The organism is Longimicrobium sp. (assembly GCA_036389135.1).
Classification (GTDB): Bacteria; Gemmatimonadota; Gemmatimonadetes; order Longimicrobiales; family Longimicrobiaceae; genus Longimicrobium.
The window spans coordinates 1-54,410 of record DASVQP010000061.1; the positions used below are offsets into that span (position 1 = coordinate 1).

A 54,410-nucleotide genomic window follows, 5' to 3' on the forward strand; every position below is an offset into this window, starting at 1 on the left:
GTATGGGCGAGTCGGGATAGCTTGCATCAGAGCACCGGTTTGGTGTAGCGGGTGTGAGAGGCTTCTTGGCGGAAGTGACTCACAATCTACTACTTCAAGTCGGTGCTCGCTCTTTTTTCCACGCAGGATCTGGGTTCAACCGCCGGATACCCCCAACCCGCCTGCTTCCCTCCCGGCGCACCCCTTGCCCGAACACCCGCCGCAGATCCAATCCCAACCAGGAGGCACCCATTCAGCAGTTCGCAACCTACATCGGCTACGTCGCGGGGGCGCTGACCGTGATCTCGTTTCTCCCGCAGGTGGTGCGCGTGTGGAAGACGAAGAGGACCAACGACCTGTCGCTCGGGATGTTCGTCATCCTCATCACCGCGGGCGGGCTGTGGATCGTCTACGGCGCGATCACCAGCGACTGGCCCGTGATCGCCACCAACGGTGGGATGGTGGCGCTGAACGTCGCCATCCTGGTGGCCAAGCTCCGCTTCAAGTAGCCAGCGCCACCACCGCCTCCCGCACCCCGTCCACCACCATCGCCATGCGCGCGTAGTCCAGCGTGTCCGCCGTGTCGTGGGCAGTGTGGTAGTGCGGGTTCCGGTAGAAGGCGGTATCGGTCACCATCACGGCGTCGAAGCCGGCGGTCCAGTAGCTGGCGTGGTCGCTGAAGTCGACGCCGGGGACCGCGCGCGGAGCCTGGATGGTGCGCACGGGAAGCGGCGAGCCGCGGCGCATCGACCGCCGCACGCGGCGGATCAGCGGCCCCTGCCCCAGCTTGCCCACCACCGTGATGAAGTTGCCGCGCGAGGGATAGAACGGCTTCAGCAGCGGAGTGGGGAAGGTCTGGCTCCCCGGCTCGTCGCTGAAGTACCCGATCATCTCCAGCGCGATCATCCCCCTCACCCGCGCCCCCTCGGCGCGCAGCGAGTTGGCGTGCACCATGCTCCCCATGTAGGGGGTGCGGAAGAAGGGCGGCTCCTCGCACGGGTACGCAACCAGCTCCACGCCCACGCCGAGCCTGCCAGTACCCGCACCAGCTCGATGATCCCCGCCACCCCGCTCGCGTTGTCGTCCGCGCCGGGGAAGGGGCCGGCGGCATCGTAGTGCGCCCCCACCACGACGCGCTCCTCCGTCTCCGGCCCGAGCCGGGCGATGACGTTGCGGTACTCGGCCCCCGCGGCCGCGTACACCTGCCTCGACACCTCCGCGCCGCCCGCCCCCATCTCCACCGCGACGTACGACGCCGCCGCGTCGAGGTTGGCGCGGTGCGCCACGCTGCGCGGCGCCAGCGTCTCCGACAGCATGCGCACGTGTGCTTCCAGGCGCTTCGCCGAGACTGCCGCCATCGTGGCTCCGGGTACAGGGTGAGTGCCGCGGAGTCCATCTGACGGAAGCGGCGTGCCCGCCCCGCTACAGCCCCGCCGACACGCCCAGGTCGCGCAGGATGCCGTCCTGCAGGCGGTAGATGCAGCCGTGCACCGTCAGCGGCTGGCCGCGCAGCCACGCGTCGCGCACCACCGTCGTCTCGCAGACGTGGCGCACCTGCGCGGCCACGTTGAGTTCGCAGAGGCGGTCCACCCGGTCGGCGGCATCGGGGATGGCGTCCAGCTCCTCCCGGTGCACGTCGCGCACGTCCTGCACGTGGCGTAGCCAGTTGTCGATGAGCCCCAGTCGCGCGTCCTCGTACGCCGCGCGCACCCCGCCGCAGCCGTAGTGCCCCACCACCATCACGTGCCTCACCTTGAGCACGTCCACCGCGAACTGCAGCACGGAAAGGCAGTTGAGGTCGGTGTGCACCACCACGTTGGCCACGTTGCGGTGCACGAACATCTCGCCGGGCGCCAGCCCCACGATCTGGTTGGCGGGCACGCGGCTGTCCGAGCACCCGATCCACAGGTACTGCGGCGTCTGCTGGTGGAGCAGGCCCGTGAAGAACCCGGGATCCTGCTCCGTCATCGCGGCGGCCCACGCCCGGTTGCGCTCGAAAAGGTCGGTCAGCTTCTCCATGCTCTCTCAAGGTCGTGTGGTTGGAGGACGGATCGGTGCGTGTTGACTCTGGGACGGCGCGCGGCGATGAAGTCGTTCGAGGCGCAGCGCTGGCCGCGCGGCGCTTTCCACGCCCGCTGTGCGTCCGCGAACGTGTACCCGATGATGAGCCCGCCAGTCGGGCGAGCGTCTGGCAAATTACCGCTGGCGCTGCCGCGACTGCAACCAAGCGCCACGGTCGGCGCCGGCACGATCATAGGGAAAAACCTGGTGCGTACTAACAGGGCGGACACGGAGCTGGACCCGAATATATACCGAACAAGACTTGACTGGTGAAGCTATTTCCCGTAACTTACAACGTTTTCCGCGCGTTTCACGCACGCCCGCCTCAAGGAGGGGGAACGTTCGATGAATAACGACGAAAAGATGGCGGAGCTCATCTTGTACGTGTCGGATCGATCCCAACTAGATCCTGCGTATGGGGCTACGAAGCTCAACAAGATCCTGTTCTACGCTGATTTTCTGTACTACGCCAAGCACGGAAGATCAATCACGGGACAGGAATACATGAGGCTGGAGAAGGGGCCAGCACCCCGGCGATTGGTACCTGTCCGGGAAGAGATGGTCGCGGACGGCGAGTTGGTTGTGCGTCCGCAGGCGTACGGTCCGTGGCAGCAGAAGCGGCCCATCCCATTGCGCGACCCTCAGCTGGCCGAGTTCAGCGGCGACGAGATCGCCATGGTTGATTCCGTGATTGCTGCTTTCTGGGGGCGCTCCGCGACGGAGGTAAGCGATATCTCCCACCGCTTTCCCGGTTGGGACTATGCAAACGATCGGGAGACTATCCCGTACGCGACGGCTCTCACCTCAGATCGGGAGCCGGATGAAGACGACTATGCGTTTGCTCGTGAGTTAGGGCGCGAATACACCACGCGGGAAGCATAAGCAACATGCCGAAACGGCGCGTTATCGAGAGCGCTGCCTTTCTAGCTGACCTCGAAGCGATCGGGCCAGCCGGGTACGATTGGACGGAGCGGCGTGAAGGTATTCGCTTTCTTCTCAGCGGCGGGGCCGAGAAGGAAGGAAGAGCGACCCAGGACACAGACGTCCGAATCTACCTTCAAGACGCGCCGGACAGCGTTGCTGGAATCCCTGGATTGAAGGTCTTCTATGTGGTAGAAGGCGAAACCGTTACGATCCTGCGCGGGCGGGGGTATGAAATGGCGACCGAAGGCTAGGCCGCAAGCACCTGCTCAGCGTGTGAAGGAGGGCCGCTCCATCGGGCGGCCCTCCTTTTTTGTGGCACTTGACGTTCGCTGGCTTAAACGATTTCACCCCCAGCCTGCCTGACGATCCAGAATCTCCCCCAACGTTCCCAGCGCCCAATCCGCCTGCGCGTCGGTGAGGACGAAGGGGGGCGAGAGGGAGAGGACGTTGCCGTACAGGCCGCCGCCCAGCAGCAGCAACCCGCGCCTCAGCCCTTCCACCACCACGCGCCCGGACAGCTCCGGCGCCGGTTCGCGGCTCTCGCGATCGCGCACCATCTCGATGCCCATCATCATCCCCAGGCCGCGCACCTCGGCGACGCGCGGGTGGTCCGCCGTCATCGTTTGCAGGCGCTCGAGCATGCGCGCGCCCAGCTCCGCGGAGCGCTCCACCAGCCGCTCGTCGCGCAGCACGGCGATGGAGGCGAGGGCGGCGGCGCAACCGACAGGGTTTCCCAGGAAAGTGGAGGTGTGGATCGCCTCGCCGGTGGAGCGGGGCCACGCCTCCATCACCGCATCGGTGCCGATGCAGGCCGCGAAGGGGAAGCCCCCCGTGAGCCCTTTTCCGACCGCCATCAGGTCCGGCACCACGCCGCTGTGCTCGCACGCGAACCAGCGGCCGGTGCGCCCAAAACCCGTGTAGATCTCGTCCACGATCAGGAGCATCCCGCGCTCGTCGCAGATCCGCCGCAGGCCGGGGAGGAAGTCCGCGGGCGGCACCACGTCGCCACCGCGGCCCTGCACCGCCTCCACCAGGATCGCGCCGATCCCCTCCGATGCGGTTCCCGGGGTGTCGAGCAGGTGCTCCACGTAGCGCAGCGTGGCGGCGCCGACCTCGTCCGCGTCGCGCCCGAACGGTGAGCGGTAGGCGTACGGGTACGGCGCGAACACCGCGTTGCGCATGAGCTGCGCGGCGAACGGCGAGCGGAAGTCCTCGCGTCCCGACACCGCCAGCGAGCCGTAGGTGAGGCCGTGATACCCGCCGTGAAAGGCGAGCACCCGCGGCTTTCCCGTAGCGATGACGGCGGTCTTGAGCGCCGCCTCCACCGCCTCGCCTCCGGAGTTGGCGAGGATGGAGCGCGTGAGCCCCCCCGGCGCCACCTCGGCAAGCGCGCGCAGGAGCTCGGCCTTGATGGCGGGCGGGTGCACGTCGCCCATGCCGTGCAGCAGGCGGGCGGCCTGGCGCTGCACCGCCTCCACGATGCGCGGGTGCCCGTGCCCCGCGCCGGCCACCGCGAACGCCGCCGTCAGGTCCACGAAGACGTTGCCGTCCACGTCGCGCACGTTGGCCCCCCGCGCCTCGTCCCAGAAGACGGGGAAGTCGTCCGCCAGGTACGTGACGTTGGGCGACTCGTAGCGCGCCAGCTCCGCAGCGAGCCGTCGCGACTCGGGCCCCGGCGGCGCGCCCGCGAGCGTCGGCATCTGCGCGCCGAATGCTTCAGACCTCACGGCGCCTCCCGGCTACTCCCATCGGACTCGGCGGTGAGCACGATCTTTAATTGGCGGTGTGCTTGCACCGAATCCTGAACCGCCAAGTTCCACACGATCTTCGGGTCTACGCTGAAGTAGAAGTAGGAGTGCGTGAGGATGTCACGGAACCCCGCCAGACCGCGCCAATCGACATCCGCATGCCGCGCACGTACCTCCGGATGAATGTGCTTCGCGGCCTCTCCCACTATTTCGAAGGCTTTCATGACCGCGTAGAAAGTGCGGCGGTCGACAACGAACTCGTCTCGGGTTATTCCCGAGGTGAATTCCTGGGCATGGCCGAGGCCTTCGAGCATGTTTTCCAGGAACGTCAGCCGATTACGCGACACGGAGCAGATCCCCCGTCACGGATTGCTCCACGCGCGGCCGAAGCGTGCCGGGCGTGACCACGTCCACCCTCGTCCCGAACAGATCCTCCAGGAAGAACTTCAGGTCCATGTAGCCACGGAACGTGGGCTCCGGTCCGAAGTCCACGAGCACGTCCACATCGCTTGTCTCGGTCGCCTCATCGCGGGCTACAGAGCCGAAAAGAGAGATGGAAAGCACTCCGAACCGGTCCATCTCGGCGCGGTGCTCGCGTAGGAGGTGGATCACGCGGTCACGGGAAAGCGGCTTGGGCTCCATCGCTCGTCAGCTCGCGTGCGTAGTGTTCAGGTCGGGTCGGAGCTGTCCGCAAGCGCCGCCTCCAGGAGCGGCACGATCTCGGGAACATCGTTCTTGATCGTTTCCCACACCACCTCCAGACGCGCAACGCGAGGCGCTGCTGTACCTCCGGAGGAACCTGGCTCGCTGCTTCACCGATGATGGTGATGTTGTAGAGCACGGCGTCGATCCGGAGCGTATCCTTCTCGAACTCCTCGAAGGTCAGGCCGCGGGTGTACTCCTCGATACGTGCGGCGCGGTCGATCACATCCCTCAGCAGCGCCTTCCAGGCTCTAGGCGGCACGGCTCGCCTCCGCGAGCACATAGTCACGCACCCACGGGCGCAACGCATCCTCGGTAGCCATGTCGACGGGGCGGCCGAGGATCTCCGACAACCGGTCACGGATATCCACGAAACGGAAAAGCCCGATCCCCGGCCCGAGCTCCACCAGCACGTCCACGTCGCTGTCCGGGCCCGCCTCGCCGCGGGCGACGGAGCCGAAGATGGAGATCTCCCGCACGCCGAGGGTGCGGAGCTCGTCCATGTGCGCGCGGAGGAGTGACAGCGCCTCGTCCCGATCCATGGTCGTCTGCCTCCAGCGATGAGTGGGCCCGCCTGTGCTCGACAGCAGGAAGAACCGCGCCGCGGGCGAAGATCAAGCCGCGCCCTACCGTTCCGCGCCGTCCAGCCAGCGTGTCATGATGTGGCGGTCGTGCGCGTCGAAGCCCAGGCGGCGGTAGAGGCGCTGGGCGGCGTCGTTCTCCCAGGCCACCTCCAGGCGGAGCGCGCGGACGCCCCATGCGGCGCATGCCGCGGCGGCCTCCTCCACCGCGCGGGCTCCAACCCCGCCGCCGCGGAAGCCTTCGCGCACGTACAGCTCGTCCAGAAGCGCGAACCTTCCGGCGAACTCCAGCGAGAAGCCCAGGGTGACCACCATGTAGCCCGCCGGCGCTCCACCGCCCTCCACGAACCAGACGCGACCCAGCAACGGGTCCGCGAGGAGTGCGGCGAGTGCCCGGCGGGCGGCGGTCTCGTCCAGCACGAGCCGCTCGTGGAGGTAGAACTCCCGCATCAGCGCCAGGATGCCGTCCTCGTCGCCGGGGAGGGCGGGGCGCAGGGTGGTCACGCGCGCCCTCCCAGCCATCCGCGCCGCCAGAAGAAGGCGATCAGCCCGAACGTCACCACGCCCATCAGCGCCTCGGCCACGGTCAGCGAGCGAAGCCAGAGGGGAGCGCGGTCCAGGTTCATCCCGTACAGCCCCGTGATGAAGCTGAGCGGGATGAATATGGCGGAGAAGACCGTCAGCACCTTCATGATCTCGTTGGTGCGGTTCCCCACGCTGGAAAGGTACAGGTCCGTCAGCGAGGCGCCCAGCTCGCGGCAGCTTTCCACCAGGTCCAGGATCTGGACGAGGTGGTCCTGCACGTCGCGCAGGTACACGATCGTGCCGGGCGCCACAAGCTCAGGCGGGGGCTCGCGCACCAGGGAGCCCAGCGCATCGCGCAGCGGCCACACGGCGCGCCGCAGCGCCACCAGGTCGCGGCGCACGGCGTGGAGCTGGTTCATCGCCTCGCGGCCGGGGCGGCCCAGGATCTCGTCCTCCAGCAGGTCCAGCCGCTCGGCGTACGTCTCAACCACGGGGAAGCAGTGGTCCACCACCGCGTCCAGGATGGCGTAGGCGAGGTGATCCGGCCCGGCCGCGCGGATGCGGCCACGCGAGCGGCGGATGCGGTCGCGCACCGGGTCCAGCGGGTCGCCCGGGCGCTCCTGGAACGAGATCACGTAGTCCCGCCCCACGAAGATCGACACCTGCTCCAGGTCCAGGTGTGGGCAGAGGCGCACCATGCGCGCGACCAGGAAGAGGTGGTCGTCGAACAGCTCGCTCTTGGTCTGCTGGCCGATGTGCCCCACGTCCTCCACCGCCAGCCCGTGCAGGCCGAAGACGTCGGCGACGGCGCGCACGGTGGGGGCGTGGCGGACCCCCTCGACGTTGACCCAGAGGACCGGGTACTGCCCGCGCAGCCGGCCGAGCTGCTCCACGCTCTCCACGTCGAACTCGGTCATCTCGTGCGGCCCGTAGGCGAGCACGGTCACGCGCGGCGGCGACGCGTCGGGGTCCGACGGCAGGGTGCCCGGCGGAGATCCCGGGGGCGTGCCGGGCCCGTGGAAGCCCGCGCGCGCGGCGGTCCGCCCCGCGGCCAGGGGGAGGCGCAGGAGGTCGCGACGCTTCAAGCGCGCGGCCCGGCGGTGCGCGGCGCGGGCACGGTCAGCGCGGGAAGACGCCGCCCGCCTCGGACGCGGCGGCCAGCATCTCGCGGGCGGCGGGCGCGTACATCGCGATGGACATCAAGCTGCCGCGCTCCAGCCGCAGCTCGCCGCGCATGACGGCGGAGACGGGGTCGGTGTGGCCGGAGAGGATGCTCCGCCAGCTCACGGCGTCCGCGCGCAGCACAAAGGGCGCGGAGGCGCGGTCCTCCGGCGTGGCGACTCGGGTGCCGCGGCAGGCGCCCTCGTACAGGTCCAGGAAGACGGCGCGCTCGTCGTCGATCCCCAGCGCGGGGTCCGCGCCCATCACCAGCACCACGGCGTCGCGCCAGTCGGCGGCCACGGCGGCGTAGTTGGGGCGGTCGTTGAGCGCCTGGCAGCAGGCGCGGGCCCACTCTGCGGTGAACACCTGGGTCGGCACGGCGTGGCTCCTGGATGTGGGCGGATGAGTCGCGTGGGGCCAACGCTAGCGCGGCGGAGCGGCGCGGTCAAATCACGTGGGGGATTTCCCTACCCGGTGGTGCGGAATGTGGGGAGGAAGCCGCTTCGCAACAGACATTTCCCTATGTTGCGGCCTGGGCTCGCGGGCTAGATTACGCGCATCCTGAAGGACGATGGATCGAGACCGGAACGATACAGGAGACGCTCACATGCGTAACGCATTCTACAAGCTGCCGGTTCTGGGGATGATCGTGCTCGCCGCGGCGTGCGGCGGCGGCGACAAGCCCGCCGAGACCACCAACGACACGCCGCAGGGAAGCGCGGCCGACGTGACGCCGCAGGGTTCCAGCGGCACCGCGACCGTCACCACCGATGCGCCGAACACCTCGGCCACCACGGCGCCGGCGCAGGGCACGGTGCACACGGTGCGGATGACCACCACCCAGGGCGGCGCCTCCGGGCAGTTCGAGCCGGCCAACATCACCGTCAAGAAGGGTGATGTGATCCACTTCGTGAGCGAGGGGAACGCGGCGCACAACGTGTCGTTCCCGGCCGATCAGAACGCAGGCAAGTCGAACCTCCCCGCCCCGAGCCAGTACCTGACCAACGGGCAGAGCTACGATCTGCAGGTCACGCTGGACCCGGGCTCGTACAAGATCCAGTGCGACCCGCACGCCGCCATGGGGATGGTGGCCGCGATTACGGTGCAGTAAGGGGCCCTCACCCCCCCGGCCCCCCTCTCCCAAACTGCTGGGAGAGGGGGGAGATCGCGGTCATCCGCGCGGTGTTTCCGCATCGGAAAACGCATCGTGATCCGGTAGGGGCGCGATTTATCGCGCCCACCCTCGCCCCCACCACGCCCCGCGCCCGCGCCGACGTGGTAGGGGCAGACCTGCGTGTTCTGCCCACCCTCGCCCCCGCTTCGACCGCCGCACCAACCTCGTAGGGGCCGCCCCACGTGGCTGCCCGCGCCCGCCCCCGCGCCGTCCGGTGTGCCTCACACGGACAAATGCGCCCTCCTCACCCCAAACACCGCGTGATCCCCGTCTTCGTGCTGACCGCTTCCGGCTGCACGTGGACGCGCAGGTACAGCGGCACCAGCGACCCGAACACTCCCACTCCGTCGCCGCTGACGCTGGAGATGCGCACAGGGCCGGAGGGGTTGAAGCGCCCGCCCCGCACCCCGTTCACGTAGTTGCGGTCCGCCGCGGCAACCACCATCTCCGCCACCACGCCGTCCGGAAAGCCGGACTGCAGCGCCGCGAGCGCCGCGTTGTCGTACTCGAAGCGGTCGAAGACGCCGAACTCGCTGGGAAGCGCGATGGTGGTGTCCTCTTCGGAGATCGCCAGCCCCACCAGCTCCAGCGGGTCCGGGATCGCCGCCTGGATCCCGCCGCGCGCGAGGGCCGCGCGGAGGTCGAAGATGCGGATGGGCGCGATGTAGCTCCACGCGCTGTCGGCGCGCGTCCACGTCACCGGAAGGATGCGGCCCGGGGACAGGGCGCACCTCGCGGAAGCGCGCGCCTCCACCCGCGTGGTGAACGGAAGGCCGGCAAGCCCAAAGGCCCCGGGAACGCGTGTGCGCCCCTGGATCACCCCCCCGTCCGGCGTCTCCACGCGCAGCAGGTACACGGCGCCGGGGCGCACCCACGACCCTTCCTCCGCCGACGACAGGTAGCAGCTCGCCTTCACCGACCCCGGCTCCTCCTTGAAGTAGTCGCCGTTGACGCGGAAGCATGCCTGGGTGGACTCCTGGAAGGTGATCGTGCGCCCGCCCTGCGCCGTGACGGTCACGCGGGCGCCCGCGACGCCGCGGACGTCGCGCCCGTCCAGCGAGCGGTGCAGGACGATCGTCTGCACGGGGGCGTCGGTGCGCAGCACGGCCTCCACCGCCACCACCTCCTCGCCCGCGGGGAGGGTGACGCCGGCCAGCGTGCAGGCGCCCGCCAGCAGGAGCGGCGCCAGGCGTACAAAGCGGTGAAAAGGATGCAAGTGGAGCCACGATGTGAAAGGAGCGCGCGCGGGCCGCCAGCAGCGGCACTATCCATACCCCGGAACGCCCCGGATGGGGTCCACCGTGCGCAGAAGGCAGGCTGCTACCGTTGCAGAGTTGGCCCGGACTCTGCAACTGATAGAGGCCAGAACACAACGGCGCGGCCCGGGTTGCAGAATCGTAAGTCACGTGTTAGATTGGAGTTACGTGAACTGCGCGGGTCGCAAGACACTTTGGCAACCAGCAGGAGAGAGCGATGCGTGTCCTCAAAGCAGCACTTGTGGTGTCCGTTCTGGTGGGCGCAGCGGCATGCGGGCGCGATGCCGCACCGAAGGCCACCGCTCCCTCCAGCGACCTGACCTGGCTGGACAGCCTGGGCGTCTCCGACGCGGCGGTGAAGACGATGGCTCCGGCGGCGGCATCGCCCACGGAGCTGGGGCTTGCGGCGACCGACTCGGCCGCGCCGATGCTGGCGGCCGCGGCGCCGGTCAAGGAGCCGGTGGTAAAGTCCTCCACGTCGAGCACGCGCCGCACCACCGCGCGCCGCTCGTCCTCGGGGCGCAGGCGCTCCAGCGCGAGCAGCTCGGGTAGCTACAGCGGCAGCTCGGGCGGGTACGAGAGCAGCGGCACCTACCGCGCGCCCACGGCGGTGGTGAAGCGCAACACGCGCCGTGACGCCGTCATCGGCGCGGGTGCGGGCGCGGTGATCGGGGCGGTGGCCGGCGGGCGCAACCACCGGGTGCGCGGAGCCGTGATCGGCGCCGTCGCCGGGGGCGCCGCGGGCGCCATCATCGGGCACCACGTGGACAAGAAGACCGTCTACGTCCCCTGATCGGCGGGTGTTGGGGGAGAGCGGCGGGCCGGGCGATTTCGCCCGGCCCGCCGTCGTTTGTGCATCCCCCGCATCCTTCCAAATCGCCTTCCGGAATCGCCGCTGGAATGCGTAAGGTACAGTCATTGCGTTACTTACCCGCAATTCTCCGGCATCGGCGGGCGAGAGCCGCCCCATCCGGATCGAGAGGCGCCGCAAAGGGGAGGTTCCGATGACGCACCAGCAAAGGGTGCATCCGCGGACCGCGGGGGAGGACTGACGATGCCGCACCGGACCTTCCGCGACGCGGACGGGGTGGAGTGGCAGGTGTGGAACGTGGTGCCGCACGTCCTGCAGGAGGGAGCCGAGCGCCGGGTCCGCGTCCGCCGTGACCCCGAGCCGGAGCCCCACGATCCCGAGCGCCGCGAGCACCCTGACCGGCGCCGCGCGGCCGAACGGCGCGCCCGCCTGCGCATGCACCTCAGCCCGTCGCTGCAGGGCGGGTGGCTGGTGTTCGAGGCGGACACGGAAAAGCGGCGCATCACCCCGATCCCGCAGGGGTGGGACTTGCTTCCGGACGACGAGCTGGACCGCATCCGGCTCCTCGCCGACCCCGTGCCCCGGCGGAGCTGACGTCCAATGCCGCTGCGCACCTTTCGGGACCCGGACGGCATCGAGTGGCAGGTGTGGAGCGTCGTGCCCGGCGCGCGCACCTCGGCGGAGCGGCGCGCGGGCTTCGACCGCCGCAGCCCGGACCCGGTGCTCCGCCCGCCGGGCTCGGACCGGCGCGAGAGCACCGACCGGCGCCGCCCCGCCGTCGCGCTTCCGCCGCAGCTCATGGAGGGGTGGCTGATCTTCGAGGGCCCCGGTGAGCGCCGCCGTCTTACCCCCATCCCGCCGCACTGGGACGCGCTCCCCGAGCCCGACCTCGAGCGCCTTCGCGTGCGCGCCCTCCCCGCCACGCGCCTTCGCGGCGAGGAGTAGAACAGCATCACACAGAGGGCACAGAAGGAACAGAAAGCCACAGAGAAAACCTCTTGTGGTTCTCTCGGTGGCTCTGTGCCTCTGTGTGAGGCCGCAGCTCGGCGAGGCTAGCGCGGCGCCTGAGTCCTGCGGTACGCGCGGATGGCGGCGATCTGCGCGGCGAGCGTGCCGATCAGGGGGAAGACGGGGGCGACCAGGATCAGCATCATCCCCGACGAGTACGACATCCGGTTGGTGACGTACTCGTTGATGAACGGCCCCGCCGCACGCTCGATCCAGCCGGGGATCAGGAGGAGCGTGATGATGGCGGCGATGGTCCACGCCATCGCCAGCGCAAAGGAGACCGGAAGCGCCCATCCCGCGCCGCGCCCGCGCTCACCGAGCGAGCGGCCCGTCGTGCGCCCGCCGAGGATGCACAGCCAGAGCCCCGCCGCGCAGAACGCCATCCACAGCCCGTGGCGCCACCCCGACGACGGCTCGGGCGCCCGCGCGCTCAGCGCCAGCGCGTCGGCGGGGATCCCCTGCCAGCTCCCCACCAGCGCGCGTCCGTCGCGGCGAAGTCCGGGCGTGGCGGCGGCGTCCCAGCCGCGCGGCAGCTCCACGCGCACGTCCAGCCGCCCAAAGCCGCCCCACTCGCGCGCCGGCGCCAGCACGTAGCCGAGCTGCCACACCGGCATCAGCCCATCGGTCTGGTAGACGGCCGCCTGGGCGGGGTAGCGCACGCGGATCTCGTGGCGGCCGGGGGGGAGCGGGAGCTCGAAGGCGAGGGCGCCGGCCTCCTTCGAGGTGTACGCCAATGCATCGCCGCCGCCGGGATGCGGCGTCTCCGCCGGGGCGCGCCAGCTCGCGGGGAGCGGCCCCGGCTGCGTGCGCCGGCTGGGAACGGGGCGCCCATCCAGCCACACCTGCCCCGCGCCGCCCAGCCCGTCCGCCACGAAGAGGAGCCGCACCGTGCGCGCCGCCCCGTCGTTGCGGGTTCGGTAGGTCGCGTCCACCATCGCGGGCTTCGCCTTCGCCAGCGGCCGCAGGTCGATCAGTAGCCGCTCGTGCTCCACCACCACGTCGCGCAGCCCGCCCGCCGGCTCACCCGCGGGGCCGCCGGGCCGCAGCGGCGCCGGCTCCGGCGGCTCGGCCATGTTGGCCCACAGGAGCGCCGGCAGCGCGAGAAGGAGCGCGCCAACGAGGAGCGCCGGCCAGCGGCGGAGGGGAGGTGTGTGCGGGTGCATCGAATGCCGGAGGCGGGGGAGCGATTCGTACGCGATCGAACTCCAGGATGGCCGGCGCGCGTGACCTGCGCGTGATCCACGCGTCACATCATCAGGAGACGAGCGGGAAGTTACGAAGCGGCGAGCCACGGCGGAAGCGCGGGGTGCGCGGTTTCGCTCCCGCCCGCGCGTTGCTAAATTAACCGCACCCCGCAGCCCCAACGGTGGATGCGCCTCGATCGTTCCAGGAGTCGTTCAATCGCATGACCTTTCGCAAGCCGCTCGCGTGCGCCGTGGTGCTCGCGTCCGTGCTCGCTCTTCCCGCGGCGGGCCAGCGCCCCGGCGGGCAGATGCTGGACCCGGCCGACCGGGACACCACCTGCGCCCCCTGCCGCGACTTCTACCAGTGGGCCAACGGCGGGTGGCTGGCGCGCAGCACCATTCCGCCGGCGTACACCAGCTGGGGGAACTTCGACGAGCTCCGCGACCGCAACCAGGCCGTGCTGCGCGGCCTCCTGGAGGCGGCGGCCCGCAACGCCGCGCGCGCACCCGCGGGGAGCAACGAGCGCAAGCTGGGCGTCTTCTACGCCACCTGCATGGACACGGCGCGCGCCAATCGCGACGGGCGCCTGCCGCTGGTGGCGGAGCTGGCCCGCATCGACGCCGTCCGCAGCCGCGCCGCGCTGGTGGCGGAGGTGGCGCGGCTGCACCAGATGGGCGCGGCGTCGATGTTCGGCTTCGGCGCGGCGCCCGACCTCAAGAACAGCACGCGCACCATCGCGCAGCTGGGGCAGGGCGGGCTGGGGCTTCCCGATCGCGACTTCTACACCCGCACGGACAGCGCTGCGCAGCGCATCCGCGCAGAGTACGTGGCGCACGTGGGGCGGATGCTCGCGCTGGCCGGGCGCCGCGACGGGCACGCCGAGGCCGAGCGGGTGATGGCCATCGAGACCGCGCTGGCGACGGCTTCGATGACCCGCGTGCAGCAGCGCGACCCCACCGCCACGTACCACATGATGCCTGTGGCGCGGCTCCAGGCGCTCACCCCGCGCTGGGACTGGGCCGCCTACCTGCGTGCCCGCGGCGCGCCCCCCATCGACAGCATCAACGTCCGCCAGCCGGACTTCATCCGCGCGCTGGACGGGATGCTCGCCACCGTGCCGCTGGCGGACTGGCGATCGTACATGCGCGCGCACCTGGTGCGGTCCTCCGCATCGGCGCTCTCGCGCGCCTTCCTGGACGAGCAGTTCCGGATGCAGCAGGTGCTCACCGGCACCCGCGAGCAGCTTCCCCGCTGGAGGCGCTGCCTGGCCGCGACCGACGCCCACATGGGCGACGCGCTGGGCGAGGCGTACGTGCGGCGCACCTTCACCCCGCAGGCCCGCGCGCGTGCCCTGCGCATGGTGGAGAACATGCGCTCCGCGCTCCGCGAGCGGCTGCACGGGCTGGATTGGATGACGGACTCCACCCGCGCGGAGGCGCTCGCCAAGCTCGGCTCCTTCCGCGAGAAGATCGGCTACCCGGAGCGGTGGCGCGACTACTCGGCGCTGGAGATCCGGCCGGGGTCGCACTTGGAGAACGTGCGCCGCGCCACCCGCTGGGCCACCGCGCGGGGCGTCGCCCGCATCGGCCGGCCGGTGGACCGCGGCGAGTGGTCGATGACGGCGCCCGCCGTCAACGCCTACTACAACGCATCGCTCAACGAGATCGTCTTTCCGGCGGGGATCCTGCAGCCTCCGTTCTTCGACGCGGCGGCCGACGATGCGGCCAACTACGGCGGGATCGGCGCCGTGATCGGCCATGAGATGGCCCACGGCTTCGACGACCAGGGGCGCCGCTTCGACTCGCGGGGCAACCTGCGCGACTGGTGGACCCCCGCCGACGCCGCCGCCTTTCGCGAGCAGGCGAAGCGCGTGGCCGAGCAGTACTCCGGCTACGTGGTGATCGACACGCTGCGTGTGAACGGCGCCCTCACGCTGGGCGAGAACATCGCGGATCTGGGCGGGCTCACCATCGCCTTCCACGCGCTGCAGAAGGAGCTCGCCGGCAAGCCGCGCCCCCCGCTGATCGATGGTTTCACGCCGGAGCAGCGCTTCTTCCTAGCCTGGGCGCAGATCTGGCGCCGCAACGCCCGCCCGGAGGTGATGCGCCTGCAGGCCACCACGGACCCGCACGCGCCCTCCCGCTGGCGCACCAACGGCCCCCTGGCCAACATGCCCGAGTTCGCCCGCGCCTTCCACTGCGCCCCCGGCGACCCCATGGTCCGCCCCGACAGCATCCGCGCCCGCATCTGGTAGTGGTTGCGGGTGGATGACAGATGAGGGCGCCGGTCCGTGTGGACCGGCGCCCTTTTTCGATTTGGGACCCCACCAGATTGGCTCGGGCACGGGGCGAGTGAACTCGCGGCAACAACAGCACAAAGTCCGCCTGCGCGGACTCGGGGGCGAGATTCGTTCGGGCGGCGGGGGCGGCGGTCGGGCCGATCCTGCGGTGCTCGAGACCGCTTCAGCGGTCTCCCGTGGTTCCAGCCGGGGGCTTCAGCCCCCGGTCACGCGGTCCGCGCAGAAATAACCGCCCGCGCGCTGCTCTCCGCCGCTCTCCCACCGCCCGGCGAAGCGGTCCGGAGTGATGGAGGTGACAAAGAACGCAAAGCTCGCCCCGTCGAATCGGAGCGGACCCGCACGGTTCGCGTCGGCGCCCAGGCGCAGGGTGATGGCCTGCGCACCCGCGCGCTCCCACTCCATCGCCAGCACCCCCGGCCCCGCGGGATCGTCGCGCCCAACGTCGCCCGGCGCGACGGCGCCCACGGACGCCGGCGCCAGGTCGGTGGTGCCGTAGAGCGGGTACCGCACCCGCTCCGCCGGGGCGATCGGGGGCGGACGGTTGCCGAAGGGGCGCAGCCGCAGCGTCCCCGAGGCGGAGCTTCCTGAACGCGGGCCGCTGGTGGCGGTCAGCGCGAGGTGGAACTCACCGGCCAGCACGTCCGCGCGGGAGCCGGCGGCGAGCTCCCCCTGCACGGGCGCGCACGGGGCCGGCGCGGGGACGCGCGGCGCGCACGACGTCCACCCCGCCAGCGCGAGCGCCGCCCCCAGGACGAGCCCGGGGGAGCGCGCCATGCCCGCCCTCAGCGGGGCACCCTCGCGACGCGGCCGCCGCCGTCCACGGTGTAGCGCGGGCCGGTGTACAGGTCGTTGTGCAGCGTCAGCGTGTTCTCGGTTCCTCCGGGCGCGCGTACCGTCAGCGTCAGGAAGAACGGATCGGCACGCGACGGGTCGACGGAGTATCCCAGGTCCGCCAGGGAGCGCACCGTCAACACGCTCAGCGGGTTGGGGCCCGCGTTGAGGTAGCCCGTCATCAGCTCGTTGCGCAGCACCGATTCGCGCCAGTGGCCGTTGATGGTGCCCGGCCCGCCCGTGTTCTCCACCGGCACCTTTGCCCCGCCGGTGTAGGTGTTGCCGCCGATGGCGTCGAAGCCCACGATGCCGTTCGCGCCGCTGTAGTAGGTGTCCAGCGTGCTCGTGGCGCTGCTGCGGTTCTGCAGGAGCGCCTTCAAGGTCCAGATCGTGCCGATCCCCAGCACGTGCCCCATCTCATGGAGGATCACGTTTCCGAGCTGGTTGCTGCTCTCCAGCGATGCGAGGTCCGCCGCGTCGAACGCCATCGTCCCGACCAGCGGAAGCCCGCCAGTGGTACGGGTGAAGCAGGGCCCTGCCTGCCCCAGCACGGCGCCCGGCCCGTCGATCTCGGATACCGCCGCGAAGATGACGAGGTCGTCGAAGTCGCCGCTCATGCTCGGCGTTCCCGCGCCGCAGGCGTCCTCCGAAATCGAGGTGCTGAGATCCGCGATGTCCAGGCGCACCAGGGTGGCCCAGCGCGCCGCCGAGTTGACGAAGGCGGCCCGCTGCGACGGCGTCATCGACGTGGTGATGCAGAGCGTGATCTCGTACCCCGCCCCGGGCCCGCCGAAGCACCCCGTTCCGCGCAGCACCACGGGCGGGCCCGTGAGGCCAGGCGCGGTGGCCGTCAGCGTGTTGCCGTCGGCGGTGGACCCCAGCGTCCAGGTGCCGGCGGAGGCCACGCCGTTCGTGTTGGTGACGGCCGAGCTGTTGCTGATCCGGCCGCCGCCGGAGGTGACGACGAAGTTGACGGTGATGCCCGCGAGCGGGTTGCCGACCTCGTCGCGCGCCACCACCGCCGGAGCGACGGGGAGGGCGGTCCCCATCAGCGCCGCCTGGTGCCCGCCGGCCAGCACGCCCAGCACGCCGGGCACCCGCCCGACTGCCTGCGCGGTGAACGTCACCGGCGCGAGCGTGGTGCCGGGGAAGGTCACGGACAGGGTATGCGTCCCGGCCGCGGGCCCCAGCGTCCAGCTGTTGGTGGCGATGCCCTCCGCGTTGGTCACCGAAGTGGCCGAGGCGAGCGTGCCGCCGCCCGTCTGCACCGTAAAGGTGACCGGCACCCCCGCGACCCCTACTCCGAGCCGGTCCACCACTCGCACCTGGAGCGCGCTGCCCAGCAGCACCCCCACCGCGCCCGCCTGCCCGTTGCCCCCCACGGACTCAGCCCGGACGGGGACCTGCGCCACCCGCACTTCCACCGACCCCACGGCCGAGCCGGCGCGGGCGGTTATCGACGCCGTCCCGTTCGCCATGGCTCTCACCGAGGCGCTGTCGCCGCCCAGCCCCGTCACGGTTACGGACGGTGAGTTGGACTCCCAGGTGACGACCGCTTCCCGCATCACCTTCCCCTTCTGGTCGCTGACGCCCGCGCGCACGATCTGCGTGGCGCCGATCGCGTCCAGCGAGGCCGCGGGCGCTACGGTGATCGTGGTGGCGACGGATGGTTCCGTCGAGTCCGAACCGCACCCCGCCGCCAGCGCGGCGAAGACGGGGAGGAGCAATAGCTTGCGCATGATGGTGGGCTTCAGGCACGGTAGGTGGAGCCGGTTCGCCCGGCTCGGGCACGGTGGGACATACAAATTAGTATGAAGCGGGCCGATCCGTAAAGGCCTGCCGCTAAACAACCTGCCTCACCCGCGAGCGCCTCTCGCGGGTGTGGGGCTCGCGGCTACTTCGCCAGCCACTGTGCCACAACGCCCCGCCGTTCCGTCCCCCGTGCGAATGAATTCTCCGCTGGAACCACGCAGGGTCCGCCTCAGCGGACACCGGGTCCAATGCCGCGTTTCTCGAGCCGGCTTCAGCCGCCTTCCCGTCGTTCCAGCCGGGGGATTCATTTCATCCCCCGGCGTGGCGGGTCCCACGGCCGCCCTCCGCACCCATCCCCTCCGCGGAGCCCGCGAAGGCAGGCTTCCCGCAGTTGTTGCAGCGGTTTCAACCGCCGGACCCCCACACAAGCGCGTGAGTGCGCCCCAACCCGAAGCGCACTCACGCACTCACGCACCAAGGCACTTCCCTCCGCCCTACCGCGCCTCCGGCGGCGAATCCTGCTTGTCCCAGTCCGTCAGCGCGGCCACGACGAACGTCACCGCCGTCAGCCCCAGGAAGAAGTTGCGCGCGGGCTTGTGGTCCGCGAAGCCCAGCAGCCACGGCACGAACGGAAGCGCCAGCCCCAGCGCCGCCTCGGTGGCACCATGGACCTTGAACGGGACCACGCGGCGCGCCGAGAGCGGGTAGTCGGTGACCGCCGAGAGGCCGGCGTAGCCCCCGGCCAGAGCGCGTGCGGCGGCGCGCGCCGGCGGCGGAAAGTCCAGCATCTCCGCGGCGGCGGCGGTGGTGGCGGAAGTGGCGTAGTCCAGCACCCCGTGGGCGCGCGGCGAAATCGGTTTCCTCATCCTTCCCTCCATCGGGTGTTGTGAAACAGGGACGCGGCAGGGAGGCAAACCGCGTACCGGCCTTGCCGCAGCAGCACTTACGCGGGCGGAACAGGAGCCGGGGCGGGGAATGACGTATAAAGATTTTGCTGCTCCCGCGCGTCGCCGCTACAATGGACCGCATCCGCAAATCCGCCACGCCCCCCTTCTCCGGTCCCCGTGCCCGTACATTCCCCACGTCTCGCCCTTCCGCTTCTCCTGGCCGCGGCCGTCAGCGCGTGCGACCTGGCCCCGAACCGCGGCGGCACCGTCGCCTTTGGCCTCGCCGCGCCGCTCACCCGGTCGTACGGTGAGAACTCCAAGCTGGGCGCCGAGCTGGCCGCCGAGGAGCTCAACGCGGCCGGCGAGCTCGACGGCGTCACCATCGCCATCCACGCGCGGGACGACGGCGGCGAGGGTGCGGCGGCCATCCAGGTGGCGAGCCGCTTCGTGGAAGACCCGTCGGTCGTGGCGGTGGTGGGGCACGCCAACTCCGATCCCATGATGGCGGCATCCAAGGTGTACCACGACGGCGAGCTTCCCGCCGTGGGCACCAGCGCCACCAGCACGGAGATCGCCGAAGCCGGGCCCTGGATCTTTCGCATCGCCTCCAACGACAGCGCCAACGCGGCGGCCATCGCCCGCGAGGCGCGCCGGTTCGGGCGGCGCGTGGGCATCCTGTACGCCAACGACGAGTACGGAAACAGCCTCGCCGCCATCTTTCGCAAGGCGCTCGCGCAGACCGACGCCGTGCTCGTGGGGACCGATCCGTACCTGGAAGAGATGAAGGACTTCCGCCCCTACCTGCTCCGCTTCAAGGAGCGCCAGGCGGAGGTTCTGCTGGTTGCGGGGCTGGAGGTGGGCGCGGCCACCATGATCCGCCAGATGCGTGAAGTGGGGCTGGGCGCGCGGGTGCTGGGCGGCGACGGGCTGGAGTCGCTCACCTCGATGGAGGGGAACTACGACGGCACCATGTTCGGGATGCTGTACCACCCCGAGGCCAGCGACCGGGCGCGCACCTTCGCCGCAACTTTCCGCCGCCGCTACAACCGCGAGCCGGAGTCGAGCGCCGCCACGAGCTACGACGCCGTGTACCTGCTGGCCCGCGCGCTCAAGTCGGGCGCGCGCTCCCGAGCGGAGATCCGCGACTACCTGGAGGGTGTGGGCCGCCCCGGCGGGAGCGAGCCGTTCGTGGGCGTCACGGGCCCCGTTGCCTTTGACGAGAACGGCGATCCGGTGGGGAAGCCCGTCGCCATCGCCGCCATCGAGGGCACCCGCTTCCGTCTGGTGCACTCCGGGCGATAGGAACGGCTGGCCTCACACAGAGACACAGAGAGCCACTGAGAGAAAAGCAAAAGGTTATTCTCTGCGCCTTACTTTTCTCTGCGTGTTCTCTATGTGAGGCTGTTCCCGGATGCCTGCGCCTCCAGCCTGCGTATGTCGCGCAGGCAGAGCCAGAGCGGGATGATGCCGATCACGCCGAACGATGCGTCGATCAGCCGCCAGTAGAACGGGATGCCGCGGATCGGCCCCGCGATCAGCGCGAGCGGGATGATGGCCACGCACGCGATCATCCCCCACTCCACAACCCAGACGTTGCGCACGGGATCGCGCAGCGGGCCGATGAAGAGCGCCGCGATCACCAGGTGCGCGAAGGCCAGCCAGTCGGTGCCGTACGCCAGGAACGGGTACGCGCGATTGGTGGCGATCACCCCGTCGCGCACGGTGACGAGCCAGCGCAGCACGCCCCCGTCCGCCGCGTCGGCGCCGAGGACGCGCGTCAGCCAGCGCAGCTCCGTCTCGATGGGAAAGGCCGTGACCCCGCTCACCACCAGCCCCACGATGAACAGCACCAGCAGCCAGCGGATGCGCCGCTCCAGCCGGTAGGATTCCATCCCGGACGCTCCGGTGGGGGGATTGCGATGGTTGAAGCACCCAAGCTGGCGCCCACCGCGGGGGCATGCAAGCGGCCTGCAACGGTGAAGGAGCGGGAGTCGAGGGGTTCGTGGCGGCCGATCGGAAGATGGAGCACCAGCAACGCCTGTCTGGAAGAAGCTTCGGGGTCATCGTCCTAAACGCCGGCGGGACTAGACTGGAGGATTTGCACCCGCTAACGGAAATTCTGCAGGAGGCCGTGGCTCGGGTCTCACCAGGGGAGATGATTCAGGTTCGTCCTCCAGGCTGACCCGAACGTACGTGTCACGCTTTGTTGCGAACGTCGCTCCCGCTTCGGTGCAAGCCGGCTTCCGACAAACGAGGGCCCTACACCAGATGCCGGTGCAGGGCCCTCTTTTTTCGGACGTGCGCGAGCTTTACCGCGGGGTAGTGTCCTTGGACGCCGAGCCCGCGGTGTCGCGAGAGCGGCGGCCCGAGCGCGCCGTGTCCGAGCGAGTCGTCCGCGAGGAGCGGGCGGTGTCCGTGCGCGACGTGCCGCGCGAGCGCGCCGTGTCGCCGGAAGACCTGGGGGCGGCGCCGGTGGCCGTGCCGCCCGACGACTTCGGGGCGGCGCCGCTTTCCGTGCCCTTGGGGCGGTCGCCCTCGATGGCGTCGGCGTTGTCGGCGCCGTTGATGACGCTGATGGGGATCGGGTTGGGGAGCTGCACCTCCTGCCGCACCGTGCGGTTGGTGCGCGCCTGCTGGATCCACGCGGCGTCCTTGGGCGCGCCGCCCGCCACCATCAGCAGCTGCGCCAGCTCTTCCGCCTCCTCGTTGCGCATGCGGATGGAGCCGTGGCTTGCCGCCTTGCCGATGGACTCCGGCTGGTTGGTGCCGTGGATGGTGCGCGGCGGATCGTAGACGATCTGCACGGTGCCCAGCGGGTTGTCTGGATCGCCCGGGTCCTTGGGCTTCTCGTCCTTGGTCCACTCCTCGTCGGGCGGCGGCGTCCAGCCGGGGTTCCACACCACCTGCGTCACGTTCCAGTTGCCGTTCTGCGTGGGCCACTCCGCCGTGCCCACGGCGATGCCGTAGCTCTTCTCGAGCTGGTCGCGGCGGAACATGCGCACCTGCCTGGCCGCCACGTCCACCTCCAGCCGCACCTCCTGCGGGGGCTGCGGCGGCGGGGCGGGCTGCGCGGCGGGTGCGGCGCCCCCGGCGGGTGCCGCGCCATTGTTCTCGGCGTCGCCGCCGCCGCACGCCGCCAGGGCGAACGCGGCCGCGCCGCCCAGCGTCCACGATCTCATGAGCCTTCTCGTCATTCCTCGTCTCCTTTGCAGGGTTGGGCCCAGCCGTTTAGCAAGGGGCGTGCGCGGAGGTTGAACGCACCTTGCGCCGGCGGGGCGGGCCAGCGCACGCGCGTACTGCTTGGAGGCATCCGGGCGCTCCGCTACATTGCTGGGTCCGGGCCGGCATCCCGCCGCACCCGTTTCCGCACAACCTTTCGCGAACACGGTGAGGCATGCCCGTTGACCGCAGCGCCATCGACGCACAGCTCCGGGCCATCGGCGAGGGTGACCGCTGGTGGGAGCACCGCGAGTTCCGCGCGCTTCCACACGTCCTGCACGCCGACGAGCGCATCCTGGGTGTCGTGCGCGGCAAGCTCCTGGGGGTGCGCCGGCCCCGCATCGGGCCGGCGGGCGCGTGGCTCTTCGTCGCCACGACCCAGCGCCTCATCTGCCTGAAGCAGGAGCGGTTCGCCCGCAAGCAGGTGGAGTTCGCCGCCGGCCAGATCACACGCGTGCAGCAGGGGAGCCGCCTGCGCGCCTACCAGATCGCCCTCGACACGCCGCAGGGGCGGTACCGCATCCGCATCACCAAGGAGGACGCCTTCCGCTTCGCCGGCTCCATCGCCGGCCTGGTGCCGGGGCAGCCGCGGATGATGGAGGGGACGCTGGAGCCCAAGCCGATGCACCCCGCCATCGCCGCGGTCGCGGGGCTGCCGGGGGTGGGGCGCATGGTGGCGAAGGCGGGTCTCCTTCCGCCGCCGGAGCCCGCCACCCGCGCACACGTGGACCGGCTGGAGGCGACCGTCGACCGCCTGCAGATGGACGTGGAGCGGCTCCAGCAGCAGGTCGGCTTCCTGGAGGAGCTCCTCCGGCAGCGCACTGCCGAAGCCTACCTCCCCGCCGTGCCGGGGGACCGGTAACAGGAGCGTAGCACAGGAAGTGCAAAGAAGTGCCTTTTGGACGTGCAACCGGGGGTGAAATCAACCGCTTCGCTGGAGTCGAAATGAACAGATCTCCCGTCATCGAGGGCGAGTCGAACGAAACGGGGCGCAGGCCTGGACGGCGCCCGCTGCTCTCCGGCGTCGAGGTTCGCGAGGAGGACCTGGAGCCCCAGAAAGGACTTCACCTGGTCGGCATCCTTTTCCGGATCTCGTCCGTGGTGATCCTGGTTCTGGCGCTGGGGCAGTTCGCCGCATGGTGGCTCAACCGTCCCCCGGGCGGCGCGGGAATCGGGCTGCTGGTGGGCGACACCATCCGGCTGATCGTGTTCGCGGGGCTGCTGTGGGGCGCGGGCGATCTGGCCAACCTGGCGATCAAGACGCACTACGACATCCGGGCCGCGCGCATCCTCCTCGCCCGCCAGACGTACATGATGCGCAAGATGGGCGAGGCGAACGGCTCCCTCCCCTCCACGACGCTCCCGCACCGGCGCGCCTCCGACTTCTCCCAGCCCGAAGAAGCGCTCCGGCTCTGAGCGGGTGAACCGCACGGCATCCGCGAGCCATGCCCCGGCGATCACCCCCGCGTGGATCGCGGCCTCCGCGTTTCCGGAGGCCGCGGCTGCACGCGCTCGCCCTGGCCACGCTCCTCCTTCTCGTCCCCGGCCCGTCCGTGGACGGGCAGTCCAGCAACCCCTTTCGCGGGCGGCGGCTGTACGTGGATCCGTACTCGCCGGCGCGCGTGCAGGCGCAGCAGTGGTCCCGCTCGCGCCCGGCGGACGCGGCCCTCATGCGCCGCATCGGCGACCAGCCGCAGGCGATCTGGCTGGGCGACTGGATGCGCGACGTGCGCCGCGAGACGGATGCGCTGATGTCGCGGATCACGGCGGCGGGGGCGCTGCCGGTGTTCGTGGCCTACAACATTCCGCACCGCGACTGCGGCCTCTACTCCGCCGGCGGCTCGCGCAGCGGCGACTCGTACCGCAGGTGGTCGCGCGACCTCGCCGCGGCCATCCGGCGCCGCCCGGCCATCGTCATCCTGGAGCCGGACGGCCTGGCCGCCATCGACTGCCTCCCCTTCCGCATGCAGGACGAGCGCTACGTGCTGATGCGCGAAGCGGTGCAGGCGCTCAAGGCGGCGGGAGCATCCGTGTACATCGACGCCGGCAACGCCAACTGGCAGCAGCCCGGCGAGATGGCGAACCGGCTGCGCAAGGCCGGAATCGAGATGGCGGACGGATTCGCGCTGAACGTGTCCAACTTCCACGCCACGCGCGTCAACATCGCGTACGGCGAGCGGCTGAGCGCGATGGTGGGGGGCAAGCACTTCGTGATCGACACCAGCCGCAACGGGCGCGGCGCCGCGGTGGAGCGGGTCTGGTGCAACGCGCGAAACCAGGCGCTCGGCACCGCCCCCACCGCCCAGACGGGGCACCCGCTGGTGGACGCCTTCCTCTGGGTCAAGACGCCCGGCCAATCCGACGGCGTGTGCAACGGCGGTCCGCGCGCGGGCCAGTGGTGGGCCGAGTACGCGCTTGAGCTCGGCAAGATGGCCGAGGCGCTGGGGAGCGCGCTGCCGCGGTAGGGGGTGAGGTGGCGAGTGAACTCGCGGCAACTACAGCACAAAGTCCGCCTCCGCGGACTCCGGGTCCAGTGCCGCGTTTCTCGAGCCGGCTTCAGCCGCCTTCCCGTGGTTCCAGCCGGGGGATTCGCCGCGCGCCGGTGCGCGGCGTTGCCCCCTGATCGCCCCCCCGGCGTGACCTGGGAGGTGCGCCCGGCCGTGCCCCCGGCGCCCAGCGCATCAGCGTTGCGCGCGGCGCGGGAGTGCGTAGGTTAGGCGGAGGCACTAAATCGGCACGCACACCGGCGGTCCCGCGGAAGAGAAAGAGCATGGCGCTGCGAGAGTTCATCGCACCCGACGGCGAGCTGTGGCGGGTGTGGCAGGTGATCCCCACCCTCGGCCGCTCCGGCTTCGCCCGCCTCCGCGAGAGGCGCGGGCAGGACGTGGTGGCGTACGACGGCCCCGACCGGCGCAAGGCGGACCGGCGCAGCATCGCCTCGCAGACGCCGGTGCTGGCGCAGGGGTTGGAGGGCGGGTGGCTGGCCTTCGAGTACAAGGGAGCCAAGCGCCGCCTGGCCCCGCCGCCCTCGGGGTGGGAAAGCTGCAGCGACGAGGAGCTCGGCGCGCTCTGGGCGGCCGCCCGCGTCGTTGCCACGCAGCTCCGCGCGCCCTGACCACGATCACGACGCCCCCGCGCGAGGGCCGCCGTCAGAGGTACGGGCACTGGTGCGTTATATAGAAATTGGCCAGACTTCGGTCAGACCGCCGCACGAGCCCGCTGCCGCACCGCCGCGCAGGCCCGCCACCTCCGATGCGAAAAGCAGAATGAGCACCCCGACCCTGAAGCGCTTGCTCGGCACCGCGGCGCTCGCGCTGGCGCTGGCCGCCTGCACGGACTCCACCGGCTCGGGCGAGAACCCGAGCGGTGCGCTCTCCTTTACCTACACCGGCGCCGAGATCGGTGAGTTCGTCGCCACCGGCTCGTTCGACCCCGACGCCAACGAACTGCTCGACTACAGCGCGGCGTTCGTCGTGCGTGGCGAGCTCGTCGTCCTCGCGTCGGACAAGCTGGCGAGCGGCCGCAGCAACCTGTTCGTCCTTTACGCGCCGCCCTCGGTGAGCTCCACCACCTGCACTGCCGCGACGCCGGAGAGCTCCTGCCTGATCCGCGGCGAGTTCCTGACCGGCGTCAGCAGCGACCCGAACGAGGGGAACACGGGGCTGTACACCGGCTACGTGGGCAACGTGCAGGTGACCGAGATCGCGAACAACCGGGCGCGTGGCACCTTTTCGATCATCGTGGAAGGCGTGGATGCCACGGACGGCTCGATCGAGGTCCGCACCGGGAGCTTCGACGCGCCCATCGTCTCGGCGTTCCAGCTCGATCCCAACCGCGGCCGCTTCCCGCCGGCCGCCGCGCCGATCTTCAGCCGGGCGCGCTCGTTCCGCTAGCCGGCACGCCCGCCGCAGTGAAAGGCCCCTCCGCCCTGGCCGGCGGAGGGGCCTTTTCTTGCCGGAGCACCGCTGTCTTCACGCTGAACCTGCCGTTCGGATGGACGCAAACCACGGATGGATGACTGATATGAGGAAGACGCAGGAGATCCCGCTTTCGGTGCTGGACCTGGTGCCGATCGGGGCGGGGGCGACGGCGAGCCAGGCGCTGCGCAACTCGGTGGAGCTGGCGCGGCTGGCCGAGCGGCTGGGATACACGCGCTACTGGTTCGCCGAGCACCACGGGATGCCCAGCATCGCCAGCTCCGCGCCCGAGATCCTGATCGGGCACGTAGCCTCGGCCACGGAGCGGATCAGGGTGGGGTCGGGGGGCATCATGCTCCAGAACCACGTTCCGCTCAAGGCCGCCGAGGCGTTCCACACGCTGGAGGCGCTGCACCCCGGGCGTATCGACCTGGGGATCGGCCGCGCGCCGGGGACGGACCCGCTGACGTCGAGCGCGCTGCGCCCCTTCGACCCCGCCAAGTTCCGCGACCACCTTGCCGAGATGATGGGGCTGTCGCGCGGCGACCTGCCGGAGGACCACCCGTTCCGCGGGGTGCGCGTGATCCCCTCCGGCGTGTCGCTGCCGCCGGTGTGGCTGCTGGGCTCCAGCGGGGCGAGCGCGCGGCTGGCGGGGGAGCTGGGGACGGGGTACAGCTTCGCGCGCCACTTCAGCCCCACCCCGCCCGCGCCCGCCATCGAGGCCTACCGCGCCAGCTTCCACCCCTCCGCGCAGTTCCACGAGCCGCACGTCATCCTGGGCGCCGCGGTGATCTGCGCGGAGACGGACGAGGAGGCGGCGTACCTTTCCGCGTCGATGGACCTGGTGTGGGTGCGCATCACGCGCGGCGAGTTCGCGCCGATCCCGACGCCGGACGAAGCGCTCGCGTACGAGTACACACCCCGCGAGCGCGCCATCGCGGACAGCTACCGCAGGCTGGTGATCGTCGGCAGTCCCGAAACGGTCCACCGCGAGATCGCCCGCGTCGCCGCTGAGGTGGGCGCGGACGAGGTGATGGTGACCGCCACCATCCACGACCACGCGGCGCGGCTGCGCTCCTACGAGCTGCTGGCCGAATCGGCCGCGCTCCCCGCCTGAGGAGGCGCCGTGGAGCTGGGCATCTACACCTTTGCGGAAGCCACGCCGGACGCGGCGACGGGGGAGACGGTCAGCGCCGCCGAGCGGCTGCGCGACCTGATGGAGGAGATCGATCTGGCGGACCAGGTGGGGCTGGACGTCTTCGGCGTGGGCGAGCACCACCGCCCGGACTACGTCGCCTCGTCCCCCGCCGTCGTCCTCGCCGCCGCGGCGATGAGGACGAAGCGCATCCGCCTGACCAGCGCCGTCACCGTGCTCAGCTCGGATGATCCGGTTCGCGTCTTCCAGGACTTCGCCACGCTCGACCTGCTCTCCGGCGGGCGGGCGGAGATCATGGCGGGGCGCGGGTCGTTCATCGAGTCGTTTCCGCTCTTCGGCTACGACCTGGGCGACTACGACGAGCTCTTCGCCGAGAAGCTGGGACTGCTGCTGAAGCTGCGCGAGGGGGAGCGCGTGACGTGGTCGGGCCGGCACCGGGCGCCGCTCACGGGGCAGGGCGTGTATCCGCGCCCCATCCAGGACCCGCTGCCGGTGTGGGTGGCGGTGGGCGGCACGCCGCAGTCGGTGGCGCGCGCCGCCACGCTGGGACTGCCGATGGCGCTCGCCATCATCGGCGGGCAGCCGGAGCGGTTCGCGCCGTTCGTGGAGCTGTACCGCGAGACCGCCCGCCGCGCCGGGCACGATCCCGCGAAGCTCCCCGTCAGCATCAACTCGCACGGCTACATCGCGGACGGCTCACGGCAGGCGGCGGACGAGGCGTTCGGCCCCACGGCGGTGACGATGAACCGCATCGGCCGCGAGCGCGGCTGGCCTCCGCTCACGCGCGCGGCGTTCGACGCGTCGCGCACGTTGCGAGGCGCCAACTTCGTGGGGAGCCCGGAGGAGGTGGCGGAGAAGATCCTCTTTCAGCACGAGATCTTTCGGCACGACCGTTTCATGGTGCAGTTCAGCGTCGGCACCATGCCGCACCGCCAGGTCATGCGCTCCATCGAGCTGTTCGGCACGCGCGTGGCGCCGGTGGTGCGCGCGGCAACAACAGCCTCACACAGAGACACAGAGGGCACGGAAAGAACAACATAAGGTGTTTCTCTGCGTCTTGAAGTTCCCTCCGTGCTCTCTGTGTGAGGGTTTTCAGCGGTCGCGCTGCTTGCGGAACTCGCCCTCGCGGCTGGCGCGGTGCCACTCCATCTCCTCGTCCGTCACCGGCTTGATCAGGATGTCCGACGCGAGCCAGGTGGTGAGCGAAAAGGGATAGAAGAGGAACGGAAGGACGGCGATGAACGCGATCCCGCCCCACTGCAGCAGGTCCCACGGCACGTCCGGCCAGGTGACGACGACGAGCAGCACCACCACGGCCAGGAAGACGAGCCCGCAAAAGACGTAGTTGAACATGATCCCGCCCAGGAAGAAGTCCTCCTCCCCCCGGTCCGAACGCAGCCCGCACTCCGGGCACTTGTGCTTCAGCTTGAACCACGTATTCAGCAGCCGCGCCTTGCCGCAGTGCGGGCAGCGCAGCGTCAATCCGCGCCCGTACAGCCGTCCCGCACGCTTCAGGCTCAGCTCCTCCGGGTTGGCCCAGCGGCGCTCCGGTCCGCTCATCTCATCCTCCAGCCACGAGTTACTGCGTACGTTGAATCACGAACAATGATCGCCCGCCGCGCTCCGGTTCGAAAGGCGGCATCCGCTGCACTTCCGTAGGGTGATACACCACATGGCACGGAGGTGGCACCCCACGGCGCGGCGACGGAACGCGAACCCGGGAGAGGAGGCGGCGATGCCCCGCGGATGGAATCGCAAGGACGAGCGGATGTACGAGCACGTCAAGGAGAGCGCCGAAGCGCGCGGCGTGCCGGAGGACGAGGCGCAGGAGATCGCCGGGCGCACGGTCAACAAGAAGCGCCGCCAGGAAGGGCGCACCCCCAACAAGCGCACGCAGGGCACGGGGAACCCCAACCGCCCGCTGGAGGAGCACACGCGCGACGAGCTCTACAACATGGCAAAGGAAAGAAAGATCGAGGGGCGCAGCAAGATGACCAAGGACGAACTGATCCGCGCGGTGGGACGATGACGAAGCGGGCCGGCGGCAGCTGCCGCCGGCCCGCTCCACATCCCTCGAAGGAGCGTTACGCCGTCGGCCGCTCCAGGGCGGAGCTGAGGGCGGCGGCGGCCTTGTTCACCGCCTTGCGCGCCTCGCCCACCACGGCGCCCATCCCAAAGAACTCGTGGGTGACGCCTTTGTAGAGGTGGTACTTCACCGGCACGCCCGAGTCGCGCAGCCGGTCGTACAGCTGGTCGCTGTCCGAGCGGAGCGGGTCGATCTCCGCCGCGATGAGGGTGACCGGCGGCAGGCCGTGCAGGTCCGCGTGGATCAGCGAGATCAGCGGGTGCCCCGTGTCTGGCGCGCCGCGCAGGTAGTGGTGCAGGAACCACTGCATCATCGGCCGGTTCAGCGGCTTGGCGTCCGCGTTCTCCTCGTACGACTCGGAGTCCGTGTTGCCGTCGGCGATGGGGTACACCGCCAGGATGTGCGCAGGCAGCCGCACCCCCCGGTCGCGCGCGATCACTGCCGTGGAGATCGCCAGGTTGCCCCCCGCGCTCTCCCCCGCCAGCGCGATGCGGTACGGGTCGCCGTTGATCTCCGCGGCGTTGGAGAGCGCCCACACGTAGGCCGCGTAGGCGTCCTCGTGCGCGGCCGGAAAGCGGTGTTCCGGCGCCTTGCGGTACTCCACCGACATCACCACCGCGCCCACCGCGTTGCAAAGCGCGCGCGCGGACGAGTCGTAGGTGTCGTTGGTGGCGATCACCCACCCGCCGCCGTGCGTGTACACGATGACGGGGAAGGGCCCCGCCCCGCGCGGCGCGTAGATGCGCACCGGCAGCGGCCCGCCGGGGCCGGGGATGGTGCGCTCCACCACGCTCCCCACCTCCTCCGGCTCGGCGCTCTTGCCGTGCTTGCGCAGCAGCGCCATCACCGCCTCGGCGGGGGTGGGCTGGCGCCGCGCCTCCTCGGGGGTGAGCTGTTCGACGGGCTCGCCGCCCAGCATCTCCAGGTGCTCCAGCACGTGCCGCATCTCGCGGTTGGCGCGCGACATCGTGTCGCCGCCGCCGGTGATGCGCTCGCGCGCCCCGCCGTACACCCGCCCAAAGAGCCCGGAGCGCACCGCCCACACCGTCCCTACGCCCAGGACGCCCAGGAGCAGGGCGGAGCGGAGCGGGTTCTCGGCGGCGCTGGTGTACGCGCTGGACTCCATCACGTGCCCCGGGTAGTCGCCGCGCTCGCTGCCGGCCGTCGTCGGCGCGTAGAGCGCGTCGTTGCGGCGCTTGGTGCCGCGGGGGGCGCGCTCCTGGTCCCACACCACGTTCTCCGCGTAGCTGCCGAAGAGGCGCGGGGCCCAGCGCCACATCATCGACATCTGCTTCCCCGAACCGCCCACGATCAGCTCGCGGCGCGGGTGCTCGGCACAGTGCAGGATGGCGTCCGCCACCACGTCGGGCGCGTAGACGGGGGGCGGAATCTCGGGATCGGCGCCCTCCATGTGGTTGTGCGCGTGCTCGGTAAAGGGCGTGTCGATGGAGGCGGGGCGGATGAGCGTCACCGCCACCGGCGCGCCGTCGTGCTCCAGCTCCATGCGCAGCGCATCGGTGAAGCCCTTTACCGCGTGCTTGCTGGCCGCGTAGTGCCCGTGCATCGGAATGGGGACGCCGCTCTCCACGCTCCCCACGTTGATCAGCGCGCCGCCGTTCTGCCTAAGGTGCGGCAGGGCGGCGAGGGCGCCGTGCACCATCCCCCAGTAGTTGGTCTCAAAGAGGCGCCGCGCATCGCCCAGCGGCGTCCGCTCCAGCTCGCCATACATCCCGATGCCGGCGTTGTTGACCCACGTGTCGATGCGCCCGAAGGCGTGCACCGCCACGCGCGCCAGTTCGCGCATCGCCCGCTCGTCGCCCACGTCGCCGGCCAGCCACTCGGCTTCCGTGCCCAACGCGCGCAGCTCGTCCGCAATCTGGGCGAGCGCCTCCGCGTTGCGCGAGCTGATCACCACCCGCGCCCCGCGCCGCGCCGCCTCGCGCGCCGTCGCCAGCCCGATCCCGCTGTCCGCCCCCGTGATGACGATCACCTGATCGCCCACCGCTCTCAGCCGCATCTTCATCGTTCCCTCCAGTCCCATGGGTGCCCTGCGTAGGGCGCGCGGCCTTCGCAAGCGGCGGGCCGTGCGGGGCTCCGCATCACCTCTCCCGCGCGATTCCGTTGACAACCTCTCGCGGCGCGGAGCAATATGCGTCGCCCGCCGCATCGACCGTTGAATCCCGGGGAGCCTCGCCCATGCACTTCAGCATCGCATCCGTCGACGTGGATTGGTCGTTTGTCGCTCTATCTCTCGTCTTGCTCGTCGTTTACGTCTTGCTGACGGTGGTGGCGGGGCGCCGTTTCGGCCTCCGGGGGCTCTGGGCCGCCTGGATCGTGGCCGTCGTGGCCACGAGCCTGTTCCCCCTGGTGATCCACGGCGCGCACTTCGCGCACCTCGACGCCGTGACGATGGTCCTCCACACCGCGGTCGTGGCCGTGCCGATGGCGATCAGCGCGTGGGTGATCGCGTCCACCCTCCGCCGGCCGCGCCCGGTCGGTGTCCCCGTCCAGCTCGCGCTCGGCACAGTCTCCTTCGTACTCGCGTTCCTGGTAGTCGCGGCGGCGGTTTTCGTCGTGCTGTTCACGCACTGAGTCGCCGACCCGGCATCATGACTGGAAAGCAGGTCGCGCTGCTGCGCGGCATCAACGTTGGGAAGGCGAAGCGCATCGCGATGGCGGATCTGCGCGCGCTGGTCGCGGAGCTCGGCTTTGGGGACGTGAAGACGCTCCTCAACAGCGGCAACGTCGTCTACACGGCCACGGATACTGAGCCGGAGGACGCCGCGGCGCGCATCGAGGAGGCGATCGTCGCGAAGACGGGCATCTCCTCGCGCGTCACCGTGCTCACCGCGGCGGAGGTGGCGGAGGCGGTCGACGGGAATCCGTTCGGCGAGGTGGACAATCCTTCGCGGTTCCTCGTCACCGTGCTGCGCGACCCCGCGGATCGTGCCCTGCTCGAGCCGCTGGCGAAGGAGGACTGGGGCACGGACTCGCTCGCCCTCGGCCGGCGCGTGGCGTACGCGTGGTGCAGGGACGGCGTCCTGGAAAGCCGCCTCCCCGACGCCCTCAACCGCCTGCTCGGCGACCGGGGGACGGCGCGCAACTGGGCCACGATGCTGAAGCTTCGCGCGCTCGCCGAAGAGCCCGGATAGCATCGAGGTACCCGAAAAACATGCTTGCTGCCCCTGATCGTGCACGCCTATACTCCCCGTCTGCACCGCCCCGCCGCATCCCACCCCGCCGAAAAACGAGGGAAAGCCATGAGCGAGATCCAGTTCTCCGACAATCACCAGGATCTCTCGACGGACACCGGGTTCCAGTTCGAGTTCTACTGCGAAGGGTGCCACGACGCCTGGCGCTCCCCCTTCGACCGCTACGCCACCGGCACGGCCGACAGCGTGCTCGGAGTGGCGGAGAGCGTCTTCGGCGGGATCTTTGGCTCGGCGCGCAACGCGCTCAGCCACGTGCGCAGCGCGGGATGGCAGAAGGCACGCGACGAAGCGTTCCGCACCGCCGTGGAGGAGGCGCGGACGCACTTCCGCCGCTGCCCCCGGTGCGCCAACCACTTCTGCGACAACTGCTGGAACCCGGACGAGGGCACCTGCACCACCTGCGTCCCGCGCCTGGACGCGGAGCTCGCCGTCATCCAGCGCGAGGCCAAGATCGAGCGCGCCCGCGAGGCCGCGTACGAGCGCGCCACCGTCAGCGAAGAGGACCTGCAGCAGCGCGTCGTGAGCTGCCCCGAGTGCAGTGCGCCGGTGGGCCGCGCGAAGTTCTGCCCCGAGTGCGGCACCCCCGTCGCCCTCAAGCGCAACTGCGGCTCGTGCGAAGCGGAGATCCCCGCCTCCGCCAAGTTCTGCCCCGAGTGCGGCTCCAAATCCTGACTCTGCGCTATCCTCCCCTTTCGCCACGACCAGCGATGCGCATCCCGATCCTTTTCCTCCTCCTGCTCGCCGGCTGCGCATCCGCGGCGCCCGGCGCGCGCACCGAGGACGAGCCGGCGCGGATCCTGGCGCGGGCCATCGAGCAGGCGGGGGGTGCGGAGGCGCTGGAGCGGGCGCGCGGCCTCACCTGGGACGCGGACGCGACGGTGCACGCTGGAGGACGCACCGTTCCCATCCGCGGCCGCTGGGCCATCCAGCCGCCCGACACGGCGGTCGTGTCCACTTACGCGGTGGAGCGCGGGCCGTCGACGATGCGCCACATCGTGCTCGCGTCGCCGCGCGGATGGCTCGTGGGCGCGAACGGCTTCGCCCCGATGCCGCCGCTGATGATGGCCAGCGAGAAAGAGGAGTTCTACTTCTACTCCGTGATGCGCCTGGTGCCGCTGCGTGCGCCGGGCGTGACGCTCACCGCCCTGCCGCCGGATTCCACGGGGCACCGCGGCATCCTCGCGCGAAACCCGGGGCGGCCGGACGTGGAGCTGTACGTGGACGTTACCGGGCGGCTCTCACGCATCCGCGCGCGCATCCACGACGCCACCACGGGCAATCCCGTGGTGCAGGAGGCGTGGCTCGCTGGCGAGATCGAGGACGCTGGCGTGCGCTGGCCGCGCACCATGCGCCTCACGCAGGACGGCGCGCCCTTTTTCGACCTCACGCTGACAACCTTTCGCGTGCTCCCGGCCATCCAGGACACGCTCCTCGCGGGACCGCGCTAGGCGAGGCCCGTCAGAGATTGCCGGTCAAGACTGCTCACCCTCCAGCGGTCCACGAGCGGCCATCCAGCCGCGGAAAGTCGACGCGGTACCTTCCCGGTTCAAGTCCATCCAGGCGGGCGTAGCCGTTGGCGTCCAGCGCGCCTTCGATGCTGCGCCCGTCCGGCGTGGTGACCACGAACGCCTCGCCGGGCACCGGCAGCCTGTCGTCGTCCACCAGCTCGATCTCGGTCCACACCGTCGCCGCGTCCGATGCCGCGGTGCTGGTGGAGATAAAGGGAACGGCGGACTGGCGCGCGGCGCTCATGGCGGCGGCCTGCGGAGTGCCTGCCCCGCCGCCGCCCGAATCGCCGATCAGCACCGTTGGGGCGCCCGCCGTGATGACGCCCCCGTGCATCGTCGTGTCCCCCATCCGCGCCGCCGGCTTCCCGCCGATGAACACCGTCGCCGAGCCGCGCACGATGGTGTCCGGCGGCCCCGCGCAGGTGCACGTCGTCCCCACGACCGCCGCGGGCATGCCGGCCAGAAATACCGTGGGCACGCCTGCGGGGAGTATGGGTCCGCCCACGTGCGGCTTGGGGCCGTCGCACATCGGGCAGGCGTGCATGTCGCCGACTCGGGCAGCGGGGAGCATCGGCAGGCGGGGTGGAGGTGGATGGACGCGGGACTTGACGCACCGAAGAAGCCTTCTTTCATTGTAACGCCACTCCGATTTCCCCACCAGGGGGAAAGTACTTCCCCGCCACCGCACAATCCCCCGATGCCCCTCCACACCCTCGCCCAGGGCGAATGCGCGCTCAGCATCGCCACACAGCGCGGCACCGCGTGGGCCGCCCTCTGGGAGCACCCGGAGAACGCGGAGCTGCGCGCGCGCCGCCCCGACCCCGCCGTGCTCCAGCCGGGAGACATTCTCTTCGTCCCCGAGCCGGAGCCCGCCCCGCGCCCCTGCGCCGTGCAGACCCGCAACCGCTACACGGTCAAGGGCCGCACCACCGTCTTCCGCCTCCGCCTCCTGCGCGATGGCGACGCACCGCGCACCGCGCAGCCATACCAGCTCTGCGTGGACGGCTTCTGGCACTCCGGCAGCACGGACGGCGAAGGTTGGCTGGAGGCGCGCATCCCCTGCGATGCGCGGCGAGGCGAGCTGGTGCTCCCCGCCCACACGGGCCAGCCCGTCGCCGAAGCCGAGGAGCGCTTCGATCTCGCGTTCGGCCACCTCGACCCCGCCGAAGAGATCAGCGGCGCGCAGGGCCGCCTCCGCAACCTCGGCTTCGCCGCCTGCGAGGTGGACGGCGTCCCCGGCCCGCAGACCGAGGAAGCGCTCCGCCTCTTCCAGGCCGCCGCCGGCCTCGAGGAGACGGGCCGCCTCGACGCCTCCACCGCCGACGCCCTCCGCGCCCGCCACGGAAGCTGACGTGCCCACCTCCGTGATCCGGGGTATCTCCATCTGGCCGGTGTGCGCGGCCATCGTCGCGCTCGTCCGCGCGCACCGATTCTCTACGAAGCTGACATGCGCCCTCTCAAGTTTAAGAAGATCAGGAAAGCGCTGACGTGGAGCGCGCTGGGACTCGCTGCGGCGTCCGCGCCGGTTGCCGCGCATTCAGCAGCCGCGAACCAGTCCGCCCGTGGTGTGGCGCAAACCAACGCTCGGACGAGCTCGTGCGGCGATACCGCGGCCGTGCGCCGGCGTGCCGGAGAGAGCGCGACGGCGTTCCTGATGCGGGTGCGGCCAGCCGGAACGGAGTTGTCGCACCGCGCGCTGGAGGGTGATTTCGGATTCACGCCCCGCGACATCCTTGCACTGTTCGGCACCCGGTCGTCTGGGCTGCTGCACGGGTGGGTGCTGACGCCCGCTGCCGGCTGTCCGGGTCATTACCGCCGCCACGTGCTTCCGCTCGACGAAGTCTCGTTGTGGGAAGTCGCCGCGCCCGCCTACGAGGTGCGGGCGGCACTCCGCGCCAACGCGGACCGGGACGCCGTGCGCGAGCTCGTGCTGATCATCCGCGCCGAAGGCCGGGGCCCAGCCGATGATCGTGGGAATCGCGACTGGAACGTGGAGAACAACGTCGCCGTTTTTGATTGGAATGGGACGCGGTTCGTGCACCTGGAATCCGTCTCTGGGAAGGTGCACGGCCTGCGCACGGCAGCGGCGGTTCGCGAGCGGTTGCGGGCTCTTGGCTACTGATACTTACGCCGACCTCTCACCTCGACCATCCGTGCCCGCCATAGCCGAGAGCGCGCCCGCCGCGACCGACCCGCGCATTCTGGACAACAACTTCCCCGACTCCGACACGGGCCTTCAGCCACCGCGGCGGCGGACGGTGCTCGCGGCTCCGGGCGCGAATCCCGTTGCGCGGAGCGGCGGCAACACCTTGCAGACAGCGGGACCGGCGCTCCAGATCGCGAATCTCGATCGCGAGGATCCACCCGGCTACCGAGCCGGCGGAGTTCCGCGCGCTCCCGAGTTCAACCGAAACGTGCTGGCGATCACGGGCACCCCGGCCATGCCGCCGATCGCAGTTCGCTGCACGCTTCGCGGTTTCTCTCCCCGGCAGACGCCGATCCACTGGCGCCTGCAGTGCCGCCACGTCCTGTCGCGCCACATCAACACCGGGAACTCGCGCTACTCGGGCCGCTCGGAGATCCATCAGCTCGAATGGCAGGGGCGGAGCACCGCGGCGGACTTCACCCTGTTCGCCGGCACTCCCGATCCAGCGGTGCGCTACGATTACAACAGTCCCGCGAACCTCATGGGCGGCCACGCGCTGCTCACCGTGGCGGCGCGTCCCCCAGGTTCCACTGCGTGGCTGCTGGACTACGTCCACCTGCGGATCGGCGGGTCCAATCCCCAGCAGAGGGAAGTAGTCGATCACCTGGTGCGTGTTCTCGCCGGCCGCAATGAGAACGTACTGACGATGGTGCGGGCCGTATTCGCCCACGAATCCGACTACACCCAGTTCAAAGCACGCGCGCAGACGGGGACGAGCTACAGGGGAGTGCGCTTCGACTGGCCCGATGACCCACCGAACTTTCCACTCGCCACGTTCGACTTCGGAGTCGGCGTTTCGCAGTACACCAGGCTCCCGAACCGGCAGATTGTCCGCGAGGTGGCGTGGGATTGGCGCGAGAACGTACGGAACGGGTTGAACCTCTTCCTGACCAGCAACCTGCGTGGGGAGTACACCGCCGGTATGACGTGGCGTGAATGGGCGCGCCAGGCATGGGCCAGGTACAACGGAGGCGGCGCCGGCGCACGGGCATACGCGACTCGCCTCACGGCTTCACCCATCGGACAGGAGGTGAGCAACTCTCCGGTGCCGGCAAGAATCGACTTGAGGCGCGAGACCGCTCACATCCCCGGCCCGGCGCCCCTCGGACCGCCGCCCGCATGGCCACCTCAGGCCGCGCCTGCGCGATGACGCAGGCCGTGGTCGAGGCCGCGCAGCTCCGGCGGTACGCGGAGGCGGGGGAGCTGTACGCCATCATTGACGCGTGCGACCGCGCGGACGTGCCGCCGATGGCGTGGGAGCGGGGAGCGCGCGCGGTTTCGCTGTTCGCGGGTACGGAGGACGCGGCGCTGTGGGCGATCGCGCCGTACCTGTTCGAGACGGACGCGGAGCTGCTGGAGTGGATCGCGGAGACGCGGGCGGCGGATGCGTGGGGCGTGTTCGTGGTGGCGGATTGCGGTCTGGTGGCGCTGGCCCGCCATCTCCGCGAGCTGCTCGTGGTGCGGTCACCGGATGGCGAGTCCATGCGCTTCCGCTTCTACGATCCGCGCGTCCTCCCCGGCCATCTCGAGTGCTGCGATGCGGATGCGCTGCGCGGCTTCTTCGGCCCGGCGCGCGCGTTAGGCGTGGCGGCGGAGGAGGGGGCGCGGCTTTTCTACGGCGCGGCGCGGAAGATCCGGGTGGTGGCCGAACCATGCGCGTGATCTCGCAGGCGCAGGTGGGGAACGTGAGCGGCAGACGAGGTAGAGCAGCTTTCCCGATGTCCGATGTGCCTTCCGGGCTGGCCGCGTGTTCGGCTCGCCCGCTATACTCGTGGCGGGTGTGCGTCACGCGACCAGGTGCATCAAAGGCGAAGTGAAGATCGTCCTCCCCGGTGGGTCGGGACAGGTGGGAACGCTGCTCGCGCGCGACTTCGGGGGCGACGGGCACGAGGTGGTGGTGCTGGGGCGATCCGCGAGCGCGGGGCCCTGGCGCTCCGTGACGTGGGACGCGAAGACGATCGGTCCGTGGGCGGCGGAGCTGGAGGGCGCGGACGTGGTGATCAACCTCGCGGGCCGCAACGTCAACTGCCGCTACAACGCCGCCAACCGCCGCGAGATCCTCGAGTCGCGCGTGGACTCGACGCGCGTGCTGGGCGAGGCCATCGCCGGCTGCGCGCAGCCGCCGCGCGTGTGGCTTCAATCGAGCACGGCCACCATCTACGCCCACCGCTTCGACGCGCCCAACGACGAGGCCACCGGCATCGTCGGCGGCGACGAGCCGGGGGCGCCGGATACGTGGCGCTTCAGCATCGAGGTGGCGCGGGCGTGGGAGCGCGCGTTCGACGAGGCGCCCGTGCCGCACACCCGCAAGGTCGCGCTCCGCTCGGCGATGGTGATGAGCCCCGACGCGGGCGGCGTCTTCGACGTCCTCCTGGGGCTGGTGCGGCGCGGGCTGGGCGGGCGCTCGGGGGATGGGCGGCAGTACGTGTCGTGGATCCACCACGAGGACTTCACGCGGGCCGTCCGCTGGCTGATCGACCGCGACGACTTCTCCGGGGCGGTGAACCTGGCCGCTCCCACTCCGCTCCCCAACGACGACTTCATGCGCGTGCTGCGCGAGGCGTGGGGCACGCGTGTCGGCCTCCCCGCGACGCGATGGATGCTGGAGATCGGCGCCGTCTTCCTGCGCACCGAGACGGAGCTGATCCTCAAGAGCCGGCGTGTGGTTCCGGGGCGGCTGCTGGAGGCGGGATTCGAGTTCCGGTTTCCCGGCTGGGAGGAGGCCGCGCGGGATCTGTGCGGGGAGTGGCGGAGGCGGAAGAGTGCGTGAGTGCATTAGGGCGGGGTGGTTCGGGTGCGGCGTTGCGCGCGTGTGTTCGGCGAGTGAGGTTGTCACCAATGTGGCCGCGGGTTCCGGCGCGGGTGCGGGCACGGGCAGCCACGTGGGGCGGCCCCTACGAGGATCGGTGCGGGATGCGTCGGTCGGGGCGGGGAGGAGGGTGGGCGGACACGCAGGTCAGCCCCTACGAGTTGGTCGTGCACTGCGCAGGTCGAGGAAGGGCCAGGGTGGGCGTGATGAATCACGCCCCTACGATGCGGCGCGGGCTCCCGCGGCCGGGGCGAATCTGAACGCCGAGTCCGCGCAGGCGGACTTTGTGCTGTTGTTGCAGCGAGTTCACTCGCCACACCAAGGAGGAGCATGACACAATCAGCGGTCGTGGACAACGAGGCCGAGGGGCAGTTCGAGGCAGAGACGCCGCAAGGGGTCGCGGTGCTCACCTACGAACGGCGCGAGGGGAAGCTCTTCCTCCTGCACACCGGCGTGCCGCCGGCGTTGGAGGGGCAGGGGATCGGCGGGAGCCTGGTGCGCGCGGCGCTGGAGCAGGCGCGCGAGAAGGGGCACAAGGTGGTGCCGTATTGCTCCTTTGCGCGCGAGTACGCCGCGCGCCACCCCGAGTTCGCGGACGTCGTACAGGCGCCCGAGTAACAACGCCTTCACCCACGCGAGCCCAACACATGCCCGATCGGGAACGCACCTCGGTGGACCACCTGGAGCACGCCCGCGATCTCGTGTGGGAAGCGCTGCAGGCGATGGAGGAGGCGCAGCGCATCATGTTCAAGGCCGGCGACTGCTACGTGAGCCAGGTGTGGGGCGACGGCGTGCGGACCGTGATCGAGATGACGGAGCGGATGGCCGACATCGCGGGCGACCTCTCCACTTCGCACATCGAGATCGGCCGGCTGGTGAAGACGGACACCGCCCGCGACCCGCAGCCGCCCCCCTGACGCGCCGCCCGGCAAGCGCTCCTGAACACACGGGCTCGATCTTCCGGCCCGTGTGTTGCTTTATCCCACCGTTGGGGCCGCACCCGGCGCCCGCGAGCCGCTCCTCCACACACGAACATCGAGCCAGAAATGCTGCCAGGGGTGCTCCGGTGGACCGCGGTAGGACTGGGATCGCTCACCACGGTCGGCACGCTGCTCAGCTTCAGCCGCAGCCCGCACTGGTTCGTGCGGCTGTGGGACTTTCCACGCGTGCAGATCGCAACCATCGCCGCGGTTTCCGGGGGCGGGTACGCGCTCTACTTCTACCGGGGGCGCCCCCTGGAGAAGGCGTTCCTGGGGGCGGTGGGCGCGGCGGTCGCGGTGCAGCTCCGCGAAATCTTTCCGTACACGCCGCTGCACCGCGTGCAGGTGGAGCGGAGCGCGCTCGGGCCCCGCCAGCGGCGCGCCGAGGGGGGCTCCACCATCCGGCTCCTCATCGCCAACGTGCTGATGGAGAACGAGGAGCACGAGCGGCTCCTCGACGTCATCCGCGAGGCGGACCCGGACGTGGTGCTCGCGGTGGAGACGAACGAGCGGTGGGCGCGTGCGCTGCAGCCGCTGGTGGAGGAGTATCCGCACGTCGTCCACCAGCCGCAGGAGAACTACTACGGGATGATGCTCTTCTCGCGCCTCCCGCTGGTGGACGCGAAGATCGAGTACATGGTGCAGGACGACATCCCCTCGGTGCACGCGGTGCTGGAGCTGCCGAGCGGCGACTGCGTGACGCTTCATGGCCTCCATCCGCGCCCGCCCGAGCCGCTGCGCGACCAGGACTCCACCCCGCGCGACGCGGAGCTGGTGCTGATGGGCCGCGCCATCCGCGCCGCCGGCGACGTGCCGACCGTGGTGGCGGGCGACCTGAACGACGTCGCCTGGTCGCCGGTGAGCGAGCTCTTTCTGCGGCTGAGCGGGCTGCTGGACCCGCGGGTGGGGCGCGGCTTCTTCAACAGCTTCAACGCCAACAACCCGATCTTCCGCTACCCGCTGGACCACGTCTTCCACTCAAACCACTTCCGCCTCTGCGAGCTGCAGCGGCTTCCCCACATCGGCTCCGACCACTTTCCCATGCTGGTGGAGCTGAGCTACGAGCCGGATGCCTCGCGCGAGCAGCCCCCCACCCCGGTCGGCGAGGGGGACCTGGAGGAGGCGGAGGACAAGGTGGAGCTGGAGGCGGAGGCCGCGCGCACGGGCGACGACCGCCCGCGACGCGAGTGAGCGCACCCAACTTCGGGCAGCGGGCGCGCGGCTACGCCGTCCACGCCTACACGGCGTCGGGGGTCGCGTTCGGCTTCGCCGCGGCCATCGAGCTGTGCGGCGAGAATCCGTCGCCGGTGCGCTTCTTCCTCCTGAACGTCGCCGCCGTGCTGGTGGACGCCACCGACGGGCCGCTCGCGCGCGCATGGCAGGTCAAGCGCTGGGCTCCGGCCATCGACGGGCGCACCATCGACGACATCGTCGACTACCTCACCTTCACCTTCCTCCCGCTCCTCCTGGTGTGGCGGATGGGATGGGTGCCGGAGCCGCGCCTCCTGTGGATCGTGCCGGCGCTGATGGCCTCGCTCTTCGGCTTTGCCAACACGGGCGCCAAGGACGAGAACGCCGGCTTCTTCCTGGGTTTCCCGTCGTACTGGAACGTGGTGGCGTTCTACGCCGGCATCGCGCACCATTTCGGCGGCCCGTGGATCAATGCCGTGCTCCTGCTGGCGCTTGCGCTGCTCACGGTGCTCCCGGTGCGCTTCATCTACCCCAACCTGGCGCCGCGCCCGTTCAAGATGCCGCTGCTGCTGGGCGCCGCGGTGTGGCTGGGGATGACGATCTGGATGCTCACGAGCTACCCGAGCCCGCCGGGGTGGCTGGTGTGGCTGTCGCTGGTGTACCCCGCGCTCTACACCGCGCTCTCGGTCCACCTCTCGCGCCGGGCGTGAAGCGGGACCCGCGCTTCGGCCCCGGCGTCCCGCGGCGCGTCACCGGCTTCCGGCGGGACGACGAGGGCCACTGGGCGGCCGAGCTGGAGTGCGGGGTGTGCGGATGAGGCCCTCACCCCCGCTCGTTCCTCGCTGCCCCCTCTCCCGATAACAGGAGAGGGCTGCGCCCTCGCAGTTATCGAGAGAGGGGGCGGATCACTTCGTTGAGGCGGCTCCCGAGCCGGCTTCAGCCGATTCATCCCCCGGAATGCACGAAGCGCCCGAGCTTGGCAGCTCGGGCGCTTCGTGTTGGGAGAAAGTAGCCCCCCCAGGGATCGAACCTGGACTTTCCTGAGTCAGAGTCAGGCGTGTTGCCAATTACACCAGGGGGCTCTACTAGAAGGCGCCTGCTCCAGGACTCGAACCTGGGACCCTCTGATTAACAGTCAGATGCTCTAACCAACTGAGCTAAGCAGGCGTATATGGTCGATCAGGGACTCGAACCCCGGACCTCTCGCATGTGAGGCGAGCGCTCTAACCAACTGAGCTAATCGACCCTGGCGCTCGACAGGTCATGAATGTAAAACCCTCGTCGCCATCCATCAACCCCCCCTCCGGAAATTCATCCGACCGCTGGCACGGATGCCCAACAGTGCGAGGGGCGGCTACTCCGCTTCCTGCGAACCCATCCGATCCCAGACGTGGCGTTTGAACCAAGCGGGAACCCGGCTTGTTTTCATCTCCAGCACCCGCCCGTACGTAACTTCAGCGAGCCAGATCGGTTTGCTCCCGGAGTTGTCGAAGATGTACGCGCGATTGGAAGCATGGATCGCGGCGATGAGCAGCTCGAGTGAGCGCGCGTAGCGACTGATGATCTTCTCTTCGGCCACCGGGTGTCCGCCGAGCTGCACCCGATTTTTCACTCGCGACACGTTCACCAGAGGGTCTCCGGTGGCGACGTAATAGAGGTAGGTTCGGAAGCCTTGCGCCTGGGCAGCGCGAAGGAAATCGACCTTGTCGGGCGAAGACATCACGGTCTCGAACGTCACCGAGGCCCCGGAGGCGACGAGCTTGCGGCGAAGGAAATCGGCGATGACTGAAGCGAAGTAGGAGTTCGCCGCCACGTCCCCGAACTCAATCGAATCGCCCCGAACGCGGATCGTGCGCGCCGCCGTCGTGAGTCCGCCGCGCTGGAGGAGGGCCGAGGATTCAAAAAACGCGTCGATCTCGTCCTGGGTTGCATGGACTCCGAAGGCCCGCAGGTCGACGGCGCCCTGATCACGAATCTGCTGCTCCAGCTCGTCGGGATTGATATACGTGCCGATCAGCTCCGGGCGGATGACCGACTTGATGGTGCTCTTTCCCGATCCGTTCGGCCCGGCGAACATCCGCAGCCGGGGCGTGTCCGTGCTCACGAAAGCACGCGTTCGACTCCGGTGTCGAGTGTGACCGGAGGATCGGTCGCTTGGACGAAGGTGCGGGAGCCGTCCGGAGAGATGCGGTAGATCGCTCCCTCTTCGATGACCAGGACGTCGTTACCCGCAGCGAGCGATGCCCAGTACGCCTGCGTCCCGGCTGCCTCAGCGAGCTCCGGGATGTACTGCTCCAGGTAGTCGATCTTCGCGTCGCGGTCAGTCATCGTCCCCGGCTGGTTCGTGGTTCAACTCGTGGAGGTGGAATATCGATACCCCACAATCCCAGGTTCGTGTTGCGGCGATCCGACGGCCCGTCAGCCGGAGTGGTCGTGGACGGCGCGCCAGCCGGCGGCGGTGCGGATCCAGACGAGGGTAAACCAGCCGGTATTGTCCGCCTGGCCGCCGCCGGAGAGGATGAAGCGGCCCGTGCCCAGCGCGGAGCCGGGGCCCAGCGGCCGCACCACCATCTGCTCGAAGCGCAGGTTCTGCTTGGGCCTGCCGCCCTGGAAGAAAGTCCGGGTGAACGATTCCTCGATCGCCGCCACGCCGGGGCGGGGGCCGTTGGGGGTCATGAAGGTGACCGAATCCACGTAGATGGCGAGGTGCCCCTTGAGGTCGCCGCGGTTCCAGGCGTCGGAGGATGCCTGCATGGCGGCGCGGATCTGCGCCTCGTCGGCGCTCCAGCTCTGCGGCACCGGGCCGTTCGCCGCCGGGGGCGTGGCGCACGCTCCCAGGGTGAGGGCGACGAGGAGAGCGCAGATCCCGCTTCGGGAGGTACGGTTCATAGGCCAGGCCGGTGTGCGGGGATGCGGCAAGCGCCGCGTTGCGGAGGACGGCACTCCCAAGGTATGCGCGCGCATCGGCGGATCGCAAACGGCACGTGCTGGGAGCGGGGCCGCGCGGCAGCGATCGGGCACCCGCGGCCGGGCTGGCGTGCGGGCGGCGCGGGCGGCATTGTGGTGCCGATGCGCCGCTCCCGGTCGACGCGGCGTCCCACCCGACCTTCGCCTGCCCGTGACCAACATCCTCCGCCTCCCCCTTTTCGCGCTGGCCGCCCTGACCGCGGGCTGCGCCAGCACGCCTCCGGCCGCATCGCCCGTGCGCGAGCTGTCGGTGCTGGTCTACAACATCCACGCGGGCAAGGATGCCGGCGGGGCCGAGAACCTGCCGCGCGTCGCGGAGCTGGTGCGGAGCACGGGGGCCGACCTCGTGCTCCTCCAGGAGGTGGACCGCAACACGCGCCGCTCCGGCCCGGCCGACCAGCCCGCCATCCTGGCCCGCCTCACCGGCTACTCGGTCGCCTTCGGGCGGACGATCGGCTTCCAGGGCGGCGACTACGGCGTGGCGCTCCTCTCTCGCTGGCCGATCCGCACGGACACGCTCATCCCCCTCACCGTCACCGCGCCGCCGGGGCGCACGGTGGAAGGCCGCGAGCAGCGTGGCGTGCTGCTGGCCGAGGTGGACGCGCCGGGCGGACCGCTCGCCGTGCTCAACACGCACCTGGACGCATCGGGCGAGGAGCTGTGGCGCGCGCAGGAGATCGCCACCGTGCTGCGGGTGGCGCAGATGGCGCGGGAGCGGGGGATGCCGCTGCTCATCGGCGGCGACCTCAACGCCCGCCCGCAGAGCGCCATCCACGACGACCTGCGCGCGGCGGGCTTCCGCGATGCGTGGCCGGAGTGCGGCGAGGGCGACGGGTTCACCTTCCCCGTCGCCACGCCCGACCGGCGGATCGACTACCTGTACCTCACCGGCGCGTCGCGCTGCCTGAGCGCCCGCGTGCTGCCGGCCGACGCATCCGATCACCGGGCGCTGCTGGTGCGGCTGCGGCTTCGCTGATACCGCGTTTCCCTTTGCATCCGTTTGCCCCCAACCCGTTGCCGCGCCCATGAACAGCACCTCCAGCGTACTCGTCGTCAACACCTCGTCCATCATCGGCTGGGAAGTGGAATCGTACCTCGGACCGATCTCCGTCCACATGGTGGCGGGCACGAACATCTTCAGCGACCTCTTCGCCAACTTCAGCGACATCTTCGGCGGACGTTCAGAGTCGTACGGCCACCAGCTTTCGCGCCTGTACGACGATGCGGTGGAGCAGCTCCGCCGGCGAGCTCGCGCAGCCGGCGCGAACGCCGTGCTCGGCCTCACGATCGACTTCGACGAGATCTCCGGGCAGGGGAAGTCGATGTTCATGCTGAACGCCATCGGAACCGCCGTCCGGGCGCGCCGGACCGAGGCTGCCGGGACCGCCGCTGCCCATGCGGGCGCACCGCTCCCATTCGACCAGATGGAGGTGCTGATTCGCCGCAACCGGCTCCTGTCGGACATCAGGAACAAGACCCTGGTGATCTCGGACGAGGTATGGGAGTTCGCGACCGAGCACGCGGTAGCCGAGATGTCGGACTACGCGCTCGGCTCGTTCCTGGGCCTGGATGCGCTGTCGGACAGCCCGCACACGATGGAGCGCGCCGTCCGCTTCTTCAACGCGCTCGATCCCGAGGTGGCCAAGGACCGCCTCTACCTGATGCTCCGCCATACCTCCGCCCCGAGATCGGCCGTCCTGCGGGAGGCGATCATGCAGATCCTCGTTCGGCTCCACCTGGTCGATTACCGCCGCATCTCCACCGCGCTCGAGTACCCGGAGGCCGTCGCGCGCAAGGAAGCCCTCCGGCTCCTCAAGGGGCATCCGGGAATGTACCAGGCGCGCGACCTGGACGAGGCGGTCCAGTTGCGGGAGGCGATCCTGCGCACCTTCCCGCCGCGCTGGACGCCCACCACCCGCCGCGGCCTTCTCGGCGGGGAGAAACCGGCATTCGCCTGCCCGTGCGGAGGCGTCGCCGACGATGACGCGACCCACTGCCCGAAGTGCCACCTCGACACCTACGGCTTTGCCCGAGCGGAATTCCCCCGCGACGAGGCGGTCAGGCTGATCACCGACCGGATCGCGGTGCTGCAGGAGATCTACGCGTCGAGTTGACTCGCTGATGGGGCACGCGCCACCCCGGCCTGCGTCGTGCGATGGCGGGTATGACCGAGGAGCTGGAACTCCCCTGGCCACGCCCTGTTCACCCGGTACTCGGGACTGCGATGCCTGACGAGCGGACGACCGCCTTCGAGTGGTCCCGGTATGCCGACGCCACGCTGGCGGGGCTCTCCGTGCTGATCCCGGTTCCCTTCGTGGACGACGCCTTCGAGGGGCACTTCCGCAGGCGCATACCCGGCGCGGTGGCGCGCTCCCGCGGCCGCGCGATCCCGGCGGAGGTGCGCACGGCGCTGGACGAGGAAGACGCCGCCGGCCGGGGCGGATGCGCGACGCTCCCGCTGCGCCTCACCCTCGGCCTGCTGAAGCGCCTTTCGCGCAAGCTGCTGTACTTCCTCACGGTCAAGACGGCCACCGACCGCCTGAGCCACTACTGGTATCGCGCCTTCCTGCTGGACCACATGCTCGCCGCCGGCCACCTGGACGACCCCGCCACCGCCCGCCTCGCGCACCGCGCCATGGAGCAGGTGCTCGCCGCGACCGCGGGCCCCCTCCCCCAGGTCGCCCGCCAGATGGTCACGAACAGCCGCAACGTGTGGTCCGCCCTCCGCCTTGCCCGCCGCGGCAAGGATTCGGAGGAGGTGCGGGAGATGCGCAGCCAGCTGGAGCTGCGCTGGGGCGAGATCGCGGGGCATCTCGGCGCGGTGGCGGCGCGGTATGATGAGGTGTACCTGCGGCTGCGCGGCGAGGGTGAATGAGAGTTCGTGCGTGCGCACCGCTGGCCGTCGTATTCACGATGATCCAGATCCTCTCATCCGCCGAAGCGCATGGGCAGCGCGTGCCTCCCGCGCAGTTCGTCCCCGCCGCGATCGAGATTAGTTCATCTCCCGCGCTCCCGGGCGGTGGAGATTTCGGGCCTTCACCCACACCCGTGGAGCGGACGCGAACGGGTTCGCTTTACGAACTGCCTGCCGACACGACTGCCAGAGCACTAAGGCGCCGGCTCAGGCCGTACGCGATCGGCGGGGCGGTCGTCGGCGGCCTGATCGGGTATGCGATCATGCCGAAATCGTGTGATGTCGGCGACAACATGTTCTGTCAGTACACGTCGTTGGGATATCCATTCGTCGGCCTGGGCGCAGGCGCCTGGGCCGGGATCCTGGTTGGCTATCTCCGCGAACGCCAGTAGCACCGCACGTTACACGGCCGGCCCGGGCGGGTACGAGGGGCAGCACAACCGATGCGGCCCGGCTACCCCGCGCCCTCCGCCTTCCGCAGCAGCTCCGCCCCGCTCGTCCCCAGCGCCTCTGCCAGCCCGCGAAACACGCGCGCGCATCGTTTCCTCACTAGCGTGCGCGGACACGGCTCGCTTGGTCACGCCACAGAACGAGCGTCGCGGACGTGATGACGGATATCCAGAGGCTCACGATGAGAAAATGCGTGATGATCAGCGCCGGCCCAGCTTCGGCCCAGGCGAGCTCACCCGCGCCCGCGACATGGCGGATGAACATCACCACGCCCAGCACCCAGAGTACCCGTGCCGCGACGCCCACCACGCGCCACACCCGCGACGGGGCGAACGCGAGTGTGGCGCTACCGACTACCACGATCAGCAGCACAGTGAAGTTCGTCCATTCGACAGAGTTCATCGGGGACAACAGCGGCAGCCCGGAAAGTAGGAAGACGGCGATGAGCGTGGAGTAGAGGCTGGCAATCCGAACGAACTTCCCGCGTCTGATCTGAGGAGGGGCGCTCACGAGGGGCTCCGTGCAAAGGCGTGCCGCGTGGCGATCAAGCTCTGAACAACGTGGCTCGCATTAATACGCTTCGAGCGTCACCACAAAGCGCAGTCAAGGAGGCAGAATCGGTTCACCCACGCAAGCTTACGCCCCGCCCTCTGCCTTCCGCAGCAGCTCCGCCCTGCTCGTCCCAGCGCCTCCGCCAGCCCGCGAAACACGCGCAGCGTCGGCGACTTCAGCCCGCGCTCGACCTGGCTGATGTAGGATCGGGTGCAGCTTGCAGCGCGCTGCTGTCCGGTCAGCGTTGGTGCTCAGATCTGGTGCTTGCTCCTCTTGCTTCCGCTCAGCCGATATCCAGAATCAAGACTCCGCAGCTAGCAGCCTACGAAGTTTTTGGTAATCCCCGTGCACCTCTTCTGGAAAGAAAAAGGTCAGAGTGGGGTTGTCGGCGAGGTTCCCGTTGGTCCAGATGTCGATGCAGGGAGTCCCGTCAACTAGCAGTTGCGAGCTCGCCCCGGTGCCGGCCTTGTCTTTGCCGGTACTCTCCCGGAAATGTGCATACCGAACGTGGTCCAAGTTGAGCACGTGCCCTTCGCCTACCTGCGCAATCTGACCTGTGCCCTTGTTTACCATTGTTGCCGCACTCATCGCCATGAACATTGTTGCGTCTCCTCTCGCGTTGTGGAACTAAGCATCCATACGGAAGTCGGCGGGTACTCCGAGGTCTTCGACGCATTCCTTCACCTCAACATTTTTGAAGTGCGTAGGTATCCCGGTTTTTAGATGTGCCCTCCACGCGTCGTGCGAGTGCGCATTCTAATTTCGTGCCGAACGGTGGGTGTATCCCGGCGCCCCACACACGCCTGCCGCTATCCTGCACCCTCTGCCTTCCGCAGCAGCTCCGCCCCGCTCGTCCCCAGCGCCTCCGCCAGCCCGCGGAACACGCGCAGCGTCGGCGACTTCAGCCCGCGCTCCAGCTGGCTGATGTAGGTCGGGTGCAGCTTGCAGCGCGTGGCCAGCGCCTCCTGCGACAGCCCGGCCCTCCGCCGCTCCTCCGCGATCACCCGCCCGAGTACGTGCTCGAAACTCTCCATGCGCTCCACGCTGAGAAGGGGAAGCATGGAGAGTCGCCTCTCTAGGACTATCGTACCAGAGACTAAAGTATTAGATTGAGTCCACGTTGATTCGCCTTCACCCTGGAGGAGCCATGCGTACGAGGAGCGAACGTGGCAAACTGTATGCGCCGGTGCGGATACTGGAGATGCTGGAATCCCGCTTCGGCGCCTTCGAGACGATCGCCTACGCCGCACTGGAGTCGGCGAAGAACGAACCTGACGAGACGCCGCCGATGGACGAGAAGACGGCCGATGCGATCCTTGAGTTCGCCGACGATCTGCGGCAGGCATACGAGGCGGCGGTGGAGTGGTCGAAGCGGCGCGAGTAGAGGGATGTGCGACGGCGGGAGAGCGGATGTCGAGCTTCGCGCCTTGTGGCTATCGGCGCCGCCCGGGATAGCTTTGATGGTGGCAAGCACCCGCAACGCCAAGGGCGCCCTCCGAAGATGCGCATGGCGGCAGGTGGCCGATTGGGCCCTTCAGACGCCAAGCAGCTCAATCTAGGGTTGACCACGCCCCCCTTTCTTCAGCCAAGAGCTTCAACATATATCCTTCCCGAAGCTCGGGAGGAGCATAAAGAGCTCGATCGAACCAACATACGACGTTGTAATAGTAAGTCTCGTGCGTCAAATACCGGTTTAAGATTTCGGCTAATTCGGACTCTGGGTATACGAAAACGAAGTACCCGATCGCCGGGCGCCTGATTGCTGAATCAGGGTGAAACAGCAAGGGGAACACAAGCTCGCTGACCTGTTCAAAATTTCTCTTTGTGAGCGCCGCGATTCCAGCCCGCACGAATTCTGGGGTGTTTGAACGCAGTAACTCTGGTGCGACCCCGTCGATACCTGGAGAGAGCGAGACAGCGGTTCTCAACGCTTGTGCGCGGACTCGGCCATATGCACCTTGAGCGATCTGGAGTAGCTGTTCGACATCCGCTACTCCGCCGATCTGGCCAATCCCAGCGATGGCCGCCTCTCTAAGCCCGCTTTCCCATGGTGAACTGTGGGCTAGCAACTCCTTAATGAGCGGCAGATCGTCCACGGTAGCGCCGTGTGACACAAGCGCTGACAATCCAGCCGCGCGCAACCTCGACAGAAACAGAGAATTGTACTTCGCAAATGACTCCTCCACCTGCGCCGCGACGGGACCGTACCGCGCGAGCAAGCGGCGTTGGGACTCGCGGTGAACCCGTTTGAAATCCGATTTCAGATCCTCTCGGATACGCATGACTCCTGCGGGCTTTTGCTTACGCGCCCAAACCATGTACGCAGTTGATCCATCGATTTCGAACCAGTCAATCTCTGCTTTGACTCGCCGGACTGGTTCACGCTCAAAAAGCGCTTCGACAACCTGATCAATATCGACATTGTCGTCGTCGAACGGGTTGCTTGGCAATGAGCCAGATGTATCGGATTCCCTTGTCAGGTGTCGCCGGATGACGGATGCCGTGATTGTAGCTCCGGCCCGAATAAGTGCCTGTAACGCGTGTTCTCTTACCTTCATTGATCGGTCACTGAGAAGCTCATTCGCGAGAGCAACGTCCAATTCTCCTCGACGAGAGAGCTCCTCTACAACGACACGGCGCACGGCGCGGTCTGGAGCGGACTTCGCAGCGTCAACTAGTACCTCCACGGGTACAGATTTGAGGTGGACGCTGAGCGCGGCGGTGTATTCTTTTCCGATCGCATCCAATGTGCGGGGAACATTCTGAAGGGCTGATCGAGGATCAACTCGAGCCCGGAGTCGGAACGCCTCCAACTTCGCTGTATACGCAACTACGTCGCTGCTCGAAGCAATTTCATCCAGCAGCGAAACCACCGTTGAATCCCCGAAAAGAGCCACGTATTTGGCGGCTGCACGCTGCACAGATTCGTCAGAATCGTGAAGAATACCATAAACGAACTGCTGTGCCTCCTCCGGTGGCGGATATATCCCACACAGTTCCATGACTTCGAGCACGCTCTGCCGGACCTCTGGCAACGCGTCTGACCTCGCAAGCTCGATCACGTATGGTGGTAGCGTGCCGGGTTCAAACTCATGAAACCAGAACCACCCCACTCGTACGTCATGTTTATCTCCTAGCAGACTTCGCCACACCAGCTGGTTTTCCGGATACACGAACTCGACACGCTCTCTCTCCGGGTAAAGAAGCTGGATCTCATGGCTGGACAGTAACTCTTGCGTTTCGCGCGAAGACAACCACGCTTTCGTGAGCAAGTGGAGCCGGGCCATCTCAAACTTCCCGATATCGCCGACTAGGCCAAGATATCGCTCCTCACTTTCAGCATGGATGGCGCGCGCTAGAACTGCCCCAGCGTTCCGAAGCTGTTCAGGCAGGACAGCCGAATCTGCCTCAATGTCGAAAGGAGTACGTGCAGACGCGAAAGTGTTTTCGCTATACAAATTGGACTCGGGCTCTCCTGCAGCCTCTTGCGCAGTTCTAGCTGACTTTATCCACTGGGCAATGTGAGTGAGCAGCCAAGCACGAAGCTGCCGCCTCCAATCTTGTTCATCGGAAAACTCCTTGAACAAAACGGCTCTGGCAGCAATCTGAGCCTGCTTGAATGCAACAACGCGTCGCAACTGGTCTCCTGGATCGGCAAGTAGCGCTTCATCGATTTTCTTAAAGGCTAGCCATATCTCGGGGTCGCCACTTTCCGCAGCACGTCGCTGAGCGCGCTCGAACTCCTCCTCGAACCCAGAGGTATAGTCATTCCCGGACGGGGTACCCCAACGCTTCCACAATATCCCAATAAATAGATCGCATGTGTCAACGTCCCGGTTAATCAAACCCTGGGGACGCCCCACACCTGGAAGCGTATCCTCCCAGCCTAGGAGGTCGATCTGGAAATCGAGCTCTCGGCCGAGGGTTCGATTCATTTCATCGACGGTTTCCCGGGCGATCTGCCGTTCTGGGGCGAGATCTCCGGGCGACGCAACGAACACCCGGATAACCGTACGATGTAGGTTCATCCCCATGAGCAACAAAGAAGGAACGTGTTCATATTAGGCTCAGCGTAGACGGGCGCCCGAACTCCAGCAGGATGCCGGCGTATCAGGTACTTGTGAGTGAGGGCCACCGGCTCGCGCCGGTGACCCCCGTCCACCCCTCCCAAACCCCACCCGCCCCACCATCCCCGCGGGTGGCGGAACCAGATGCGGCGCGACTCGTTTCCCCTATTCAGTCGCACCCTAGCGCTTAGTCCTTCGGCGGGTACTCGCCGTGCCCGGGACGTACGGTGTCCTTCGCCCGGATCTGCCCCCCCTCCGACTTCGTGATGAGCTCCCCGCCCCCGCTCCGAAGCAGCTGCGTACGCGCAACCTGCTGAGCCTCGCGCTGCGCCGGGTGAACCGATGCGGCGCGGTCTGCATCGAGGCGCTTTTGAGACCAGAAGCCGTCGGGGCGCCTGCAAACGATCCGGGGTCTGCCGTTCATCGATAGCTCCGTCGAAGGGGGTCGAAGACAGCTCAGGGCATCCCGCGCGAATCGTGGGGCCTCACCCGCACTCGCTGTAGCCGCAGGCGTGGCACTTCATGCAGCCTTCGGCGAACTCGAGCTGGCTGTTGCACTCCGGGCAGGTGCCCATGAAGGACTCGCCCGGATCGTAGGTCCCGAGGTTAAGCGTGGGCTGCGCGACGGCGGCCAGCTCCGGCGAGGTGACGTCGACGTTGGTCAACGGCAGGACGGCCTCGGGGATCAGCTCCTGCTGGATGCCGGCCTTCTCCTGCTCGCGGAGGCCGATGGCCTGCGCGATGGCGTCCGGCAGGGAGAGCACCTTGTTCTGCCCGAAGCCGATCGCGCGATCGGACGAGATGCCGCGGAGCTGCTGGTACACGTCGTTCACCGGCACCCCGAAGCGCAGCGAGAGCGAGATCAGCCGGCCGATCGCCTCCACGTCCGCCATGGCGACGGAGCCCGCCTTGCCCAGCGTGGCGAAGACCTCGAAGGGGTGGTTCTCGGTGTCCTCGTTGATGGTCACGAAGACGTCGCCCAGCGGCGAGGTCATCTTGCGCGTGGTGCCGCGCAGCACGTCCGGGCGCTTGCGCTTCAGGCGGCGGGCCTGCGTGACCTGCGACTCGGCCGTGGCCAGGGCGGTGCGCAGGCGGGCGACCTCGCGCTCCAGCTTGGCCTCGCGCTCGGCGGCCTCGGCCAGCCTGGAGTGCGCGGCGGCTGCGTCGGCGTTCTCGGCCGCCTGCTGCGCCGGCGTCTTGGTGGCGCCGGTGGAGAGCACCTGGTTGTCGCGGCTGCCGTCGCGGTATACGGTGACGCCCTTGCAGTTGAGCTTGTACGCCAGCTCGTAGATCTCGCGGACCTGCTCCACCGTGGCGTCGTTGGGGAAGTTGGTCGTCTTGCTGATGGCCGAGTCGCAGTACTCCTGGAAGCCGGCCTGCTGGCGCACGTGCCACTCCGGGGTGATGTCGTGCGCCGTCACGAAGGCGCGCTGCACCTCCTCGGGGACCTCGGGGAAGTGGATGTGGCCGGTCTCCGCGATGCGGCGCATCAGGTCCTCGGAGTACCACCCGCCCGCCTTGGCCACGCGCACGAACTCCTCGTTCACGTCCGGCATCAGCGAGCCGGCCTGGTTGCGCATGAACGCCACGGCGAAGAGGGGCTCGATGCCGCTGGAGCACCCCGCGAAGATGGAGATGGTGCCCGTGGGCGCCACCGTGGTCACGTTGCAGTTGCGCAGCCGGCGCATGGGGCGGATGCGGTCGCCGTTGGGCGCGCGGGCGCACGTCTCGTCCGGACCCCAGATCGACTTCTCCCACTCCGGGAAGGCGCCGCGGACCTCGGCGAGGCGCTCGCTCTCCTTCTTCGACTCCTCGTCCAGGAACTCCATGATGCGCCGCCCGATCTCCACCCCCTCGGCGCTGTTGTACGGTACGCCCAGGCGGATCAGGAGGTCCGCGTAGCCCATCACCCCCAGCCCGATGCGGCGGATGCGGTTCGCCAGGTCGGTGATCTCGGCGAGCGGGTACTGGTTGGCGTCGATGACGTTGTCCAGGAAGTGCGTCGAGTGGCGCACCACGCGGCGGAACTCCTTCCAGTCCACCTTTTCGTACCAGGGCGACTCGGCCGGCACGTCGTCGCGCACGAAGAGGCCGACGTTCACCGAGCCCAGGTTGCACACGTCGTACGGCAGTAGCGGCTGCTCGCCGCACGGGTTGGTCGCCTCGTAGGCGCCCAGGTGCGGTACGGGGTTGTAGAAGTTGGCCCGGTCCACGTAGAACACGCCCGGCTCGCCGGTGCGCCACGCGTTCTGCACCACCTTGTCCCACACCGCGCGCGCATCCTTTTGGCCC

The 54,410-nt window shown here is 69.3% G+C and carries 64 protein-coding genes and 3 tRNA genes (1 of these 67 running past the window's edge); 35 read left to right on the forward strand and 32 right to left on the reverse strand.

The features are described from left to right. Positions 1–74 precede the first annotated feature (74 nt). Complete coding sequence (locus tag VF584_14210; protein HEX8211324.1) at positions 75–488, forward strand: SemiSWEET transporter; 414 nt, start codon at positions 75–77, stop codon at positions 486–488. Here VF584_14210 and VF584_14215 read toward each other — a convergent pair. The 3 genes from VF584_14215 to can all read right to left on the reverse strand — a co-directional run bounded on the left by VF584_14215 (position 481) and on the right by can (position 1,998). Next, a complete protein-coding gene (locus VF584_14215; protein ID HEX8211325.1) occupies positions 481–996 on the reverse strand; it encodes a M28 family peptidase in 516 nt (171 codons plus the stop codon). The genes VF584_14210 and VF584_14215 overlap by 8 nt on opposite strands. Then, positions 891–1,337, reverse strand: coding sequence for a M28 family peptidase (locus VF584_14220; GenBank protein ID HEX8211326.1), 447 nt, complete (start codon positions 1,335–1,337; stop codon positions 891–893). The genes VF584_14215 and VF584_14220 overlap by 106 nt, the downstream gene beginning before the upstream one ends. 64 nt (positions 1,338–1,401) lie before the next feature. Then, positions 1,402–1,998: a carbonate dehydratase gene (gene can, locus VF584_14225; protein HEX8211327.1), complete on the reverse strand. Its 597-nt coding sequence runs from the start codon at positions 1,996–1,998 to the stop codon at positions 1,402–1,404. Positions 1,999–2,385: 387 nt separating this feature from the next. On the opposite strand from can, the gene VF584_14230 reads away from it, so the two are divergent. Both VF584_14230 and VF584_14235 read left to right on the forward strand, forming a co-directional pair. Continuing rightward, positions 2,386–2,922, forward strand: a complete 537-nt coding sequence (locus VF584_14230) for a Panacea domain-containing protein (GenBank protein ID HEX8211328.1) — start codon at positions 2,386–2,388, stop codon at positions 2,920–2,922. A gap of 5 nt (positions 2,923–2,927) precedes the next feature. Next, positions 2,928–3,215 carry a hypothetical protein gene (locus VF584_14235; protein ID HEX8211329.1) on the forward strand — a complete coding sequence of 96 codons (288 nt, stop codon included), beginning with the start codon at positions 2,928–2,930 and terminating at the stop codon, positions 3,213–3,215. A gap of 93 nt (positions 3,216–3,308) precedes the next feature. Here VF584_14235 and VF584_14240 read toward each other — a convergent pair whose 3' ends face one another. From VF584_14240 to VF584_14275, 8 genes are all read right to left on the reverse strand, one after another. Further along, complete coding sequence (locus tag VF584_14240; GenBank protein HEX8211330.1) at positions 3,309–4,691, reverse strand: aspartate aminotransferase family protein; 1,383 nt, start codon at positions 4,689–4,691, stop codon at positions 3,309–3,311. Continuing rightward, positions 4,688–5,059 carry a HepT-like ribonuclease domain-containing protein gene (locus VF584_14245; GenBank protein ID HEX8211331.1) on the reverse strand — a complete coding sequence of 124 codons (372 nt, stop codon included), beginning with the start codon at positions 5,057–5,059 and terminating at the stop codon, positions 4,688–4,690. Before VF584_14245 ends, VF584_14240 begins: the two co-directional genes overlap by 4 nt. Beyond that, a complete protein-coding gene (locus VF584_14250; GenBank protein ID HEX8211332.1) occupies positions 5,049–5,354 on the reverse strand; it encodes a nucleotidyltransferase family protein in 306 nt (101 codons plus the stop codon). The genes VF584_14245 and VF584_14250 overlap by 11 nt, the downstream gene beginning before the upstream one ends. Beyond that, a complete protein-coding gene (locus tag VF584_14255; GenBank protein HEX8211333.1) occupies positions 5,329–5,640 on the reverse strand; it encodes a HepT-like ribonuclease domain-containing protein in 312 nt (103 codons plus the stop codon). The genes VF584_14250 and VF584_14255 overlap by 26 nt, the downstream gene beginning before the upstream one ends. 25 nt (positions 5,641–5,665) lie before the next feature. After that, positions 5,666–5,956, reverse strand: a complete 291-nt coding sequence (locus tag VF584_14260; protein ID HEX8211334.1) for a nucleotidyltransferase family protein — start codon at positions 5,954–5,956, stop codon at positions 5,666–5,668. Positions 5,957–6,040: 84 nt separating this feature from the next. Then, complete coding sequence (locus tag VF584_14265) at positions 6,041–6,499, reverse strand: GNAT family N-acetyltransferase (GenBank protein HEX8211335.1); 459 nt, start codon at positions 6,497–6,499, stop codon at positions 6,041–6,043. Continuing rightward, a complete protein-coding gene (gene corA, locus VF584_14270) occupies positions 6,496–7,605 on the reverse strand; it encodes a magnesium/cobalt transporter CorA (protein HEX8211336.1) in 1,110 nt (369 codons plus the stop codon). Before corA ends, VF584_14265 begins: the two co-directional genes overlap by 4 nt. A gap of 34 nt (positions 7,606–7,639) precedes the next feature. Then, complete coding sequence (locus tag VF584_14275) at positions 7,640–8,059, reverse strand: hypothetical protein (protein ID HEX8211337.1); 420 nt, start codon at positions 8,057–8,059, stop codon at positions 7,640–7,642. 229 nt (positions 8,060–8,288) lie between these two features. On the opposite strand from VF584_14275, the gene VF584_14280 reads away from it, so the two are divergent. Further along, positions 8,289–8,792, forward strand: a complete 504-nt coding sequence (locus VF584_14280; GenBank protein ID HEX8211338.1) for a plastocyanin/azurin family copper-binding protein — start codon at positions 8,289–8,291, stop codon at positions 8,790–8,792. Between the two features lie 307 nt (positions 8,793–9,099). On the opposite strand, the gene VF584_14285 is transcribed toward VF584_14280, so the two are convergent. Beyond that, positions 9,100–10,071 (reverse strand): DUF4249 family protein, encoded by a 972-nt coding sequence (locus VF584_14285; GenBank protein ID HEX8211339.1) that lies wholly within the window; start codon positions 10,069–10,071, stop codon positions 9,100–9,102. Between the two features lie 257 nt (positions 10,072–10,328). On the opposite strand from VF584_14285, the gene VF584_14290 reads away from it, so the two are divergent. The 3 genes from VF584_14290 (at position 10,329) to VF584_14300 (ending at position 11,867) form a co-directional block, all read left to right on the forward strand. After that, the gene (locus VF584_14290) at positions 10,329–10,904 is read left to right on the forward strand and encodes a YMGG-like glycine zipper-containing protein (protein HEX8211340.1); all 576 of its coding nucleotides are present in this window, start codon (positions 10,329–10,331) and stop codon (positions 10,902–10,904) included. A 261-nt stretch (positions 10,905–11,165) separates the two neighbouring features. After that, positions 11,166–11,516, forward strand: coding sequence for a hypothetical protein (locus tag VF584_14295; GenBank protein HEX8211341.1), 351 nt, complete (start codon positions 11,166–11,168; stop codon positions 11,514–11,516). 6 nt (positions 11,517–11,522) lie between these two features. Beyond that, complete coding sequence (locus tag VF584_14300; GenBank protein HEX8211342.1) at positions 11,523–11,867, forward strand: hypothetical protein; 345 nt, start codon at positions 11,523–11,525, stop codon at positions 11,865–11,867. A gap of 107 nt (positions 11,868–11,974) precedes the next feature. Here VF584_14300 and VF584_14305 read toward each other — a convergent pair whose 3' ends face one another. Continuing rightward, complete coding sequence (locus VF584_14305; protein ID HEX8211343.1) at positions 11,975–13,093, reverse strand: hypothetical protein; 1,119 nt, start codon at positions 13,091–13,093, stop codon at positions 11,975–11,977. A 203-nt stretch (positions 13,094–13,296) separates the two neighbouring features. On the opposite strand from VF584_14305, the gene VF584_14310 reads away from it, so the two are divergent. Continuing rightward, the gene (locus tag VF584_14310; GenBank protein ID HEX8211344.1) at positions 13,297–15,369 is read left to right on the forward strand and encodes a M13 family metallopeptidase; all 2,073 of its coding nucleotides are present in this window, start codon (positions 13,297–13,299) and stop codon (positions 15,367–15,369) included. Between the two features lie 240 nt (positions 15,370–15,609). On the opposite strand, the gene VF584_14315 is transcribed toward VF584_14310, so the two are convergent. The 3 genes from VF584_14315 to VF584_14325 form a co-directional block, all read right to left on the reverse strand. After that, positions 15,610–16,188 carry a hypothetical protein gene (locus tag VF584_14315; GenBank protein ID HEX8211345.1) on the reverse strand — a complete coding sequence of 193 codons (579 nt, stop codon included), beginning with the start codon at positions 16,186–16,188 and terminating at the stop codon, positions 15,610–15,612. Positions 16,189–16,196: 8 nt separating this feature from the next. Continuing rightward, positions 16,197–17,984: a leishmanolysin-related zinc metalloendopeptidase gene (locus tag VF584_14320; protein HEX8211346.1), complete on the reverse strand. Its 1,788-nt coding sequence runs from the start codon at positions 17,982–17,984 to the stop codon at positions 16,197–16,199. A gap of 507 nt (positions 17,985–18,491) precedes the next feature. Further along, complete coding sequence (locus VF584_14325; GenBank protein ID HEX8211347.1) at positions 18,492–18,863, reverse strand: hypothetical protein; 372 nt, start codon at positions 18,861–18,863, stop codon at positions 18,492–18,494. A gap of 198 nt (positions 18,864–19,061) precedes the next feature. Between VF584_14325 and VF584_14330 the strand changes: the two genes are divergently transcribed. Further along, complete coding sequence (locus tag VF584_14330; protein ID HEX8211348.1) at positions 19,062–20,186, forward strand: ABC transporter substrate-binding protein; 1,125 nt, start codon at positions 19,062–19,064, stop codon at positions 20,184–20,186. 89 nt (positions 20,187–20,275) lie between these two features. Here the strand turns inward: VF584_14330 and VF584_14335 are convergent, their stop codons facing one another. Then, complete coding sequence (locus VF584_14335; protein HEX8211349.1) at positions 20,276–20,776, reverse strand: hypothetical protein; 501 nt, start codon at positions 20,774–20,776, stop codon at positions 20,276–20,278. 417 nt (positions 20,777–21,193) lie between these two features. Then, the gene (locus VF584_14340; GenBank protein ID HEX8211350.1) at positions 21,194–22,078 is read right to left on the reverse strand and encodes a L,D-transpeptidase; all 885 of its coding nucleotides are present in this window, start codon (positions 22,076–22,078) and stop codon (positions 21,194–21,196) included. A 200-nt stretch (positions 22,079–22,278) separates the two neighbouring features. Between VF584_14340 and VF584_14345 the strand changes: the two genes are divergently transcribed. From VF584_14345 to VF584_14375, 7 genes are all read left to right on the forward strand, one after another. Next, on the forward strand, positions 22,279–22,965 hold the full coding sequence (locus VF584_14345) for a PH domain-containing protein (GenBank protein ID HEX8211351.1): 687 nt from the start codon (positions 22,279–22,281) through the stop codon (positions 22,963–22,965). 83 nt (positions 22,966–23,048) lie between these two features. Continuing rightward, a complete protein-coding gene (locus tag VF584_14350; protein ID HEX8211352.1) occupies positions 23,049–23,519 on the forward strand; it encodes a hypothetical protein in 471 nt (156 codons plus the stop codon). Positions 23,520–23,548: 29 nt separating this feature from the next. Beyond that, positions 23,549–24,568 (forward strand): glycoside hydrolase family 6 protein, encoded by a 1,020-nt coding sequence (locus tag VF584_14355; GenBank protein ID HEX8211353.1) that lies wholly within the window; start codon positions 23,549–23,551, stop codon positions 24,566–24,568. Between the two features lie 305 nt (positions 24,569–24,873). Then, positions 24,874–25,218, forward strand: coding sequence for a hypothetical protein (locus VF584_14360; protein HEX8211354.1), 345 nt, complete (start codon positions 24,874–24,876; stop codon positions 25,216–25,218). 151 nt (positions 25,219–25,369) lie between these two features. After that, positions 25,370–25,996: a hypothetical protein gene (locus tag VF584_14365; GenBank protein ID HEX8211355.1), complete on the forward strand. Its 627-nt coding sequence runs from the start codon at positions 25,370–25,372 to the stop codon at positions 25,994–25,996. A 130-nt stretch (positions 25,997–26,126) separates the two neighbouring features. Continuing rightward, complete coding sequence (locus VF584_14370; GenBank protein ID HEX8211356.1) at positions 26,127–27,137, forward strand: LLM class flavin-dependent oxidoreductase; 1,011 nt, start codon at positions 26,127–26,129, stop codon at positions 27,135–27,137. Between the two features lie 9 nt (positions 27,138–27,146). Then, positions 27,147–28,217 carry an LLM class flavin-dependent oxidoreductase gene (locus VF584_14375; GenBank protein ID HEX8211357.1) on the forward strand — a complete coding sequence of 357 codons (1,071 nt, stop codon included), beginning with the start codon at positions 27,147–27,149 and terminating at the stop codon, positions 28,215–28,217. Positions 28,218–28,268: 51 nt separating this feature from the next. Here VF584_14375 and VF584_14380 read toward each other — a convergent pair whose 3' ends face one another. Then, positions 28,269–28,736, reverse strand: a complete 468-nt coding sequence (locus VF584_14380) for a DUF983 domain-containing protein (protein ID HEX8211358.1) — start codon at positions 28,734–28,736, stop codon at positions 28,269–28,271. 175 nt (positions 28,737–28,911) lie between these two features. On the opposite strand from VF584_14380, the gene VF584_14385 reads away from it, so the two are divergent. Beyond that, on the forward strand, positions 28,912–29,205 hold the full coding sequence (locus VF584_14385) for a Rho termination factor N-terminal domain-containing protein (protein ID HEX8211359.1): 294 nt from the start codon (positions 28,912–28,914) through the stop codon (positions 29,203–29,205). A 55-nt stretch (positions 29,206–29,260) separates the two neighbouring features. Here the strand turns inward: VF584_14385 and VF584_14390 are convergent, their stop codons facing one another. Further along, on the reverse strand, positions 29,261–31,285 hold the full coding sequence (locus VF584_14390; protein ID HEX8211360.1) for an SDR family oxidoreductase: 2,025 nt from the start codon (positions 31,283–31,285) through the stop codon (positions 29,261–29,263). A 173-nt stretch (positions 31,286–31,458) separates the two neighbouring features. On the opposite strand from VF584_14390, the gene VF584_14395 reads away from it, so the two are divergent. The 4 genes from VF584_14395 (at position 31,459) to VF584_14410 (ending at position 33,922) form a co-directional block, all read left to right on the forward strand. After that, the gene (locus VF584_14395) at positions 31,459–31,854 is read left to right on the forward strand and encodes a hypothetical protein (protein ID HEX8211361.1); all 396 of its coding nucleotides are present in this window, start codon (positions 31,459–31,461) and stop codon (positions 31,852–31,854) included. 17 nt (positions 31,855–31,871) lie between these two features. Next, a complete protein-coding gene (locus tag VF584_14400; protein HEX8211362.1) occupies positions 31,872–32,414 on the forward strand; it encodes a DUF1697 domain-containing protein in 543 nt (180 codons plus the stop codon). 108 nt (positions 32,415–32,522) lie between these two features. Beyond that, positions 32,523–33,146 (forward strand): zinc ribbon domain-containing protein, encoded by a 624-nt coding sequence (locus tag VF584_14405; GenBank protein HEX8211363.1) that lies wholly within the window; start codon positions 32,523–32,525, stop codon positions 33,144–33,146. 35 nt (positions 33,147–33,181) lie between these two features. Then, positions 33,182–33,922, forward strand: a complete 741-nt coding sequence (locus VF584_14410) for a hypothetical protein (protein HEX8211364.1) — start codon at positions 33,182–33,184, stop codon at positions 33,920–33,922. 34 nt (positions 33,923–33,956) lie between these two features. Here VF584_14410 and VF584_14415 read toward each other — a convergent pair whose 3' ends face one another. Next, positions 33,957–34,553, reverse strand: coding sequence for a PAAR domain-containing protein (locus tag VF584_14415; GenBank protein ID HEX8211365.1), 597 nt, complete (start codon positions 34,551–34,553; stop codon positions 33,957–33,959). A gap of 126 nt (positions 34,554–34,679) precedes the next feature. Between VF584_14415 and VF584_14420 the strand changes: the two genes are divergently transcribed. The 9 genes from VF584_14420 (at position 34,680) to VF584_14460 (ending at position 41,878) form a co-directional block, all read left to right on the forward strand. Beyond that, the gene (locus VF584_14420; GenBank protein HEX8211366.1) at positions 34,680–35,333 is read left to right on the forward strand and encodes a peptidoglycan-binding domain-containing protein; all 654 of its coding nucleotides are present in this window, start codon (positions 34,680–34,682) and stop codon (positions 35,331–35,333) included. A 96-nt stretch (positions 35,334–35,429) separates the two neighbouring features. Then, the gene (locus VF584_14425) at positions 35,430–36,104 is read left to right on the forward strand and encodes a hypothetical protein (GenBank protein HEX8211367.1); all 675 of its coding nucleotides are present in this window, start codon (positions 35,430–35,432) and stop codon (positions 36,102–36,104) included. Between the two features lie 31 nt (positions 36,105–36,135). Then, positions 36,136–37,338: a hypothetical protein gene (locus VF584_14430; GenBank protein HEX8211368.1), complete on the forward strand. Its 1,203-nt coding sequence runs from the start codon at positions 36,136–36,138 to the stop codon at positions 37,336–37,338. Next, positions 37,308–37,850: a DUF4123 domain-containing protein gene (locus VF584_14435; GenBank protein ID HEX8211369.1), complete on the forward strand. Its 543-nt coding sequence runs from the start codon at positions 37,308–37,310 to the stop codon at positions 37,848–37,850. Before VF584_14430 ends, VF584_14435 begins: the two co-directional genes overlap by 31 nt. Positions 37,851–38,001: 151 nt before the next feature. After that, entirely contained in the window at positions 38,002–38,958 is a 957-nt protein-coding gene (locus VF584_14440) for a TIGR01777 family oxidoreductase (protein ID HEX8211370.1), read from the forward strand. 369 nt (positions 38,959–39,327) lie between these two features. Then, on the forward strand, positions 39,328–39,615 hold the full coding sequence (locus VF584_14445; GenBank protein ID HEX8211371.1) for a GNAT family N-acetyltransferase: 288 nt from the start codon (positions 39,328–39,330) through the stop codon (positions 39,613–39,615). Between the two features lie 29 nt (positions 39,616–39,644). Continuing rightward, a complete protein-coding gene (locus VF584_14450; protein ID HEX8211372.1) occupies positions 39,645–39,914 on the forward strand; it encodes a hypothetical protein in 270 nt (89 codons plus the stop codon). 129 nt (positions 39,915–40,043) lie between these two features. Next, positions 40,044–41,168, forward strand: coding sequence for an endonuclease/exonuclease/phosphatase family protein (locus VF584_14455; GenBank protein HEX8211373.1), 1,125 nt, complete (start codon positions 40,044–40,046; stop codon positions 41,166–41,168). Then, on the forward strand, positions 41,165–41,878 hold the full coding sequence (locus tag VF584_14460) for a hypothetical protein (GenBank protein ID HEX8211374.1): 714 nt from the start codon (positions 41,165–41,167) through the stop codon (positions 41,876–41,878). The genes VF584_14455 and VF584_14460 overlap by 4 nt, the downstream gene beginning before the upstream one ends. Positions 41,879–42,177: 299 nt before the next feature. Here the strand turns inward: VF584_14460 and VF584_14465 are convergent. The 6 genes from VF584_14465 to VF584_14490 form a co-directional block, all read right to left on the reverse strand. Further along, positions 42,178–42,250 (reverse strand) — tRNA-Gln (locus VF584_14465). 11 nt (positions 42,251–42,261) lie between these two features. Further along, positions 42,262–42,335 (reverse strand) — tRNA-Asn (locus VF584_14470). Positions 42,336–42,340: 5 nt separating this feature from the next. Further along, positions 42,341–42,414, reverse strand: a tRNA-Val gene (locus VF584_14475). Positions 42,415–42,522: 108 nt separating this feature from the next. Then, entirely contained in the window at positions 42,523–43,272 is a 750-nt protein-coding gene (locus tag VF584_14480; protein ID HEX8211375.1) for a zeta toxin family protein, read from the reverse strand. Then, on the reverse strand, positions 43,269–43,496 hold the full coding sequence (locus VF584_14485; protein ID HEX8211376.1) for a hypothetical protein: 228 nt from the start codon (positions 43,494–43,496) through the stop codon (positions 43,269–43,271). Before VF584_14485 ends, VF584_14480 begins: the two co-directional genes overlap by 4 nt. Positions 43,497–43,586: 90 nt before the next feature. Next, the gene (locus VF584_14490) at positions 43,587–44,057 is read right to left on the reverse strand and encodes a DUF4440 domain-containing protein (protein ID HEX8211377.1); all 471 of its coding nucleotides are present in this window, start codon (positions 44,055–44,057) and stop codon (positions 43,587–43,589) included. Positions 44,058–44,286: 229 nt separating this feature from the next. Here VF584_14490 and VF584_14495 point away from each other — a divergent pair, with 229 nt between their 5' ends. From VF584_14495 to VF584_14510, 4 genes are all read left to right on the forward strand, one after another. After that, entirely contained in the window at positions 44,287–45,111 is an 825-nt protein-coding gene (locus VF584_14495; GenBank protein ID HEX8211378.1) for an endonuclease/exonuclease/phosphatase family protein, read from the forward strand. A 49-nt stretch (positions 45,112–45,160) separates the two neighbouring features. Then, the gene (locus VF584_14500) at positions 45,161–46,249 is read left to right on the forward strand and encodes a heavy metal-binding domain-containing protein (protein HEX8211379.1); all 1,089 of its coding nucleotides are present in this window, start codon (positions 45,161–45,163) and stop codon (positions 46,247–46,249) included. A gap of 110 nt (positions 46,250–46,359) precedes the next feature. After that, positions 46,360–47,010 (forward strand): hypothetical protein, encoded by a 651-nt coding sequence (locus tag VF584_14505; GenBank protein HEX8211380.1) that lies wholly within the window; start codon positions 46,360–46,362, stop codon positions 47,008–47,010. 38 nt (positions 47,011–47,048) lie between these two features. Next, positions 47,049–47,441 (forward strand): hypothetical protein, encoded by a 393-nt coding sequence (locus VF584_14510; protein HEX8211381.1) that lies wholly within the window; start codon positions 47,049–47,051, stop codon positions 47,439–47,441. A 157-nt stretch (positions 47,442–47,598) separates the two neighbouring features. Here VF584_14510 and VF584_14515 read toward each other — a convergent pair whose 3' ends face one another. From VF584_14515 to VF584_14525, 3 genes are all read right to left on the reverse strand, one after another. Then, on the reverse strand, positions 47,599–48,009 hold the full coding sequence (locus tag VF584_14515) for a hypothetical protein (protein HEX8211382.1): 411 nt from the start codon (positions 48,007–48,009) through the stop codon (positions 47,599–47,601). Between the two features lie 342 nt (positions 48,010–48,351). After that, the gene (locus VF584_14520) at positions 48,352–48,651 is read right to left on the reverse strand and encodes a hypothetical protein (GenBank protein HEX8211383.1); all 300 of its coding nucleotides are present in this window, start codon (positions 48,649–48,651) and stop codon (positions 48,352–48,354) included. A 209-nt stretch (positions 48,652–48,860) separates the two neighbouring features. Next, complete coding sequence (locus VF584_14525) at positions 48,861–49,112, reverse strand: helix-turn-helix transcriptional regulator (protein HEX8211384.1); 252 nt, start codon at positions 49,110–49,112, stop codon at positions 48,861–48,863. Between the two features lie 86 nt (positions 49,113–49,198). On the opposite strand from VF584_14525, the gene VF584_14530 reads away from it, so the two are divergent. Further along, positions 49,199–49,435, forward strand: a complete 237-nt coding sequence (locus VF584_14530) for a hypothetical protein (GenBank protein ID HEX8211385.1) — start codon at positions 49,199–49,201, stop codon at positions 49,433–49,435. A gap of 166 nt (positions 49,436–49,601) precedes the next feature. Here VF584_14530 and VF584_14535 read toward each other — a convergent pair whose 3' ends face one another. Next, complete coding sequence (locus VF584_14535; protein ID HEX8211386.1) at positions 49,602–52,085, reverse strand: HEAT repeat domain-containing protein; 2,484 nt, start codon at positions 52,083–52,085, stop codon at positions 49,602–49,604. A gap of 518 nt (positions 52,086–52,603) precedes the next feature. After that, a protein-coding gene (locus VF584_14540; protein ID HEX8211387.1) for a vitamin B12-dependent ribonucleotide reductase crosses the window boundary here: on the reverse strand, positions 52,604–54,410 show its 3' portion. 740 nt of this gene lie beyond the right edge of the window; only the last 1,807 of its 2,547 coding nucleotides appear in the window; the start codon falls outside the window, past its right edge — the gene reads right to left on this strand; the stop codon is at positions 52,604–52,606.

Coding starts and splice junctions, on each gene's coding strand:
- VF584_14400 (HEX8211362.1), top strand. CDS start 31,872: ATGACTGGAAAGCAGGTCGCGCTGCTGCGCGGCATCAACGTTGGGAAG.
- VF584_14500 (HEX8211379.1), top strand. CDS start 45,161: ATGAACAGCACCTCCAGCGTACTCGTCGTCAACACCTCGTCCATCATC.
- VF584_14220 (HEX8211326.1), bottom strand. CDS start 1,337: ATGGCGGCAGTCTCGGCGAAGCGCCTGGAAGCACACGTGCGCATGCTG.
- VF584_14295 (HEX8211341.1), top strand. CDS start 11,166: ATGCCGCACCGGACCTTCCGCGACGCGGACGGGGTGGAGTGGCAGGTG.
- VF584_14360 (HEX8211354.1), top strand. CDS start 24,874: ATGGCGCTGCGAGAGTTCATCGCACCCGACGGCGAGCTGTGGCGGGTG.
- VF584_14405 (HEX8211363.1), top strand. CDS start 32,523: ATGAGCGAGATCCAGTTCTCCGACAATCACCAGGATCTCTCGACGGAC.
- VF584_14365 (HEX8211355.1), top strand. CDS start 25,370: ATGAGCACCCCGACCCTGAAGCGCTTGCTCGGCACCGCGGCGCTCGCG.
- VF584_14250 (HEX8211332.1), bottom strand. CDS start 5,354: ATGGAGCCCAAGCCGCTTTCCCGTGACCGCGTGATCCACCTCCTACGC.
- VF584_14280 (HEX8211338.1), top strand. CDS start 8,289: ATGCGTAACGCATTCTACAAGCTGCCGGTTCTGGGGATGATCGTGCTC.
- VF584_14385 (HEX8211359.1), top strand. CDS start 28,912: ATGCCCCGCGGATGGAATCGCAAGGACGAGCGGATGTACGAGCACGTC.
- VF584_14300 (HEX8211342.1), top strand. CDS start 11,523: ATGCCGCTGCGCACCTTTCGGGACCCGGACGGCATCGAGTGGCAGGTG.
- VF584_14435 (HEX8211369.1), top strand. CDS start 37,308: ATGGCCACCTCAGGCCGCGCCTGCGCGATGACGCAGGCCGTGGTCGAG.
- VF584_14525 (HEX8211384.1), bottom strand. CDS start 49,112: ATGCTTCCCCTTCTCAGCGTGGAGCGCATGGAGAGTTTCGAGCACGTA.
- VF584_14355 (HEX8211353.1), top strand. CDS start 23,549: ATGCCCCGGCGATCACCCCCGCGTGGATCGCGGCCTCCGCGTTTCCGG.
- VF584_14415 (HEX8211365.1), bottom strand. CDS start 34,553: ATGCTCCCCGCTGCCCGAGTCGGCGACATGCACGCCTGCCCGATGTGC.
- VF584_14485 (HEX8211376.1), bottom strand. CDS start 43,496: ATGACTGACCGCGACGCGAAGATCGACTACCTGGAGCAGTACATCCCG.
- VF584_14345 (HEX8211351.1), top strand. CDS start 22,279: ATGCCCGTTGACCGCAGCGCCATCGACGCACAGCTCCGGGCCATCGGC.
- VF584_14390 (HEX8211360.1), bottom strand. CDS start 31,285: ATGAAGATGCGGCTGAGAGCGGTGGGCGATCAGGTGATCGTCATCACG.
- VF584_14490 (HEX8211377.1), bottom strand. CDS start 44,057: ATGAACCGTACCTCCCGAAGCGGGATCTGCGCTCTCCTCGTCGCCCTC.
- VF584_14505 (HEX8211380.1), top strand. CDS start 46,360: ATGCCTGACGAGCGGACGACCGCCTTCGAGTGGTCCCGGTATGCCGAC.
- VF584_14420 (HEX8211366.1), top strand. CDS start 34,680: ATGCCCCTCCACACCCTCGCCCAGGGCGAATGCGCGCTCAGCATCGCC.
- VF584_14230 (HEX8211328.1), top strand. CDS start 2,386: ATGAATAACGACGAAAAGATGGCGGAGCTCATCTTGTACGTGTCGGAT.
- VF584_14450 (HEX8211372.1), top strand. CDS start 39,645: ATGCCCGATCGGGAACGCACCTCGGTGGACCACCTGGAGCACGCCCGC.
- VF584_14335 (HEX8211349.1), bottom strand. CDS start 20,776: ATGGAATCCTACCGGCTGGAGCGGCGCATCCGCTGGCTGCTGGTGCTG.
- VF584_14395 (HEX8211361.1), top strand. CDS start 31,459: ATGCACTTCAGCATCGCATCCGTCGACGTGGATTGGTCGTTTGTCGCT.
- VF584_14510 (HEX8211381.1), top strand. CDS start 47,049: ATGATCCAGATCCTCTCATCCGCCGAAGCGCATGGGCAGCGCGTGCCT.
- VF584_14235 (HEX8211329.1), top strand. CDS start 2,928: ATGCCGAAACGGCGCGTTATCGAGAGCGCTGCCTTTCTAGCTGACCTC.
- VF584_14315 (HEX8211345.1), bottom strand. CDS start 16,188: ATGGCGCGCTCCCCCGGGCTCGTCCTGGGGGCGGCGCTCGCGCTGGCG.
- VF584_14425 (HEX8211367.1), top strand. CDS start 35,430: ATGCGCCCTCTCAAGTTTAAGAAGATCAGGAAAGCGCTGACGTGGAGC.
- VF584_14520 (HEX8211383.1), bottom strand. CDS start 48,651: ATGTTCATGGCGATGAGTGCGGCAACAATGGTAAACAAGGGCACAGGT.
- VF584_14530 (HEX8211385.1), top strand. CDS start 49,199: ATGCGTACGAGGAGCGAACGTGGCAAACTGTATGCGCCGGTGCGGATA.
- VF584_14350 (HEX8211352.1), top strand. CDS start 23,049: ATGAACAGATCTCCCGTCATCGAGGGCGAGTCGAACGAAACGGGGCGC.
- VF584_14325 (HEX8211347.1), bottom strand. CDS start 18,863: ATGAGGAAACCGATTTCGCCGCGCGCCCACGGGGTGCTGGACTACGCC.
- VF584_14410 (HEX8211364.1), top strand. CDS start 33,182: ATGCGCATCCCGATCCTTTTCCTCCTCCTGCTCGCCGGCTGCGCATCC.
- VF584_14340 (HEX8211350.1), bottom strand. CDS start 22,078: ATGACGAGAAGGCTCATGAGATCGTGGACGCTGGGCGGCGCGGCCGCG.
- VF584_14305 (HEX8211343.1), bottom strand. CDS start 13,093: ATGCACCCGCACACACCTCCCCTCCGCCGCTGGCCGGCGCTCCTCGTT.
- VF584_14380 (HEX8211358.1), bottom strand. CDS start 28,736: ATGAGCGGACCGGAGCGCCGCTGGGCCAACCCGGAGGAGCTGAGCCTG.
- VF584_14455 (HEX8211373.1), top strand. CDS start 40,044: ATGCTGCCAGGGGTGCTCCGGTGGACCGCGGTAGGACTGGGATCGCTC.
- VF584_14260 (HEX8211334.1), bottom strand. CDS start 5,956: ATGGATCGGGACGAGGCGCTGTCACTCCTCCGCGCGCACATGGACGAG.
- VF584_14320 (HEX8211346.1), bottom strand. CDS start 17,984: ATGCGCAAGCTATTGCTCCTCCCCGTCTTCGCCGCGCTGGCGGCGGGG.
- VF584_14535 (HEX8211386.1), bottom strand. CDS start 52,085: ATGGGGATGAACCTACATCGTACGGTTATCCGGGTGTTCGTTGCGTCG.
- VF584_14370 (HEX8211356.1), top strand. CDS start 26,127: ATGAGGAAGACGCAGGAGATCCCGCTTTCGGTGCTGGACCTGGTGCCG.
- VF584_14445 (HEX8211371.1), top strand. CDS start 39,328: ATGACACAATCAGCGGTCGTGGACAACGAGGCCGAGGGGCAGTTCGAG.
- can (HEX8211327.1), bottom strand. CDS start 1,998: ATGGAGAAGCTGACCGACCTTTTCGAGCGCAACCGGGCGTGGGCCGCC.
- VF584_14290 (HEX8211340.1), top strand. CDS start 10,329: ATGCGTGTCCTCAAAGCAGCACTTGTGGTGTCCGTTCTGGTGGGCGCA.